The 57,671-nt window shown below is 33.2% G+C and carries 60 protein-coding genes and 1 tRNA gene (1 of these 61 running past the window's edge); 46 read left to right on the forward strand and 15 right to left on the reverse strand.

Going from position 1 to position 57,671, the window contains the following annotated elements; genetic code table 11:
• The first annotated feature begins 76 nt into the window (after positions 1–76).
• The 8 genes from Z054_RS0123410 to Z054_RS0123445 all read left to right on the forward strand — a co-directional run bounded on the left by Z054_RS0123410 (position 77) and on the right by Z054_RS0123445 (position 9,878).
• On the forward strand, positions 77–1,378 hold the full coding sequence (locus Z054_RS0123410; protein ID WP_024772450.1) for an NAD(P)/FAD-dependent oxidoreductase: 1,302 nt from the start codon (positions 77–79) through the stop codon (positions 1,376–1,378).
• A 78-nt stretch (positions 1,379–1,456) separates the two neighbouring features.
• Positions 1,457–3,058 carry a 4Fe-4S binding protein gene (locus tag Z054_RS0123415; protein ID WP_024772451.1) on the forward strand — a complete coding sequence of 534 codons (1,602 nt, stop codon included), beginning with the start codon at positions 1,457–1,459 and terminating at the stop codon, positions 3,056–3,058.
• Between the two features lie 161 nt (positions 3,059–3,219).
• Positions 3,220–4,677, forward strand: a complete 1,458-nt coding sequence (locus Z054_RS0123420) for a S41 family peptidase (RefSeq protein ID WP_024772452.1) — start codon at positions 3,220–3,222, stop codon at positions 4,675–4,677.
• 315 nt (positions 4,678–4,992) lie between these two features.
• Positions 4,993–5,475 (forward strand): toxin-antitoxin system YwqK family antitoxin, encoded by a 483-nt coding sequence (locus Z054_RS0123425; protein ID WP_024772453.1) that lies wholly within the window; start codon positions 4,993–4,995, stop codon positions 5,473–5,475.
• On the forward strand, positions 5,476–6,168 hold the full coding sequence (locus Z054_RS0123430; RefSeq protein ID WP_024772454.1) for a glycosyltransferase family 2 protein: 693 nt from the start codon (positions 5,476–5,478) through the stop codon (positions 6,166–6,168).
• Positions 6,168–7,640 (forward strand): cellulose synthase family protein, encoded by a 1,473-nt coding sequence (locus Z054_RS0123435; RefSeq protein ID WP_024772455.1) that lies wholly within the window; start codon positions 6,168–6,170, stop codon positions 7,638–7,640. The genes Z054_RS0123430 and Z054_RS0123435 overlap by 1 nt, the downstream gene beginning before the upstream one ends.
• Positions 7,640–9,037, forward strand: coding sequence for a mannosyltransferase (locus tag Z054_RS0123440; RefSeq protein WP_024772456.1), 1,398 nt, complete (start codon positions 7,640–7,642; stop codon positions 9,035–9,037). The genes Z054_RS0123435 and Z054_RS0123440 overlap by 1 nt, the downstream gene beginning before the upstream one ends.
• Before the next feature lie 142 nt (positions 9,038–9,179).
• On the forward strand, positions 9,180–9,878 hold the full coding sequence (locus tag Z054_RS0123445; protein WP_241461445.1) for an alpha/beta hydrolase: 699 nt from the start codon (positions 9,180–9,182) through the stop codon (positions 9,876–9,878).
• A gap of 11 nt (positions 9,879–9,889) precedes the next feature.
• Here Z054_RS0123445 and Z054_RS0123450 read toward each other — a convergent pair whose 3' ends face one another.
• Both Z054_RS0123450 and Z054_RS0123455 read right to left on the reverse strand, forming a co-directional pair.
• Positions 9,890–10,774 carry a pseudouridine synthase gene (locus Z054_RS0123450; protein ID WP_024772458.1) on the reverse strand — a complete coding sequence of 295 codons (885 nt, stop codon included), beginning with the start codon at positions 10,772–10,774 and terminating at the stop codon, positions 9,890–9,892.
• Positions 10,775–10,825: 51 nt separating this feature from the next.
• On the reverse strand, positions 10,826–11,779 hold the full coding sequence (locus Z054_RS0123455; RefSeq protein WP_024772459.1) for a carbon-nitrogen hydrolase family protein: 954 nt from the start codon (positions 11,777–11,779) through the stop codon (positions 10,826–10,828).
• Positions 11,780–12,210: 431 nt separating this feature from the next.
• On the opposite strand from Z054_RS0123455, the gene Z054_RS0123460 reads away from it, so the two are divergent.
• Positions 12,211–12,558, forward strand: a complete 348-nt coding sequence (locus Z054_RS0123460; protein WP_152538660.1) for a hypothetical protein — start codon at positions 12,211–12,213, stop codon at positions 12,556–12,558.
• A gap of 56 nt (positions 12,559–12,614) precedes the next feature.
• On the opposite strand, the gene Z054_RS0123465 is transcribed toward Z054_RS0123460, so the two are convergent.
• From Z054_RS0123465 to Z054_RS0123475, 3 genes are all read right to left on the reverse strand, one after another.
• A complete protein-coding gene (locus tag Z054_RS0123465) occupies positions 12,615–13,523 on the reverse strand; it encodes a geranylgeranylglycerol-phosphate geranylgeranyltransferase (RefSeq protein ID WP_024772461.1) in 909 nt (302 codons plus the stop codon).
• Positions 13,524–13,534: 11 nt separating this feature from the next.
• Complete coding sequence (locus Z054_RS0123470) at positions 13,535–14,470, reverse strand: mevalonate kinase family protein (RefSeq protein WP_024772462.1); 936 nt, start codon at positions 14,468–14,470, stop codon at positions 13,535–13,537.
• 150 nt (positions 14,471–14,620) lie between these two features.
• The gene (locus tag Z054_RS0123475) at positions 14,621–15,706 is read right to left on the reverse strand and encodes a diphosphomevalonate/mevalonate 3,5-bisphosphate decarboxylase family protein (RefSeq protein ID WP_024772463.1); all 1,086 of its coding nucleotides are present in this window, start codon (positions 15,704–15,706) and stop codon (positions 14,621–14,623) included.
• Between the two features lie 284 nt (positions 15,707–15,990).
• On the opposite strand from Z054_RS0123475, the gene Z054_RS0123480 reads away from it, so the two are divergent.
• Both Z054_RS0123480 and Z054_RS0123485 read left to right on the forward strand, forming a co-directional pair.
• Positions 15,991–16,464 (forward strand): TspO/MBR family protein, encoded by a 474-nt coding sequence (locus tag Z054_RS0123480; protein WP_024772464.1) that lies wholly within the window; start codon positions 15,991–15,993, stop codon positions 16,462–16,464.
• A gap of 26 nt (positions 16,465–16,490) precedes the next feature.
• Positions 16,491–17,060: a TetR/AcrR family transcriptional regulator gene (locus tag Z054_RS0123485; protein WP_024772465.1), complete on the forward strand. Its 570-nt coding sequence runs from the start codon at positions 16,491–16,493 to the stop codon at positions 17,058–17,060.
• 82 nt (positions 17,061–17,142) lie between these two features.
• Here Z054_RS0123485 and Z054_RS0123490 read toward each other — a convergent pair whose 3' ends face one another.
• The 3 genes from Z054_RS0123490 to Z054_RS0123500 all read right to left on the reverse strand — a co-directional run bounded on the left by Z054_RS0123490 (position 17,143) and on the right by Z054_RS0123500 (position 19,985).
• Positions 17,143–17,931 carry a hypothetical protein gene (locus tag Z054_RS0123490; RefSeq protein WP_024772466.1) on the reverse strand — a complete coding sequence of 263 codons (789 nt, stop codon included), beginning with the start codon at positions 17,929–17,931 and terminating at the stop codon, positions 17,143–17,145.
• Positions 17,932–18,096: 165 nt separating this feature from the next.
• Entirely contained in the window at positions 18,097–19,311 is a 1,215-nt protein-coding gene (locus Z054_RS0123495; protein ID WP_024772467.1) for a BaiN/RdsA family NAD(P)/FAD-dependent oxidoreductase, read from the reverse strand.
• Positions 19,308–19,985 (reverse strand): glycerophosphodiester phosphodiesterase, encoded by a 678-nt coding sequence (locus Z054_RS0123500; protein WP_024772468.1) that lies wholly within the window; start codon positions 19,983–19,985, stop codon positions 19,308–19,310. The genes Z054_RS0123495 and Z054_RS0123500 overlap by 4 nt, the downstream gene beginning before the upstream one ends.
• 138 nt (positions 19,986–20,123) lie before the next feature.
• Between Z054_RS0123500 and Z054_RS0123505 the strand changes: the two genes are divergently transcribed.
• The 3 genes from Z054_RS0123505 to Z054_RS29105 all read left to right on the forward strand — a co-directional run bounded on the left by Z054_RS0123505 (position 20,124) and on the right by Z054_RS29105 (position 22,064).
• Positions 20,124–20,708, forward strand: coding sequence for an RNA polymerase sigma factor (locus tag Z054_RS0123505; RefSeq protein ID WP_024772469.1), 585 nt, complete (start codon positions 20,124–20,126; stop codon positions 20,706–20,708).
• Between the two features lies 1 nt (position 20,709).
• Positions 20,710–21,450: a hypothetical protein gene (locus Z054_RS0123510; protein ID WP_024772470.1), complete on the forward strand. Its 741-nt coding sequence runs from the start codon at positions 20,710–20,712 to the stop codon at positions 21,448–21,450.
• A gap of 371 nt (positions 21,451–21,821) precedes the next feature.
• Positions 21,822–22,064 (forward strand): hypothetical protein, encoded by a 243-nt coding sequence (locus Z054_RS29105; protein ID WP_051473877.1) that lies wholly within the window; start codon positions 21,822–21,824, stop codon positions 22,062–22,064.
• 190 nt (positions 22,065–22,254) lie between these two features.
• Here the strand turns inward: Z054_RS29105 and Z054_RS0123520 are convergent, their stop codons facing one another.
• Positions 22,255–23,433, reverse strand: a complete 1,179-nt coding sequence (locus Z054_RS0123520) for an acyl-CoA dehydrogenase family protein (protein ID WP_024772472.1) — start codon at positions 23,431–23,433, stop codon at positions 22,255–22,257.
• Between the two features lie 441 nt (positions 23,434–23,874).
• Here Z054_RS0123520 and Z054_RS0123525 point away from each other — a divergent pair, with 441 nt between their 5' ends.
• Complete coding sequence (locus Z054_RS0123525; RefSeq protein ID WP_024772473.1) at positions 23,875–24,192, forward strand: hypothetical protein; 318 nt, start codon at positions 23,875–23,877, stop codon at positions 24,190–24,192.
• 107 nt (positions 24,193–24,299) lie between these two features.
• Here the strand turns inward: Z054_RS0123525 and Z054_RS0123530 are convergent, their stop codons facing one another.
• The 3 genes from Z054_RS0123530 to Z054_RS0123540 are packed head-to-tail and all read right to left on the reverse strand — an operon-like array spanning position 24,300 to position 26,154.
• Positions 24,300–25,013 carry a tRNA1(Val) (adenine(37)-N6)-methyltransferase gene (locus tag Z054_RS0123530; protein ID WP_024772474.1) on the reverse strand — a complete coding sequence of 238 codons (714 nt, stop codon included), beginning with the start codon at positions 25,011–25,013 and terminating at the stop codon, positions 24,300–24,302.
• Between the two features lie 58 nt (positions 25,014–25,071).
• The gene (rimM, locus tag Z054_RS0123535; protein ID WP_024772475.1) at positions 25,072–25,596 is read right to left on the reverse strand and encodes a ribosome maturation factor RimM; all 525 of its coding nucleotides are present in this window, start codon (positions 25,594–25,596) and stop codon (positions 25,072–25,074) included.
• Positions 25,597–25,611: 15 nt separating this feature from the next.
• Positions 25,612–26,154: a 30S ribosomal protein S16 gene (locus Z054_RS0123540; protein WP_024772476.1), complete on the reverse strand. Its 543-nt coding sequence runs from the start codon at positions 26,152–26,154 to the stop codon at positions 25,612–25,614.
• A gap of 344 nt (positions 26,155–26,498) precedes the next feature.
• On the opposite strand from Z054_RS0123540, the gene Z054_RS0123545 reads away from it, so the two are divergent.
• The 9 genes from Z054_RS0123545 to Z054_RS0123585 all read left to right on the forward strand — a co-directional run bounded on the left by Z054_RS0123545 (position 26,499) and on the right by Z054_RS0123585 (position 39,159).
• Positions 26,499–27,338, forward strand: a complete 840-nt coding sequence (locus Z054_RS0123545; RefSeq protein ID WP_024772477.1) for a DUF6252 family protein — start codon at positions 26,499–26,501, stop codon at positions 27,336–27,338.
• A gap of 215 nt (positions 27,339–27,553) precedes the next feature.
• Entirely contained in the window at positions 27,554–31,939 is a 4,386-nt protein-coding gene (gene dnaE, locus Z054_RS0123550) for a DNA polymerase III subunit alpha (protein ID WP_024772478.1), read from the forward strand.
• Between the two features lie 280 nt (positions 31,940–32,219).
• Positions 32,220–32,906: a hypothetical protein gene (locus Z054_RS0123555; RefSeq protein WP_024772479.1), complete on the forward strand. Its 687-nt coding sequence runs from the start codon at positions 32,220–32,222 to the stop codon at positions 32,904–32,906.
• Between the two features lie 187 nt (positions 32,907–33,093).
• The gene (trxA, locus tag Z054_RS0123560) at positions 33,094–33,411 is read left to right on the forward strand and encodes a thioredoxin (protein WP_024772480.1); all 318 of its coding nucleotides are present in this window, start codon (positions 33,094–33,096) and stop codon (positions 33,409–33,411) included.
• A gap of 142 nt (positions 33,412–33,553) precedes the next feature.
• Positions 33,554–34,483: a DUF58 domain-containing protein gene (locus tag Z054_RS0123565; protein WP_024772481.1), complete on the forward strand. Its 930-nt coding sequence runs from the start codon at positions 33,554–33,556 to the stop codon at positions 34,481–34,483.
• A gap of 87 nt (positions 34,484–34,570) precedes the next feature.
• Positions 34,571–34,644, forward strand: a tRNA-Asp gene (locus tag Z054_RS0123570).
• A 151-nt stretch (positions 34,645–34,795) separates the two neighbouring features.
• Complete coding sequence (locus Z054_RS0123575) at positions 34,796–35,053, forward strand: GIY-YIG nuclease family protein (protein WP_051473879.1); 258 nt, start codon at positions 34,796–34,798, stop codon at positions 35,051–35,053.
• Between the two features lie 194 nt (positions 35,054–35,247).
• Positions 35,248–35,979, forward strand: a complete 732-nt coding sequence (locus tag Z054_RS0123580) for an SIMPL domain-containing protein (RefSeq protein ID WP_024772483.1) — start codon at positions 35,248–35,250, stop codon at positions 35,977–35,979.
• Between the two features lie 321 nt (positions 35,980–36,300).
• On the forward strand, positions 36,301–39,159 hold the full coding sequence (locus tag Z054_RS0123585; protein WP_024772484.1) for a M4 family metallopeptidase: 2,859 nt from the start codon (positions 36,301–36,303) through the stop codon (positions 39,157–39,159).
• Positions 39,160–39,366: 207 nt separating this feature from the next.
• On the opposite strand, the gene Z054_RS31885 is transcribed toward Z054_RS0123585, so the two are convergent.
• Together Z054_RS31885 and Z054_RS0123595 are read right to left on the reverse strand one after the other, a co-directional pair.
• Positions 39,367–39,861 (reverse strand): helix-turn-helix domain-containing protein, encoded by a 495-nt coding sequence (locus Z054_RS31885; protein WP_161635332.1) that lies wholly within the window; start codon positions 39,859–39,861, stop codon positions 39,367–39,369.
• A gap of 819 nt (positions 39,862–40,680) precedes the next feature.
• On the reverse strand, positions 40,681–41,181 hold the full coding sequence (locus tag Z054_RS0123595; protein WP_024772486.1) for a DUF456 domain-containing protein: 501 nt from the start codon (positions 41,179–41,181) through the stop codon (positions 40,681–40,683).
• A gap of 170 nt (positions 41,182–41,351) precedes the next feature.
• On the opposite strand from Z054_RS0123595, the gene Z054_RS0123600 reads away from it, so the two are divergent.
• The 22 genes from Z054_RS0123600 (at position 41,352) to Z054_RS0123705 (ending at position 57,646) form a co-directional block, all read left to right on the forward strand.
• Positions 41,352–41,804, forward strand: a complete 453-nt coding sequence (locus tag Z054_RS0123600) for a hypothetical protein (RefSeq protein ID WP_152538661.1) — start codon at positions 41,352–41,354, stop codon at positions 41,802–41,804.
• 168 nt (positions 41,805–41,972) lie between these two features.
• Positions 41,973–42,332: a BlaI/MecI/CopY family transcriptional regulator gene (locus tag Z054_RS0123605; RefSeq protein ID WP_024772488.1), complete on the forward strand. Its 360-nt coding sequence runs from the start codon at positions 41,973–41,975 to the stop codon at positions 42,330–42,332.
• Positions 42,333–42,337: 5 nt separating this feature from the next.
• Positions 42,338–44,005 carry a M56 family metallopeptidase gene (locus Z054_RS29110; RefSeq protein WP_024772489.1) on the forward strand — a complete coding sequence of 556 codons (1,668 nt, stop codon included), beginning with the start codon at positions 42,338–42,340 and terminating at the stop codon, positions 44,003–44,005.
• Positions 43,995–45,164 (forward strand): tetratricopeptide repeat protein, encoded by a 1,170-nt coding sequence (locus tag Z054_RS0123615; RefSeq protein WP_024772490.1) that lies wholly within the window; start codon positions 43,995–43,997, stop codon positions 45,162–45,164. The genes Z054_RS29110 and Z054_RS0123615 overlap by 11 nt, the downstream gene beginning before the upstream one ends.
• Positions 45,165–45,221: 57 nt before the next feature.
• A complete protein-coding gene (locus Z054_RS0123620) occupies positions 45,222–45,701 on the forward strand; it encodes a hypothetical protein (RefSeq protein ID WP_024772491.1) in 480 nt (159 codons plus the stop codon).
• Positions 45,702–45,755: 54 nt separating this feature from the next.
• Entirely contained in the window at positions 45,756–46,313 is a 558-nt protein-coding gene (gene ruvC, locus Z054_RS0123625) for a crossover junction endodeoxyribonuclease RuvC (RefSeq protein ID WP_024772492.1), read from the forward strand.
• A gap of 61 nt (positions 46,314–46,374) precedes the next feature.
• Entirely contained in the window at positions 46,375–47,511 is a 1,137-nt protein-coding gene (hemW, locus tag Z054_RS0123630; protein ID WP_024772493.1) for a radical SAM family heme chaperone HemW, read from the forward strand.
• 30 nt (positions 47,512–47,541) lie between these two features.
• Positions 47,542–48,288 (forward strand): cyclase family protein, encoded by a 747-nt coding sequence (locus tag Z054_RS0123635; RefSeq protein ID WP_024772494.1) that lies wholly within the window; start codon positions 47,542–47,544, stop codon positions 48,286–48,288.
• Between the two features lie 2 nt (positions 48,289–48,290).
• Positions 48,291–48,647: a DUF4260 domain-containing protein gene (locus Z054_RS0123640; RefSeq protein WP_024772495.1), complete on the forward strand. Its 357-nt coding sequence runs from the start codon at positions 48,291–48,293 to the stop codon at positions 48,645–48,647.
• Positions 48,648–48,752: 105 nt separating this feature from the next.
• Positions 48,753–49,127, forward strand: a complete 375-nt coding sequence (locus Z054_RS0123645) for a hypothetical protein (RefSeq protein ID WP_024772496.1) — start codon at positions 48,753–48,755, stop codon at positions 49,125–49,127.
• Between the two features lie 48 nt (positions 49,128–49,175).
• The gene (locus Z054_RS0123650; protein ID WP_024772497.1) at positions 49,176–49,793 is read left to right on the forward strand and encodes a DUF4230 domain-containing protein; all 618 of its coding nucleotides are present in this window, start codon (positions 49,176–49,178) and stop codon (positions 49,791–49,793) included.
• Between the two features lie 6 nt (positions 49,794–49,799).
• The gene (locus Z054_RS0123655; RefSeq protein WP_035093303.1) at positions 49,800–50,204 is read left to right on the forward strand and encodes a GNAT family N-acetyltransferase; all 405 of its coding nucleotides are present in this window, start codon (positions 49,800–49,802) and stop codon (positions 50,202–50,204) included.
• Between the two features lie 9 nt (positions 50,205–50,213).
• Positions 50,214–50,570 (forward strand): MmcQ/YjbR family DNA-binding protein, encoded by a 357-nt coding sequence (locus Z054_RS0123660; RefSeq protein WP_024772499.1) that lies wholly within the window; start codon positions 50,214–50,216, stop codon positions 50,568–50,570.
• Positions 50,571–50,683: 113 nt separating this feature from the next.
• Positions 50,684–52,453, forward strand: coding sequence for a MutS-related protein (locus Z054_RS0123665; protein ID WP_024772500.1), 1,770 nt, complete (start codon positions 50,684–50,686; stop codon positions 52,451–52,453).
• 321 nt (positions 52,454–52,774) lie between these two features.
• On the forward strand, positions 52,775–53,380 hold the full coding sequence (locus Z054_RS0123670; RefSeq protein ID WP_024772501.1) for a TetR/AcrR family transcriptional regulator: 606 nt from the start codon (positions 52,775–52,777) through the stop codon (positions 53,378–53,380).
• A gap of 20 nt (positions 53,381–53,400) precedes the next feature.
• A complete protein-coding gene (locus Z054_RS0123675; protein WP_024772502.1) occupies positions 53,401–53,805 on the forward strand; it encodes an OsmC family protein in 405 nt (134 codons plus the stop codon).
• A gap of 154 nt (positions 53,806–53,959) precedes the next feature.
• Positions 53,960–54,325 carry a cupin domain-containing protein gene (locus Z054_RS0123680; RefSeq protein ID WP_035093305.1) on the forward strand — a complete coding sequence of 122 codons (366 nt, stop codon included), beginning with the start codon at positions 53,960–53,962 and terminating at the stop codon, positions 54,323–54,325.
• A gap of 86 nt (positions 54,326–54,411) precedes the next feature.
• Entirely contained in the window at positions 54,412–54,855 is a 444-nt protein-coding gene (locus tag Z054_RS0123685; protein WP_024772504.1) for a MarR family winged helix-turn-helix transcriptional regulator, read from the forward strand.
• Positions 54,845–55,342 carry a GNAT family N-acetyltransferase gene (locus Z054_RS0123690; protein ID WP_024772505.1) on the forward strand — a complete coding sequence of 166 codons (498 nt, stop codon included), beginning with the start codon at positions 54,845–54,847 and terminating at the stop codon, positions 55,340–55,342. Before Z054_RS0123685 ends, Z054_RS0123690 begins: the two co-directional genes overlap by 11 nt.
• Before the next feature lie 145 nt (positions 55,343–55,487).
• Positions 55,488–55,976 (forward strand): hypothetical protein, encoded by a 489-nt coding sequence (locus Z054_RS0123695; RefSeq protein ID WP_024772506.1) that lies wholly within the window; start codon positions 55,488–55,490, stop codon positions 55,974–55,976.
• A gap of 9 nt (positions 55,977–55,985) precedes the next feature.
• The gene (locus tag Z054_RS0123700) at positions 55,986–56,405 is read left to right on the forward strand and encodes a DUF3995 domain-containing protein (protein ID WP_024772507.1); all 420 of its coding nucleotides are present in this window, start codon (positions 55,986–55,988) and stop codon (positions 56,403–56,405) included.
• An 8-nt stretch (positions 56,406–56,413) separates the two neighbouring features.
• The gene (locus Z054_RS0123705; protein WP_152538662.1) at positions 56,414–57,646 is read left to right on the forward strand and encodes a phytanoyl-CoA dioxygenase family protein; all 1,233 of its coding nucleotides are present in this window, start codon (positions 56,414–56,416) and stop codon (positions 57,644–57,646) included.
• A gap of 12 nt (positions 57,647–57,658) precedes the next feature.
• Here the strand turns inward: Z054_RS0123705 and Z054_RS0123710 are convergent, their stop codons facing one another.
• On the reverse strand, positions 57,659–57,671 hold the 3' portion of the coding sequence (locus Z054_RS0123710; RefSeq protein ID WP_024772509.1) for an AraC family transcriptional regulator. 848 nt of this gene lie beyond the right edge of the window; 13 of the gene's 861 nt are visible here — the last part of the coding sequence; its start codon lies off the right edge, out of view — the gene reads right to left on this strand; its stop codon occupies positions 57,659–57,661.

The raw sequence follows: 57,671 nt of genomic DNA on the forward strand, positions 1-57,671 counted from the left end.
AAAAAGAGCATTTTTATAGCGAATTGAAAAAGTATAAATCACTTCAATAACTATTGACAACCAACAATTATCTTTTATGGAACACATTGCAATTATTGGAAATGGAATTTCGGGAGTTACTGCTGCTAGGCATATACGTAAAATGTCTGACAAAAGAATTACTATCATTTCTGCCGAGACCGAATATTTCTTTTCGCGTACTGCTCTTATGTACATATATATGGGGCATATGAAATTCGAACATACGCAACCCTACGAAAATTGGTTCTGGGAGAAAAACAGAATCGAACTTAAAAATGGTTTTGTTTCCGAAGTTAATCACCAGGCTAATGAGCTTGTATTTGCAAGTGGAGAAGTCATGGCATATGATAAACTTATTATTGCAGTAGGTTCTAAGCCCAATAAATTTGGTTGGCCAGGTCAGGATCTTGATGGAGTGATGGGTATGTATCATAAACAAGACCTTGAAAATCTAGAAAAACACGCCCCCAATAATCAAGTATGTAAACGTGCCGTAATTGTGGGAGGAGGATTAATCGGTATTGAATTAGCAGAAATGCTTCATTCTCGTAATATTCCGGTTACATTTTTGGTACGCGAAAATAGTTTTTGGGATGCTGTCTTACCTGCTGGTGAAAGCGGAATGATTAATAGACATATCCAAAATCATCATATAGACCTTAGATTAGGTGTAAACTTAAAAGAAATAGTTGCTGATGATAACGGCAAAGTCAAAGCTGTAGTCGTGCAAGAAACAGGAGAAGTCATTGATTGCAATGTCGTTGGATTAACACCAGGTGTGTCTCCCAATGTAGATTTCCTAAAAGATTCTGGTATCGAATTGGGTAGAGGTGTAAAAGTGAATAGATTTCTCGAAACCAATATCCCTAACATTTATGCAATTGGCGATTGTGCAGAACAACATGAAGCGATAGGAAATCGTCGTCCTATTGAAGCCGTTTGGTATACCGGTCGTATGATGGGAGAAACATTAGCACAGACTATCTGCGGAAACAAAACCGAATACAAACCAGGGCATTGGTTTAATAGCGCAAAATTTCTTGATATCGAATATCAAACCTATGGTTGGGTATTTGGAAGGGCACAAGAATACGAACAGCAGTTTCATTGGATACACGAAGATGATACCAAATGTATTACAGTATCCTATCATAAGGAAACCGCAGAGTTTTTAGGAATCAATACCTTCGGAATCAGAATGCGACATGAAGTTTTTGATCGTTGGCTTACAGAAAAAAGAGATGTGAATTATGTGATGCAGCATCTTGCAGAAGCCAATTTTGATCCAGAATTCTATTCGGTCTATGAGTCTGATATTCTTTCAGCTTATAAAAAATCACAGCTTCAAACCACTTAAAAAATAAATTATAGACCTCACAGGCTTGTACCAAACTTGTTTTAATATTTCTTGTGAAGTCCGACTAAAATATATACGATGAGTAACAAATTAGATCATAGCATGTCTCTTGCAAATCCTAATACCAAAGGGGTTTCAATACAGCAAAAAATAGCTCTAGCCATAGGCTTGGTTGGACTCTTTATTTTGGCTCTTGCCATTCTTAATACTAATTTTCCGAATCAGGAAGTGTTTTTAACCCTTTCTCTGGTATTAATTACTGCAGGTACTATATTATTTGCAAACGATATATATTTAAAAAAGTTAGAAGGAATCAAAAATGATGGAGTCTGGTTTAAATCTATCTCTTCCCGAGGTATTTTGGGATGGCTCACCGGAGTAGGACTAACTGCTTTTTATATTGTGCTATATTTTAAAGCAGAACTACTGGGATTAGGAACTAATGGTGAAGCCAATACAGGATTAGTAGCTTTATTCGATCCCTTAAGTAGAATTTTAAGTGGCAATCCTGCAAGCCAATGGTTTGTGTATGGAACTCTTTATACTGTAGCCATCATTGCTTTTGGGTATAAGTTCATCCTAAAATACAGACACAATCGTTATCAACAGATACGAACTGTTTCGGTGATGTTTTTTCAACTTGGATTTGCATTTCTGATTCCAGAATTTATGGCAAGATTAAACACTAGTCCAGACTATAATCTTCCTTATTACGATTTAAAAAGTATGTGGCCTCTTAATTATTATCTATTTGATGGATGGTCTCTTGATGGCCTTTTATCATCCCAAAACCTTGGTCTGGGGATGCTAATTTTTGGGGTGGTCACTATATTTGTAATCAGTCCTATTTTAACCTACAAATTTGGAAAAAGATGGTATTGTTCCTGGGTTTGTGGTTGTGGTGGACTAGCAGAAACTGCGGGAGATTCTTTCAGACAATTATCCAGTAAAAAATTGAGTGCCTGGAAACTAGAACGTTGGTTAATCCATACCGTTTTAGTTTTTTCTGTAGTGATGACTATAGCCATGATATATACATATCTGGGAAGTGATCCAAATAAATATTGGTTAACCCGAGGTACTTTCCTTGCCGGGGCAGCAACTATCCTGACTCTTGTTTTTGCAGTAGTGATGATTTTTAAAAGAAAAGAGCTTGGTAAAGATGCCAGATATGGTGCGATTGGATATTTTGTTATCATAATTTCATTTCTGGTAATGCATTATACCGGCACTACAAACGAAGTATTCTTTATTAAATCCGGAAGTTTAAGATCTGCATACGGACTATACATTGGCTCTATATTTTCTGGTGTTATCGGTACTGGTTTCTATCCTATTTTGGGTAACCGGGCATGGTGTAGATTTGGTTGTCCTATGGCCGCAATCCTTGGATTTCAACAGCGTTTGTTTTCTAGATTTAGAATTACCACCAATGGTGGGCAATGTATATCTTGTGGTAATTGCTCTACGTATTGCGAAATGGGAATTGATGTACGTGCATATGCTCAAAAAGGTGAAAATATAGTACGATCCAGTTGTGTAGGTTGTGGAGTTTGTTCTGCAGTTTGCCCACGTGGAGTACTAAAACTTGAGAATGATACATTAGATGGACGTATTAACTCTAATGAAATCTTGTTAGGTAATGATGTAGATTTAATGGATTTTGTAAACAAAAAATAATATCATATACATTACCTACATATTGTAAATAATAGAGTATCAAAATATATAAATCTCGCTATATAGCGAGATTTATATATTTTAGAACAATCGACTTCTATAATGCGTATTGGTATAATTCTTGAGGATTCCTCTCACTAATTTAAATATGTATATACCCTATGAAAAACTCTTTGTTCTTACTTCTTTTTTTATGTTTTATTCCTTGCGTTTCGCAAACCTTAAAAATAGACAAATTAACATCAGATGATTACCTTTCTGATTTATCTTTATTAAATCAACTTATAAAAAAACAACATCCAAATCCTTATAAAATAATCTCTGAGAAAGAGCAGTTAAAGGAAAAGAAACAGGCTATAGCTCTATTAAAAAAAATGCCTTCATATCCTAATTTCCTAAAATGTATCAATAGAATTGGTGATGGGCATTTGGCATATGGCCCTCCTGATGAGTTTACCTACGACATGATCGAAAATTCATCTTTTTTTCCTTTTCCCGTATTTGTTAAAGACCATAGAATGTTCACCAATATAAAGAGCAAAATACTTCCTTATGGCACAGAAATAACCAGAATTCAAAATATTACCACACAAGAATTAGTAGACAGAATGAATAAACATATTCATGGAGATAATTATAATGTGACCAAAACAGCGTCAGAACTCACTTCTTCGTTCCCTTTGTACTTCTCTAATCTTATTGAGAGAAACCCAAAAACGTTTAAAATTGAATATTTAGATATAAAGACCAAAGACGTAAAAACGGTAACCCTATCCTCTATCGATTATTACGAACTATACAGAATAGACAAGCTATCTATTTTACCTATTAATAAATTAGAAAAGGAGAGTACTATACACCCTCATTATTATAAAGAGAAAAAATTTGGTGTGCTCACTGTAAATACTTTCGATCTTACAGAAACTTATGCATATGATGAGTTTAGCAAGTTTTTTAAGCGAGTTAATAAAGAGAAGTACAATAACATTGCTATTGACCTAAGAAGTAACGAAGGAGGTAATCCAAATATAGCTGCTTTGTTATTTTCTTTTATTACAAATTCTAGTTTTAAAAATGTATTTAATTATAGAGTTTCTAGTATTAAAATTGAAAAAGAAAACTTGCTTAACGACAATGGCAATCCTGCCGGAGAAGATGAAGTACGAGGTTTTGAAAACTTTTTATACCAAAGATTTAATGAGACAAAAGACAGCCTCTATGTCGGAAATGAACGACTTAAAGAAGGAGTGTTAGAAAATTTCCCTCAGGATAAAGACAATTTTAAGGGTAATGTATATCTAATTGTAGGGGGGCAAACTTTTTCTGCTGCTGTCTATTTTGCTAAACTATTTAAAGATCACAATAGAGGAAAAATTATTGGAGAAGAAACCGGAGGTAATGAAAACTCAACCTTTGCAGGGTATTTTTTAACTTATAAACTCCCAAAAACAAAGTTACAGGTAAGAATTCCAATAACAGAATTATTTTTTGACAAGAATACAGCATCAAAACATGGAATTATACCAGATAATAAAATTCCTATACAAAAATATTTGAAATACTCTCGTCTGGAAAAAGATCCCGAAATGCAATTTTTATTTGATATGTATTTACATTAAAACAATTACTATTTATCATATCATAGAGTTAGAATAACAGTTTGATTCTATGATGTGATCTCAAAAGAACATCTCAAAATCATCAGTTTATATACAGATTTAACGGTATACAAAGTCAAAATAATAACAAGTAGTATGTGTAGGTCTTCAATTAATTATAAATCTATGAAACCTTAATAAAGCATTTAAAATATTAAGATAATAATGATTGTGTCCAGAATCCAACACTGATATAACATTTTTTAATCAAATAATTAAAAAAAATGTTAGTATGGGTATTTACTTTCGTCTAAGAGTCCATATAAAACTGTAACCATGATTCAAAATCTTTGTATCCTTTTATTTATGTTTTCCTTTGTGGGAAATCAGGTTACTTCTACAAAAGAATACCATTATGAATATTATCCTAATGGTATACTTAAAGCTGAAGGGTGGAAACTAGGAGAGTACAAAGTCGATTTTTGGCATTTTTATCACCCTAACGGAAAAGTGTCTAAAGAAGGGCATTTCAGAAATAACAAAAAAAATGGATACTGGTATTTTTATTCAGAAAACAGTAAATTGTTGAAAGAAGGGCATTTTGTAAACGATAAAGCCGAGAAATGGTGGATTATTTACGATATTGCAGCCGAAATAACTCGAAAATATCAATATAAAAATAATAAAAAAGAAGGATACTGTCTATTGTATAAAAACAACAAACTTTTTAAAGCCGAACGCTATATCAATGATAAGAAAACCGGTGAGTGGACTGATATTTTTAGTTTTAAAAGAGACAATCCTAACGCTTCCTTATAAATGCCTCCCATTATAAACGTAATCATACCTGCTTTTAACGAAGAAGATTCCATAGCACATGTAATCAAAGAAATACCGGATATCGTTTCTGAGATTATTGTGGTGAATAATAATTCTACAGATCAAACCGAAAATGTTGCAAAAAAAGCAGGAGCTACTGTACTAAGAGAAAAGCAAAAAGGATATGGTTATGCATGCCTGAAAGGAATGGAGTATATAGCATCAAAAGATATTAAACCAGATATTATCGTATTTTTAGATGGTGATTATAGTGATTATCCTGCTGAGCTTACTCAAATAGTTGCACCTATTATAGAGCAAAATATGGATTTAGTTATTGGATCTAGAGTCAAACATCTACGTGAAGCAGGTTCTATGACATCCCCTCAAATTTTCGGAAACTGGTTGGCTACAGGATTAATGAAACTTTTTTTTGGTGCAAAATTTACAGACCTCGGGCCTTTTAGAGCCATTAAGTATGATAAACTATTAGCCCTCGGGATGATTGATAAAACCTATGGGTGGACTGTAGAAATGCAATTAAAAGTGTTAAAGAAACGTTATAATTATACTGAAGTCCCTGTGCATTACAAAAAGAGAATTGGTGTCTCAAAAGTTTCAGGAACCATAAAAGGTGCTATATTTGCAGGCGTTAAGATTTTAAGTTGGATTTTTAAATATAGCTTTGCGTAATGGATATTGCTATCATCATAACCTACACACTAGCCTTACTAATCATATTTATGTATAGTCTGGCGCAGCTGAATTTACTTTTTAACTACCTGAAGTCTCGAAAGCAAGCTGATAATTCACCTACTTTTGATTTTTCTAAAAAAGAAGAAATTCCGCATGTTACTGTTCAGTTACCAGTATACAATGAATTATATGTAATGGATCGTTTATTGGATAACATTGCCGAACTTGATTATCCAAAAGATAAATTAGAGATACAAGTACTGGATGATTCTACAGATGAGTCTGTTATTACTACTACGGCGCATATAGAAAAGCTACAACAAACAGGTTTAGACATACAACACATTTGCCGTGAAGATCGAACCGGATTTAAAGCAGGAGCACTAAAAGAAGGACTTAAAATTGCCAAAGGTGAATATATAGCCATTTTTGATGCAGATTTTTTACCCGGTAAGAATTGGCTACTACAAACTATCCCATATTTTAAAGATCAAAATATAGGTGTAGTACAAACCCGATGGGGGCATATTAATAGAGATTACTCAATGCTTACCAAAATTCAGGCATTTGCTTTGGATTTTCATTTTACTATGGAGCAGGTAGGTCGTAATTATAAAGATCACTTTATTAATTTTAATGGTACAGCTGGTGTTTGGAGAAAGACTTGTATTGAAGATGCCGGAAATTGGCAGGGAGATACATTAACCGAAGACCTGGACTTAAGTTATAGAGCGCAATTAAAAAAGTGGAAGTTTAAATATCTTGAAGAAGTAGAGACTCCTGCAGAATTACCTGTAGTTATTAGTGCAGCCAGGTCACAACAATTTAGATGGAATAAAGGTGCTGCAGAAAACTTCCAGAAGTTGTATTGGAAAATGCTTAAAGATAAAACCGTGCCTCTTAAAACTAAGTTTCATAGCTTCTTTCATCTATTGAATAGTAGTATGTTCTTATTAGTATTATTGGTTGCTGTATTGAGTGTTCCGGTAATGTATATTAAAAATAGTAATCCATTATTTAGCTGGTATTTTAATGTAATTGCATTTTTTGCCTTAAGTACAGTTATATTTTTCTTTTGTTATTGGTTTACTTTTAAAAAGATTCATGGTAAAGGATTCTGGAAATTTATGGAATACATAAAAATGTTCTTCACCTTTTTCTCTATTGCAATGGGCTTCTCTGTTCATAATTCTATGGCAGTTCTTGAAGGTCATTTTGGAAAAAAAAGTGAATTTATCCGTACTCCAAAATTTAATATCGAGTCGTTCAAAGGTTCATGGAAAGAGAATAAATATATTAACAAAAATATCTCTGGAAACACCATTATAGAAGCATTACTCATGGGATATTTTGGTTTTGCTTTATACAGCGCTTTTAAGCTTCAGGATTTTGGACTATTCTTGTTTCACATTATGTTATTTCTTGGATTTGGATTTGTATTCTTTAAATCTGTAACGTCAAAATTTTAATGTTTCGGCAATGGAAATATAATCGATTTTCCATCCTCCTTATTGTTGCTGGTTTACTTTTTTACTGGAGTTTTTCTTATCAGTTAGAACGAACAGATTTTACCAAGATGATCAGCCTTTGGGCTGCCTTATTTTTTGTTTCTTATAAAATCATTCAACTCAATCCTGATAATTACAAACTACTGGCCATTACTGCATTATTATTTAGGATGGTCTTTTTATTTGCCATACCTAATTTATCTCAGGATTTTTATCGATTTATATGGGACGGGCGTATGCTCTTAGAAGGTTTTAATCCTTATTTATCTCTTCCCGAGGTATGGATAGCACAAGGAGATGCTCCAATTGCGCAAGCACAGGAATTGTATACTGGTATGGGAACACTTAACGGAAGTCATTATACCAATTACCCTCCCGTAAGTCAGTTTTGTTATTTTATCGCATCCTTGTTTGCCAGTAAAAGTATTTTGGGATCTGCAATGGTATTTAGAGTACTTATCATCCTAGCTGATATCGGTACATTTTTCTTCGGAAGAAAGTTATTACAATCATTTAATCTACCCGAGAAAAGAATCTTCTGGTATATTCTTAATCCTTTTATCATTATAGAACTTACTGGCAACCTTCACTTTGAAGCTGTTATGGTATTTTTCATCATATGGTCATTATATCTGTTACATAAAGGCTATTGGTACTGGGCTGCAGTTGTCCTGGCACTTTCTGTTTCAGTCAAACTAATCCCTCTATTATTTTTACCTTTATTTTTCCAGAAATTTATTCTTGATAAACAAAAGAGTTTCAATACATCCAGTCTTACCATTGGGCTACCAAAACTACTTGGTTTTTATAGTATTGTTATAGGCACATCCCTTCTAATTTTTGCTCCTTTCTTATCCGGAGAATTCTTAGCCAATTTTAGCAAAACAATTACCCTTTGGTTTCAGACTTTCGAATTTAATGCGAGTATTTATTTTATCATTCGTTGGATTGGATACCAAGTTGTAGGGTGGAATATTATTGAGACTACCGGTAAAATTTTGCCTCTGGTAGTAGTAGTGATTCTTTTAGGGTTAACCTTCTTTAGAAACAATCGAAGCACTCTACAACTAATTACAGGTATGCTTTTAGGTATTTGCATCTACTATTTCTTATCAACTACGGTGCATCCCTGGTATATAGCTGTACCATTATCACTTTGCGTATTTACAAATTACAGATTTCCGATTGTTTGGTCTTTTGTAGTTATTTTTAGCTATACCGCGTATCTTCATCCTGATTTTAAAGAAAACCTATGGATGGTAGGGCTTGAGTATCTTTTTGTTTTTACTATCTTTAGTATAGAGATTATAAAGGCCTATCAAAACAGAATCCATAATACATTAGAAAACAACTCATAAAAGCATATCAATTTTGAAAATTAATTTCAGGAAAATAGGTCGTAGATTTGCAAGATTTCTAGTATTTATTATTATCCTGATTCTTTCTGGATACCTGTTTTTATACCTAAGGCAAGAGCGTTTTTTCTTTAACCCGAAAATTTTGAAAAAAAACTATGTTTATTCTTTTGACCAGCCTTTTGAAGAGATCAATATCCAAGTAGAAAAAGATATTACTCTTAACGCATTGCTTTTTAAAACAAATACTACTAGTAAAGGTCTTATTCTATATTTTCATGGTAATGCCGGGGCAATTCATGAATGGGGGACACGTGCTTCTTTATACACAGAAAACAAATTTGACATTCTATTTGTCGATTACAGAGGCTACGGAAAAAGTGATAGTTTTTACGAAGAAGAATCAGAAATATATAACGATGCCCAAAAAGTCTATGACTATGCAAAAACACGATATGATGAAAAAAACATTATTGTTTTAGGTTTTTCTCTAGGAACGGGGTTTGCCGCTTATACCGCAGCAAAAAACAATCCAAAACTCCTTATACTGGAAGCTCCTTATTATGCCTGGAATGATTTTATAGCAAGTATTGCTCCAGTACCAAAAATGCTTATCAACTATGAGATTCCTTCTTATAAATTCTTAAAAGAAGTAACCTGTCCTATTCGAATTTTTCATGGTACTCATGACTTTCTAATCAAACCAGAAGAAAACTCTAAACGACTAGAGGCATTATATCCAGATAAAATCAAACATACAATGATCAAAGGTGCTGGTCATAATGGTATCTATATCACAAAACAATACTATGATGAACTCAAGAATTTGTTAGAAAGGTATTAAAGATAATCGCTTTACATCATCCTAAGGTTAATCACTTCTTGTTCTGTAAGTATTCTCCAGTGGCCACGAGGTAAATCTTTTTTGGTTAATCCTGCAAAGATTACTCTATCTAATTTGACTACACTATAATTAAGGTGTTCAAAAAGCTTATGAATGATTCCATTTTTAGCAGATTGTAACTGAATCCCAATTTCATTTTTAGAAGCACCTTCTATATAAGAGATTTCATCTACGTTTATAAAACCTTCTTCTAATTTGATTCCTTTCTCTATCTTTTGAAGGTCTTCAAATTTTAGATTACGCTCTAATTCTACATGAAATATTTTACGAACTCCACTTTTATGATGCGTTAGTTTCTTTTCTAAATCTACATCATTGGTAAAGAGTAATAACCCAGTTGTATTTCTTTCTAGTCTACCTATCGGTTTTAATACAGATTTAGATGCATTTGCTACTAGATCCATTACCGTTTTAGTTTTCTCGGGACTAGTGCTGGTTACGAAACCTTTAGGTTTATTAAGCAGCACATATTCTTTTTTATAAGGAGTAATGAGTCGTCCATCAAACTTAACTTCATCGGTAAGTTTTACTTTATATCCCATTTCGGTAATGGGCTTACCATTTACCCATACGCTCCCTGTTTTAATATACAAGTCGGCATCTCTTCTGGAGCAAACCCCAGAATTAGCTACATATTTATTAAGTCTTATTTCATCAGAATCAGAGAGTTTTTTTGGTGCTGCATTACTAGCTTTTTTTGCTAATGCCTTACCTCTTACATAAGGTTTATTTCCATAATTGGATTTACCTTTATCATTTGCATTCGACTTGCTCTTTCCTTTTCCTTCCTGTTTTCTGCTAGTTTTCCCTTTACCAGAATTATCTCCACGACTCATATCTTAAATTTTGTGCAAAGATAATTGTTTAAAGCATAGGTACAACAACTATTATTCATCAAACCTAACTGTACTTTGACGCTTTCGATTTACATGTAACTGGGTCACATCTGGTCTCGAATAATGTCCAACAGGATCAAAATTCTGACGCTCTTGTAATACCCTGTTAAAATCTAAAGTTTCGATTAAGAGTCCTTCTTGATTTACTACAGGCTCCATCACCCATTCTCCATCGGGACCAGCAATGCATGAGCCACCATTACCTAAAACATCAGGCGCTTTCTTTAAAATCTCATCCAAATGTGGAGTAGATTTAGGAAAATCTTCTGTTCTCATCAAACTAGAAACCGAAATCACATACGATCGAGACTCTCTGGCGATAAAACGAGTAATATCTTTGGTGTTATAATCACTCCCTGGCCATACCGATATGTGTAAGTTTTCTCCCTGACCATATAATGCAGCTCTGGGTAAAGGCATCCAATTCTCCCAACAGTTTAATCCTCCAACAGTAAAAGCCTTTAATGGATGTACTAACAACCCATTACCATCTCCCGGAGCCCAGGTTAATCGTTCTTCATATGTTGGTTGTAATTTACGGTGTACAGATCTAATCTCTCCCATTTGATCAATATATACCAATGATGCATATAAACTATGCCCTCCCCGATCCATTGGTCGTTCAATAATTCCTAAATAAATTGCAATATTATATTTGGCAGCAAGTTCGCATATGGTATCCAAATCTCCATTTTCGATAACAATCGAATTCTGGGCATAATGCGCATGAATTTCTTTTTGAATCTTACTGTCGAATTTTGCGCCATCTGTTAGCGATACCCAAAACGGATAACCCGGTAACAACGATTCTCCAAAAACGATAAGCTCTGCTTTCTTAGAAGCTGCCTCAGTAATAGAATTTTCAATTTTTTTAATTGTAGCTGTTTTATCTAACCAAACCGGAGAGATTTGAGCCAATGCAACTGTTAGTAATTGATTTTTCATGAAAATGTATTGATGATATATATATTTAAAGAGATTTTCAAAATATGATTAACAAATAGTTAACATGTAAAAAATTGATTTGCAACATGTTAAACATCACAAAAGTGATATGGTAAAACCCTAATTTAACCTTATGGTAACATTAGAACTCTATTAAAAACCTAAAAATCGGCATTATTCTAATGCAAATATTAAGGATTTACTATTCTATAACCAATTTTATATCCATTCCTAAAAAGTAAACATATAAAAAGTATTTATTCTGCAAAGTTTAATTTACGTTAAAACATACCCCTTTTAACATAATCGTAATCATTGTAATACATTCTAATAAAACAAAAAACAAAAATAATGGAGTATTCGACTCTACATTTGTCCTGTACAATTAAAACAAATAATAGTTTAAGCTCAAATCTTAAAACATAAAAAAAATGAAAAAGTTAACAATTTTATTCGCAGTATTCGTATTAGGGTCAATGCAAATTTTTGCTTCAAACAACAACCCTAGTAATTCGGAACAACAATTAAGAAACCAAATCGCTACTCTTTTAGAGAATCCAGAATTTAATCTAGACAAACAACAACTTAAAGCAAGTATCGAATTTACTTTAAACGGTGAAGGAGAAATTGTAGTATTAACTGTAGACTCAGAAGATCTTGATGTGAAAAGTTTTGTAAAATCAAGATTGAACTACAAAAAAGTAGATTCAAAAATATCAAACATAGGAAACAAAGTATTTAAAATTTCTTTAAAAATTTTAAAGCCAGAAGGAGTATAAACTTTCTGCCTATACATTATTAAGAAAGCAGTTGTATGTATTTACAGCTGCTTTTTTTACCACAGAATTCTATCCAGGATCATATGTACATCAATTAAAATAATACTAAATGTTCCTGCAACAATAATGAGTTTTAAAATATTGTGTAACCAAACGTAATGTGTTCTTCCTTCTGATCTCCATATACCAAATAAAAATGCAAAAAGAAGTATAATACATGCATAAAAATATAGGTACATAAACCCTATCTCATATCGAGTGAGTAGTAAATAAATAGGAACACAAGAAGCCAAAACCAAAACACTTACTATTCTTTTTGAGACTAATTCTCCATACACAATAGGTATCGTTTTATAATTCTGGGCCAGGTCTCCTCTTAAATTTCCCAAATCTTTAATCATTTCTCTCATGATCAACATCAAAAACAAAAATGTTGCATGAACAAAAATAACCTCATCAAAGTTTTTATAATAAATGAATACGGCAAAAAATGGGGTTATCGCTAATAGAGAAGCAATAATATTTCCTATTATCGGAAACTTCTTTAGTTTATGGGAATAGAACCATATCCCAAAAATATATAAAGAAAAAAAAACAACTGCCCGAAAAGAAACATAGCTGGCACATACTACAGAAAGAAAATTAAGGACAAAATACCCGGTAAGTTTAGTACGTTGACTCACTAATCGATCCAGCATGGTCTTTTGTGGTCTATTAATTAGATCTTTTTCTTTATCATAAAAATTATTAATGATATACCCCGCTGCAATCACTCCAGCAGAAGCTAATACAATAACAAATAAATTGGGATCCAGAATAACATCTCGTAACCTGATCTGAGGTGCTAAAATAAATATTGAAGTAAGATATTGTGCTAATACAATAATTAAGATGTTATATCCTCTAACGACAGAAAATAAACTCAATAACTTGAGGAAAATGAGTTTGTTTTTTCTGGTAAGCATAACAATGCTTATTAAAAATTGTAGACTACCTCTAACTTATAATCCTTAAGCGAGGCCTGTGCTTTGTCAAAATCTTGTGTAAATCCTAAAATATAACCACCGCCTCCAGAGCCACATAACTTAAGATAGTAGTCATTGGTTTCTATACCATGTTTCCATAATGTATGAAATTGCTTTGGTATCATTGGCTTAAAATTATCTAAAACCACATGAGAAAGCTCTTTTATATTAAAGAATAGGGATTTAACATCTCCTTTTAAGAAATCCTCTACACAAGCGTCTGTATATTTTACAAACTGATTTTTGAGCATACTACGAAAACCTTCTTGCTTCATGTTTTCCATAAAAATACTAACCATTGGTGCAGTCTCACCAACAATGCCACTATCTAACAAAAAAACAGCACCTTTTTTATTTTCTACACTTTGCGAAGGAATTCCTGCCGGCTCAATATTGTCTTTAGAGTGAATAAGAATAGGTAAACTAAGGTAACTATTTAATGGATCCAGACCAGAGCTCTTTCCGTGAAAGAAAGATTCCATAAGTCCAAAAATCTCTTTGAGTTTTAATAATTTATCCCGGGTAAGATTTTCTAATACTGTAATTTTGTTATCTGCATATTTATCATAAATAGCGGCTACTAATGCGCCACTACTTCCTACTCCATATCCCTGAGGAATACTACTATCAAAATACATCCCAGAATTGATATCAGAATGAAGTTTATCGAAATCAAACTTTACGACTCCTTTATTCTGAATTTCTTCAAGATAGGTTACAAAATTCTTAAGGTTTTCATTTGATTGTACAGCCTCTTCATCAGGTGTTTCTGACACTTTTAATGCACCTTTAAAAAAATTATATGGTATAGAAAGACCTTTAGAGTCTTTAATAATACCATATTCTCCAAACAAAAGAATTTTAGAATAAAATAACGGTCCTTTCATCTATCTATATGTGTTGTTTTAGAGGTTAGATGGAATCTTTGATGATTAAAATAATCATTACCTTGTATGGTTAAAGACTTTTTTAATCGAGTCGATTTCATTATCTCTATAAATAGTTATATCTAAATTTGTCGCCTTACTAGGATAAAGTTACACTATTTTTGCACCTAATCCTATTTTGTCGCAAATATACTGCCCATTCTGACAATACGCAACTAAGTCGTTGGTAATGAAATCTAAAACTTGATTTTTTTCTGTATTTGGATACAAAACATGAACATTTGCTCCTGCATCCAGCGTAAAACAAACTTTAGATCCTGTTGTTTCACGATACTCCCAAATTTTATGAATTACAGATAACGTATTCGGTTTCATTAATATAAAATAAGGTAAAGAAGTCATCATCATTGCATGTAGTGTCAATGCTTCACTTTCTACTACTGTGATAAAAGCATCTAAATCTCCGATAATTAATGTTTCTTTTAATTTAGCAATATTACCAGTTGCTTGTTCAAATCGTTTTGCTGCAAAGGGATGACCGTGCATTAAATTATGACCAACAGTACTACTTACTTGTTTTTCTCCTTTATCAATTAATAAAATTGTATCCTGATAGTCATCAAAATTTTGATGCACAGGAAACGGAAATGGTATTGCATACGCATCACTACTCCCACTTAAATCTGGATGTTCTCCCCAAACGGTAACAGGTCCCTCTATACTTCGACATGCGCTCCCCGAACCCAAACGAGCCAAAAATGAAGATTTCTGAAGGTATTCTGAATCCGAAATACCTGGGTTTATCTTTTTTTCTAACTGCATCAGGCAATACGCCAGCGCACTCATCCCACTAGCTGATGATGCAATCCCACTACTATGCGGAAATGTGTTACTGGTTTCTATTCTGAATGTATATTGTTTGAGGAAAGGGAGATATTCTTGAATCCTTTCAAAAAAACTTTGAATCTTAGGTTTAAAATCTGGTTTAGGTTTTCCTTCAAAAAGGAGTTCGAAATCAAAACCTTCCTCTACACTATCTCGTCTTTTATACGTTAAACTTGTTGTTGTTTTACAATTATCCAATGTAAAACTAATCGATGCATTTTCAGGCAATTGCACTGGTCTTTTACCCCAATATTTAACTAAAGCAATATTGCTGGGTGAAGTGCAAGTTACCATACCTTCTTCAGGTAAATTTGAAACTATAGGTGAGATAAATTCTGGATAATCCGTCATAAGTATGCAATGATTTTGAGCAAAGATAAGCGTATCGTATATTTTAACCCGTTTTATGCATTAGAAAATCTAGTATACCCCAAAATTATTTCAAGCATTATCACTTCACTTTGTTTTTTAATTTAATCTGGATTTATCCATAATGAGGCAATACAAATTCTAAGAAAACACGAGTCTGTAATGTACTTTTAAGTTTCATCATAAAGTTCTAATGCATAAAGCCGGTTTAAGCGCATTGGTAGTAAAAATAAATTGCTATTTTAGTACTGTGCTAACTTGTTTCAATGAAAAAAAAGTTATTTCGGATTGGTATTGCGGTATTGATATGCGGTTTAATCGGTTTTTTGAGTAGTATTGCTACTCAAACTTCTGTTAATACTTGGTATGCTGCCTTAAACAAGCCTTCTTTTACTCCGCCAAATTGGATTTTTGGACCAATGTGGATTCTGCTGTATATTATGATGGGAGTTGCAGCTGGAATTGTTTGGAGCAAAGGCTTTTATCATAAATGGGTAAAAACTGCGTTATATCATTTTGGGTTTCAATTGTTACTCAATGCTGCGTGGTCTATTTTTTTCTTTGGATTACAAAACCCGTTGATTGCATTACTGGATATAATTGCCCTATTTATCCTATTGCTGTTTACCATTAAATGGTTTACCGTAGTAAATTCTACCGCTGCCTACCTACTTATCCCTTACGTTGTTTGGGTTGCTTTTGCGACTGCATTAAATTTTGGCATATGGCAACTAAATTAAACCAGGAATAAGGAATATGATTTTTTATGAGTAAAAAAGCAATAGTCTTACAGACTACTCTAGAATTAATAACTAAACAAGGTATTCATGCCACTTCTCTTTCTCAAATTATTAAAGAATCAGGCGTAGCAAATGGAACAGTATATCACCATTTTAAAAACAAAGAAGAGATTATTACAGAACTCTATTTGATGCTCACCCAGGATTTTGGTACGGTCGTCATGCGTAATATCCCAGAAGACGACATAAAGAAACAATTTACCGTGATGTGGCTCAATCTATTCTATTATTTTGTCAATAACCCCCTTGCTTTTATATTTTCTGAACAGATTGCACGTTCTCCAGAAATTCCTCAATCCTTAAAGGATAAAGCAAGGCAATACTATGGTGAAATCGAAAGCTATTTTAAAAAAGGGGTAAAACAAAAAATGTTTAAATCTTATAACACCCTTATTATGGAAGAGCTCTTCTTTGGTAATGTGGTATCATTAGTAAAGATTCATGAGAATGAACAAGTAAAATTACAAGAAAAACATATCAATCAAGCTATTGAGATCTCCTGGAGAGGTTTTTTGAAAGATCAGACAATCATTTAATACAAATTAATAGATAAAATTGTTATAAAAAACACATCCTGCTTTTCAGCAGGATGTGTCTAACTTAGTCTTAGTATTTTAATTAATTAAATACAATATTTACACAAGATTCTTTATATAAGTTCCTAAGTACAAATTCTATTGCTTTTCGAGAATTACTCGTTTGCCCGATTAGCCCTCCTTTATAGGTAAGTTTTCCTGTATTTACATTCCAATAATACTCTTTACTATCAGATTTAACAATGCGCTTTTTGTCTTTGATCATGACTTGAAAAGCATTAAGTTCCTGACTATATTCGAGTCCTGACGGGAAATACATTTCGGTTACAAATTTTGTAGTGCCTTTTTCATAAAAATAGCACACACATTCTCCTATATCTTTTGCTTCAGAGACTCGAACCATATTATTTTGTACGATTTTCCATCCGCCATTAATGCGTATAGCAACCACATCCATTAACATAGTTCCCTTTTCGGCAAGTCTTTTATCGACAAATGATTCAAAATTGATAACCGCAGAAATAGTTCCTGCTCTTTCTTTCTGGCTTTGAAAAACTATTTTATCTATGGTTAGCTTAAATTGATAATTATCATCGTGGATAATATCATCTAACTGAGAAGAAATATCTTTTTTGCTATAATTCTTTCTCACTAAGGTTCCGGATAAATTCACAAAAACAGTATTTCCTCTATATTTTTCATCAAATAAACTCAGTACATCTTCTTTTTGGGTTCCCTCGGTTAACGCATTCATTTTATTGATATAATCTACCAATAATCTTTTTACAGGATCTTTTTCATTAAATGCTTTGACTGGGTGAACACTACTAAATAAAAATATAAGGGTAAGAATAAAAGTAATTTTTTTCATAGTGATGGGGGGTATTAGTTAAACTCCTTTAAGTTACAAAAAATTACTCAAAATCGCTAATATTAACGCACTATTCTTCGCTATAAATTACTTAATTCCAATAGTTTAATTACTGTTTTTAAATTCCTGTTAGTGACTATAGACCATAATTTTATTTTAAAAAAACTATCCAGATATTATCGATTTTGCTGCAATAAAAGCTCCGGTCCATGCATTCTGAAAATTAAACCCTCCTGTGATAGCATCTATATTTAATACCTCTCCTGCAAAATATAAATTCTGACACTTCTTACTTTCAAAAGTTTTAAAATTGACTTCTTTAAGATCAATCCCGCCTGCAGTTACGAATTCTTCTTTAAATGTACTTTTTCCTTTTACCTTAAAAACTCCTTGGGTAAGCTGTTCTGATAGTGCTTTAAGTTGAATTTTACTCACATCGGCCCAACGGATATCATTTCTTATTTCTGAAGCCAAAATTAAACTCTGCCAAAGTCTTTTTGGTAATTCAAATTGAGTGTATTTAAATATCTGTTGTTTTGGATGTTGATCTTTGAGCACTTTAAGTCTCTCAAAAATTTCCTCCTGTGAATAGTACTGAAGCCAATTCACTATGATTTCAAAATTATACTGACATGCATTGAGTTCTATAGCGCCCCAGGCCGAGAGTTTTAAAATTGCCGGACCACTCATCCCCCAATGTGTAATTAACAATGGGCCCTCACTCGATAATTTTGAATGCTTAACCTGTACTGAGACGTTTGTTACTACACCAGGCAGATTTGCAATTCTTGGGTCTTTACTATTAAAGGTAAATAGTGAAGGAACCGCATCGACTGTCTGATGTCCTAAATCCTGAACTATCTTCCAGATTTTTGGATTACTCCCCGTAGCAATCATTAGTGTTTTAGTCACAAAATCACCCTGACTGGTTTCTACGAACCATTGTTCATCTTTTTGGTAGAAATTTTTAACCGCATGGTTTTTTAAAATTTCTACCCCATATCGTTTTGCCTCGGATAAAAAACAATTGATAATCGTTTCTGAAGAATCTGAAACCGGAAATATCCTACCATCATCCTCTATCTTAAGTGCTACTCCACGGCGGTCAAACCATTCCATCGTATCACCTGTCATAAACGTATGAAAAGGCCCTTTGAGTTCTTTTTCTCCTCTGGGGTAGTTTTTGCTTAACTCATCAGGGATAAATTCTGCATGAGTTACATTGCATCGCCCGCCACCAGATACTCGAACTTTGGACAACACTTCTTTTCCTCGTTCCAGAATAGCTATTTTTAGTTTTGGGTCATTTTCTGCCACATTAATAGCTGTAAAAAAACCAGCTGCACCACCACCAACAATTATTAAATCATAGTCCATCATGCAAAATTCGGAAAATCTGTGATGATACCCTCAACTTTCCATGATTTTGATTGTTCCATTTGCGTTTCTGTATTTACGGTCCATACATATATCTTGTATCCCCGGTCTTTTGCAAGATTTACGGCATCCCGGGTTAGTGAGAAAATTGGAGGGTGTATAGAAAATGCTTCTAATGCTTCTGCTATAGATAAAACTTCAATTGTATTTACTTCGCTTAGCACACCTATCTTAAAATTAGTGGTAGTTGCTTTTAGTTCGAATAACTGTGAGTGATCAAAACTAGAAATGATAAAATGATCGTATTTCCAATCTGTATTTTTGATATACTCTTCTAGTAATGCAATCGTGGGCAGGGCTGTATTTTTGCCTTTCAATTCTATATTAAGTTCGCATTGCGTATTAATCACATCCAGCACTTTGCGCAATGTCGGTATCGTAAACCCTTCTTTTGTTTCAAACTGTTGTAGCTCTTTCAAAGTATATTCTAACACATTTCCTGTTCCATTGGTGGTTCTATCCAAGGTTTCATCGTGGATAACTACCAATTCTCCACTTTTACAGCAATGTACATCAATCTCGATACCATCTACTTTATAATGCAAAGCTTCGATGATAGATTCTAATGTGTTTTCGGCAACTAAGCCAGCCGCGCCACGATGTCCGAATATTTTCATGAGTTAGCCTTTTTAATTATAATTTTATATTCTTAATTATATCTTATTCTATTAATCCCAAAGAAACTAAAATTGTTATTTTTACAACAACTTAACATCACCCAAAGGTAACAATCTGTTATTATAGTACATGAACCTATGAATACTACCGAGGATCACAAAATTTTGGAAGGTATCGTCACTGGAAATGAGGTTATCATTACTACATTTTATAGAAAAAACCTACCTTACATAAGGCAATATGTTCTACAAAACTCTGGTAATGAAGAGGATGCAGAAGACGTATTTCAGGATGCTTTGATTTTGGTATATCAGAAATCAAAAACAGATTCTCTGGACTTACATTCTTCATTACGAACTTATTTTTATGGAGTTTGTAAAAATATGTGGAGAAACAGATTACGAAAAAACAAAAAAATGATTATCACCGAAAAATTACCTGAGGATGCAGAAATAATTACCCCTACAGTTATCGAAGATATAGAACGTAAAGAAAAAGAGCATGTATATCGTAGACATTTCCTAAAACTAAGTGATACATGTCGTGAAGTTTTGAGCTTAATTTTTCAAGGAAATAGCATGAAAGATATTGCACGTATCACTGGATATTCTGAGGGATATACCCGAAAGAAAAAATTCGAATGTAAACGATACCTAATCGAAATGATCGAAAAGGATCATGCTTATCTAGAATTACAACTAAACCCTGAAAAAGGATCATAGTATGGAAAGAACCCCAGAAATATTCGAAAAAATAGAAGGGTATCTTGCACATACGTTACCTAAAGAAGAAGCAATCGCTTTTGAAAAAGAATTAATTGCTAATCCAGAACTGCAAGAAGAAGTTGAAAAACACAGAGTTTTGCACAAAACCTTAAGTGATAAGGATACTTTGGATTTTAAAGAAAAATTAATGCAGATCAGTGCTACTATCAAAGAAGAACAGAGCCATCCTCCTGCTCCGACATCTTCTCCTTCCTATTGGAAAATTGCAGCATCTATTGCGATACTATTGGGGGTAGGAATGCTATTCTGGTATACATATACCAATCAGCATAATACTCAAGATTTATACGGTGTTTATTATGAGCCCTTCCCTGTAGAAGACGCAATGCGAGGTAATACCGATAATGAAATGCAGAGCATTATAAAAAATTATGCTAAAGGTGCTTATGATTCTGTAGCGGTTGTACTAGAAAAACACCCAAACTTAGATAGCCAACTACAATTATATCTGGGTAATAGTTATTTAAATATTAATCAGGAAGAAAAAGCGGTTTCTTTGTTTAAAGACATTAAAAGTAGTGGCAAGTATTATGAAATTGCCAAATGGTATTTATCGCTCACCTATTTAAAATTAAATACTCCTAAAAAAAGCATTCCACTGCTTAAAGAAATCATTACCTATAACGGAGCATATAAAGATAAAGCTACAAGATTACTTACAGCGTTAGAAAAAAAATAGGGATTATTTACAACACTACCTATTTATCTATATTCACCTAAACTAGACTTTACAGATCTCAAAAGGGTACTGAAATAAGGTTAATATAATCCTATAAAACCTAATCTTTTTATATCTCCCCCCTCTCGATACAGGATGTCGAAATACTTGTCTTTTAACATACCACACTCACAACTATAGTCTTCAAAATAAAATATTTAGCACTAATCAAACTCTAAAAAGCTTACCTGTAAAAAAATAAGGTATGTGAGGTAACAAAATGATATGTCGTGACATAAATATATAAACCCCATATATATTGATTAATCTAATAATTCAATCTTCACTCTAAAGAAACAATTATGAATGTTATCATCAAACACGTTGAGCTTATGAATCGAATCGACCAACTAATTCGTTTGAAAGCTACAGGGAATCCTGTAGAACTAGCAGAACGACTGGGAATTTCAAAAACAAAACTCTATCGTATCATCAACATCATGAAGGATCTAAATGCTCCTTTAGAATATGATATCGGTCTACAGAGTTATGTCTATGTAAAAGCTGTAGGATTTAAATTTGGATTCTTCACAAAAGAAAGAAGTACAAAAGAATTACACACTTCTGTGGGATAAAATATTAATCTGATCTGTCAAATCAGATCATTTTCACACAAAAAAACCTGAATAGTTTTATGCTTATGTTAAACTGAGCTTGTCGAAGTGATTAGAAAACTGATAATAAATGGTCTTCGACAGGCTCAGATTGACAAATCATATACTTGTATTTTTCAGGCAACTTTGATACAAGAGATTTCAGAACTTCTTATTTAAAAGCAGACATCCCGGTAATATCCAGTCCTGTAATTAGTAAATGAATATCGTGTGTTCCTTCATAGGTAATTACACTTTCGAGGTTCATCATATGGCGCATGATGCTATACTCACCCGTGATTCCCATTCCGCCAAGAATTTGTCTGGCTTCTCTTGCAATCTTAATTGCCATTTCTACATTATTACGTTTTGCCATAGAGATTTGTGCGCTAGTTGCTTTACCCTCATTACGCAACACTCCTAATCGCCATGCTAATAATTGTGCTTTTGTGATTTCGGTAATCATTTCTGCCAGTTTCTTTTGTTGTAATTGCGTTGCTCCAATAGGTTTATCAAACTGAACACGCTCTTTGGCATATCTTAACGCAGTATCATAACAATCCATAGCGGCACCAATTGCGCCCCAGGCAATACCATATCGTGCAGAATCCAAACATCCCAGCGGTGCACCAAGTCCACTTTTCCCTGGTAATATATTTTCTTTTGGCACTTTTACATTATCAAAGATTAACTCTCCTGTTGCAGATGCACGAAGCGACCATTTATTATGTGTTTCTGGGGTTGTAAACCCATCCATACCACGCTCTACTACAAGCCCATGGATTCTTCCTTCTTCATTTTTGGCCCACACCACCGCAATATCAGCAAAAGGTGCATTAGAAATCCAAAGTTTAGCGCCATTAAGTAAGTAATGATCCCCATTATCTTTAAAATTAGTAGTCATCCCACTAGGGTTTGATCCATGATCTGGTTCTGTAAGACCAAAGCATCCTATAAATTCTCCAGATGCCAGTTTAGGCAAGTATTTTTTTCGTTGTTCTTCAGAACCATATTTCCAAATTGGATACATCACCAACGAAGATTGCACAGAAGATGTAGATCGTACACCAGAATCTCCTCGCTCTATCTCCTGCATGATCAAACCATAACTAATCTGGTCCAGTCCAGCACCACCATATTCTTCGGGTATATAAGGTCCAAATGCTCCTATTTCTGCAAGTCCTTTAATAATCTGCGTAGGGAATTCTGCACGTTGTGCAAAATCTTCTATAATAGGAGATACTTCGCGTTTTACCCAACTACGAGCAGCATCACGAACCATTTTATGTTCATCACTCAATAATTCGTCAATCTGGTAATAATCTGGTGCCTGGAATAAGTCTGGTTTCATTTTTAAAATATTTTCTAAATTACTGCATATAAGTGCAAAACAAATGTAGGTAATGCTAAAAAAGCAAGCAATTTTTTTGACATTTTTAAAGAAATTGATCATTCTGCTATTACATTTAATATCTTTTGACCAAAAAGTTATCCAAATACGTTACTTTATTGCATCTATTCCTGATAACAAAGTAAATTTAGTTTTCTACAAAGGTTAAAATTAGCCACACCTGTCTACTAAAAAATTTGTGTATAATTTCCGCAGTTCACTTCTTTTTTCTACACAAATAAAACCCAGAAAAAGAAAAAGTATTAATTCAAAAAATACATAAATATCTAATTATCAATTATTTACATATATAACCAACACCTCTCATTTCTTCTGGCATAATTATTCTATATACAAACACATAACAGATTAAAATTTATTAAAACTAAAATTATAATAACAATGAAAAATTTATTTGTATTACCGGTATTAGCTTTTGGATTATTAGTAGGAACTCAAAGCATGAATGCTCAGGAAGTAGCTTCTAATGATGATACAGAAGTAGTTGCCCCTGTTCAGGAAAAATATATAGACCTAGCTGTAGAAAACTTACCTCAACCTGTTCTTGATGCAGTTGCAAAAGATTATGCTGGTGCGACTATCAAAAGTGCTGGAGCCAAAGAAGATGCTTCAGAATTTAGATTAGTATTGAAGCAAGGTGATAAAGAAATGGAAGTTTTCTGTGACGCAGAAGGAAAATGGATCTCTAAGAAGGGATAAACCTTTGATGGTACATAAAGAAAGTTTTAATTTATGGTGATATAAATTAAACTGTAGAGTGATTGAATTTAGAAAAGGAAGATATATATCTTCCTTTTTTTTATGAATCACATTTTTAGATAAAACGCTTTAGTAAGCTTTATATATGCATCGGTATATTGATGACGTTGCGTTTCTATAATCAATTCATCCGCCTCAAAATCCATTTGATCTCGACCAAACAACAACAGACTTCTTTTAATCTCTGAAATTGGTGTGCCTTTTACTCTCGTGATTTTTTGCGGAAACAAATTTACCTGTGCAGCTATATCAATAATACGTGATTCTTCTTTATATGGTATAATCATTGCAAATCGTCCCTTATCCGATAACAGTCTTGATGCTCCAATTAAAAGATGTTCAAAAGGTAGAGCATCTTCGAATCTAGCCATATCCCGTTTGGCATCAGAAGTTTTATAATCCTCTGCATAAAATGGAGGGTTACTTATTAGCAAATCATATTGATCGTCAATTTCTGCCACAAATTCCTGAAAAGAGGCATGGTAACAAAATAATCTATCTCCCCAGGACGACGCCTCAAAATTTTCGACTGCCTGCTCATAAGCATCTGCATCAATTTCTATAGCATCAATCACCTCTGCCTGGGAACGTTGCGCTGTCATTAAAGCGATCACTCCCGTTCCTGCTCCTATATCAAGAATTGAGGTTATAGCATTACTAATAGGAACCCAAGCTCCTAGTAGCACTCCATCTGTACCTACTTTCATGGCGCATCGATCCTGATGGATCGTAAAGTCTTTAAATATAAAAGGCTTAGTCATATGTTAACATTCATCGAGAAACAAAAGCCCGGGTATTTATCGGGAGGACAAAATAAAATTAAAGATACAAATCAATGAGTCCTTCGGGAGTATGAACAGTAATCGTTTTTGATTTTCTATCAATTTTATCAATAAATTCATCATTCATAGGAATAAGAATCTCGGTACCTTTACGATCAATTTCGAATAAAGCTTGAGCCGTTGTATCGTTAATAGCTTTAATAATTCCTACTTCTCCAAAAACACTATCAATAATCGTAAAACCAATTATTTCGTGGTAATAAAACTGAGTTCCTTCAAGTTTTGGTAATAGTGTAAGTGGTAAATATAGCTCTGTTTTCATGAGGTCATCTGCATCTTCTTCAGAATTTACATCCTCAAATTTTATACGTAGTAAATCACTTTTATGTAGCGAACATTTTTCAATAAAAAATGGAACCAGATTATTGTTATAATGAACAAATACTGATTCCATTTTCGTATAACTTTCGGGTTCATCGGTATCCAGTTTAACCAATACCTCACCCCTAAAACTAAATTTACTTACGATTTTACCTAGATAGAAGCATTCTTCTTTCTTCATCGTGAATAATTACAACTATTCTTCTTCGTTGCTAGCTTCCTCTGTTACTTCTGCTTCTGCAGTAGCTTCGACAGCTTCTTCCGCTTCAGCAGCAGTTTCTTCTGCTTCTTCTGCTTTTGCAGCAGCTTCACGTTTAGCATTTACTTCCTTTTCAGCTTCCAAAGCTTTAGCTTTTTCCGCTGCTTCAGCTTTTGCTAACGCATCTTTCTTAGCATCAACAGATCCTTCTTTTTCTGATACCCAAGCCTGATATTTTTCTTCAGCTTGTTCTTCTGTTAAAGCACCTTTTCGTACTCCACCAGCAAGGTGATTTTTTAATAAAGCTCCTTTATAAGATAAGATAGCTTTTGCAGTATCAGTTGGTTGTGCACCATTCTGTAACCACTTTACAGCACCATCAATATCTAAGTCAATACTTGCAGGGTTTACATTAGGATTATAAGTTCCTAATTTTTCAAGAAATCTACCATCTCTTTTTGATCTAGCATCTGCTGCTACGATCCAGTAAAAAGGCTTTCCTTTTTTACCGTGTCTCTGTAATCTAATTTTAACAGGCATATATAAATTAATTTTTGGGTACTCGACCCTATTCATAATTAAGGCCGCAAAGGTAATTATTTTTAATCAATTCAAATCAATAAATAAAAGTTTATTCTCTGTAAAATAATCATTTACATAAGTAATACATAAAAAACCGATTCATAAACTCTGTTTTTATGAGGAAAAACACCTCTATCTTTTGATTTTTATTAGGAAAAAATATCGTTTTGTGTATTTCATCGATAAAATATGCTTTTTTTCGATGAAAAAGTTGTTTTCTTAATATTTTCATTATATGTTTGTAGGTGTAAACATATTTTTACGGTTTTTCCGTAATAAAATCATACTAAAGCCCCAAGCCTATGATTAAAAAAATTACCCCTCTATTGGCAGTAATCTGCCTTTTTTTAACTTCATGCTCTACAGATATCGAAATAAACACACCAGCTTTACAAGCAAAAATTGACGGTGAGTTATTTAGATCATCTATAAAAAAAGCTGTTATTTATGATGATGGTACATTGGTAATATCAGGAAGCTCGGGAGATAAATCTATAAGCTTTACGACTACATCTACTAATGTTGGAACCTATAAAACAGCTCTTCAAACCATAAGTAAGGTTAGTTTTCAAAAAAATCAAACAAAATTCATTTCTAAAGACGGAGAAACCGAAGGGGAAGTGTCAATAACAGAAATATATAATAATGAAATTTCTGGTAATTTTCATTTTAAAGACCTTAAAGATGATAATGGTAATCCAATAAATTTTAATAATGGATGGTTTTATAGATTACCATTAGAAAATGGTACAATTGAAGAAGAAGTAACTCAGGAAATTAATCCTTGTTTACTTAATGCTTCTTTAACCGCTATGGTTAATAATACTGAAATGATTACTGATGATCATACTGCCAAATTATTTGGTGTAGATGATGCCTCCATTCTCATTACTGCTACCAATGAAACTGAAGAAGTTAACATTGTATTTATGGCAGATGTAGCACCAGGCACATATCCATTAACCGGATCTGGAAATTATAGCGCCTCTTATGAAGTAAATAATGATAAGTCTTCTGCATTATCAGGAACCCTTATTATTACTAATCACGATATCGAGACCAAATGTATTAGTGGAAGTTTTGAATTTGAAACCCGAAGTGGTTCTCAAATATCACAAGGCTCCTTTGATTTTGGTTATTAATTTAATTACCCCTAAATAATTACCCTACTCGACTTTGCTCATGAAAAGCGATCATTTATGAAATGATCGCTTTTTTCATACCCCTATTTTCTTGTATCGACTACACTAAAAACCATGGTTAATAATTCTGGATAACTTTTCGAAAATCAAAGTATCATTTTAGTTATTTTTGAAAGTCCTTTGTAAGGGATAATTTTCTTGAAATACCTCTTTTTATGTACTTAGTTTTTGATACTGAAACCACCGGGTTACCAAAACGATGGGACGCCCCTATTAGCGACACCGATAACTGGCCAAGATGCATACAAATTGCATGGCAGTTACATGATGCTATGGGAAACTGTATCGAACACCAAGATTACCTTGTACGACCCGATGGATTTAATATCCCATATGATGCAGAAAAAATTCATGGTATCTCGACCGAGTTAGCAACCCAAGACGGTATTACATTACAAGAAGTATTAGACAAGTTCAATATTGCTCTATCCAAAACCAAATTTGTTGTCGGACAAAATGTTGGATTTGATGTTAATATTATGGGTGCAGAGTTCTATCGTCTTGACGTAGAAAATAAGTTACAGGAACTTCCTGTTTTAGACACCTGTACCGAAATCACAGCAGGATTGTGCCAAATTCCGGGCGGTCGTGGTGGCAAATTTAAACTCCCGACACTTACAGAACTTCATCAACATCTATTTGGCACTGCATTTGGCGAAGCACATAATGCTACTGCCGATGTAGAGGCCACTACCCGATGTTTTTTTGAATTGATTCGTAAACAGGTTTTTACAATCGAGGAACTTGATGTAGAAACAGATTATTTTCAAAATTTTGCAGAAACTAATCCTGAAACGATTCAGTTAATAGGATTAAAACATATCAATCTTAAAAAAGCTTCTCAGAAAATTCAAGAAGCACTTTCTAAAAAAGAAGATTCTGACTTATCCCAACAAGAGATTGATGATAATATTGCTGCTCTGGATGAAGTTAACTTTACCCACCTGCATAATCATACCCAGTTTTCGGTATTACAATCAACAACCAGTATTCCTGATTTAATAAATGTAGCTGCACAGCATAAAATGAATGCTGTTGCCATGACAGACCATGCTAATATGATGGGAGCTTTTCATTTTGTACAGGGAATCTCTAATCACAATGCAACTATAAAAGCAGCCAATGCGGAAGCAATAGAAAATGGACAAGAACCAGAAGGTGTAGAGATAAAACCTATTGTAGGTTGTGAGTTTTTTGTTTGCGAAAATCACACAGACAAGTCGAGAAAGGATAATGGATATCAAATTGTATTATTAGCCAAAAACAAAAACGGATACCATAATTTGGCAAAAATGTCCTCAACTGCTTTTGTTAATGGATTTTATTATGTTCCCAGAATTGACAAAGAAGTCATCAAACAATACAAAGAGGATATCATTGTTCTTACCGGAAACTTATACGGAGAAGTCCCTAGTAAAGTCCTTAATATTGGAGAAAAACAAGCAGAAGAAGCATTACTATGGTGGCATCAAGAATTTGGCGATGATCTATACATTGAGATTATGCGTCATAATCAAGAAGATGAAAATAGAGTAAACCAAGTATTAATCCAATTCGCAAAAAAACATAATATTAAGACCGTTGCTACCAACAACACATATTATTGCGAAAAGAAAGATGCTAATGCACATGATATTCTTTTATGTGTAAAAGACGGAGAAAAGCAAGCTACTCCTATTGGTCGTGGCAGAGGATATCGATATGGCCTACCAAACCAGGAATATTACTTCAAATCTCAGGAAGAGATGAAAGACCTCTTCAAAAATCTACCAGAAGCGGTCATAAATATCCAGGAAATCGTAGATAAAATTGAGCCTTTTGTACTTGCCAGAGATGTATTATTGCCTGCGTTTGATATCCCCGAAGAATTTAGATCCGAAGAAGACCTGGTCGATGGAGGTAAACGAGGTGAAAATAAATATTTAAGACATATCACTTACGAAGGTGCAAAAAAACGATATGGAGATATAACTCCCTCAATCGATGAGCGTCTGGATTTTGAATTACAGGTAATCGAAAAAACCGGATACCCAGGATATTTCTTGATTGTAGAAGATTTTATTCGAGCCGCTCGTGACATGGATGTCTCTGTAGGTCCTGGACGTGGATCGGCTGCTGGATCTGCAGTAGCCTATTGTCTGTGGATCACTAATCTTGACCCTATTAAATACGATTTGCTTTTTGAGCGTTTCTTAAATCCAGATCGTGTAAGTATGCCCGATATTGATATTGATTTTGATGATGAAGGCCGAAGCCGTGTCATGGACTATGTAATTGAAAAATACGGTTCCAATCAAGTAGCACAGATCATTACTTATGGTACAATGGCTGCCAAATCTTCAATACGAGATACCGCGCGAGTATTAGATCTTCCACTTGGTGATGCAGATCGTATTGCAAAGCTTATCCCTAACATGTCAAAACTCGGAAAGATTTTTGGTGTGGACGAAGCTACATTAAAGAAAAAATTTAGAAGCGACGAATTAGAAAAAGTTAATGAACTTCTTAATATCGCCGAAGGCAGTGATCTCGAAGCAGAAACACTTAACCAAGCCAGAGTATTAGAAGGCTCTGTTAGAAACACCGGAATTCATGCTTGTGGAGTTATCATAACACCAGATGATATTACCAAATTCGTCCCTGTAGCATTAGCTAAGGATTCTGAAATGTACTGTACACAGTTTGACAACTCTGTAGTTGAAAATGCAGGACTACTAAAAATGGATTTCCTGGGGTTAAAAACATTAACCTTAATTAAGGATACTGTTAAGATTGTAAAAGCAAAACATGGAGTAGAACTAGATCCCGAAAACTTCCCTCTTGATGATGAAGAAACCTATGCTCTTTTCCAAAGAGGAGAAACTGTAGGGGTATTCCAATATGAATCTCCAGGGATGCAAAAATACATGAAGGAACTTAAGCCTACTGTTTTTGCTGATCTTATAGCAATGAATGCCTTATATCGTCCTGGGCCATTAGAATACATACCTAGTTTTATCAATAGAAAACATGGTACAGAGGAAATCATTTATGATCTTGAAGCTTGTGAAGAGTACTTAAAAGAAACCTACGGAATTACGGTTTATCAAGAGCAAGTGATGTTGCTTTCGCAAAAATTGGCAAATTTCACCAAAGGTGAAGCCGATGTACTACGTAAAGCAATGGGTAAAAAACAAAAGGCAGTTCTTGATAAGATGAAGCCTAAGTTTATAAAGCAAGCTTCAGAAAAAGGTCATGCAGAAGATAAACTAGAAAAGATATGGAAAGATTGGGAGGCTTTTGCTGCCTACGCATTTAATAAATCTCACTCTACCTGCTATGCCTGGATTGCTTACCAGACAGCATATCTAAAAGCACACTATCCAGCAGAATATATGGCGGCTGTGCTTTCTAATAATATGAACGACATCAAACAGGTCACCTTCTTTATGGAGGAATGCAAACGTATGAAACTGGATGTACTAGGACCCGATGTAAATGAATCCTATCGTAAGTTTTCGGTAAACAAAGATGGAGCCGTTCGTTTTGGAATGGGAGCCATAAAAGGTGTAGGAACTGGTGCTGTAGCTACCATAGTAGAAGGCCGAAAAGAAGATGGACCATACAGATCTATCTTTGACCTTGCCAAACGTATCGATCTTCGTGCAGCTAATAAAAAAGCATTCGAAAGTTTAGCTTTGGCCGGAGGTTTTGATTCCTTTTCTGAAACTCATAGAGGACAATATTTTCATGAAGAGGGAGACGGTATTACTTTCTTAGAAAAAGCAGTACGATATGGATCCAAATTTCAGGAAAGTGAAAATTCTTCACAAGTAAGTCTATTTGGAGAAGCTAGTGATGTACAAATCCCCGAACCCATAGTACCGCCTTGCGAAGAATGGGGAACAATGGAAAAATTAGCACGTGAAAAAGAAGTCGTAGGAATATACCTCTCTGGTCACCCCTTAGATGATTTTAAATATGAAATGAAATATTTCTGCAATGGCACCTTGCTCAATTTTGCAGATCTCGAAGGTAATATTAATCGTGAAATCTCTTTTGGAGGAGTAATTTCTAACGTAGAACATCGTACATCCAAAAATGGTAAAGGCTGGGCTACTTTTATGATAGAAGATTATAACACAGCTCACGAATTCAGGATTTTTGGCGAAGAATACCTAAAACATCGTCCTTTCCTGGTAAAAAGCACCTTTGTATATTCCAAAGCTTTTATTAAAGAAGGCTGGGTAAACCGTGATACTGGTAAAAAAGGAGATCCCAGAATACAATTTAATAGCTTTCAATTATTGCACGATGTAATGGAAACCTATGCAAGAAAACTTACAATCCAAATGGATATTAATGAGCTTTCTGACTCTAGAATAGATGACTTAAAAGAATTGCTAACAGAGCATACTGGAAATCATACACTCAATTTTGTAATTTATGAAATGGCCGAACAGTTAAAACTGCACATGCCTAGCCGAAAACAAAAAGTAAATATCTCTCCAGAATTACTTGTTGCTCTTGAGGATGAATCCATATACTATAAATTAAACTAAAACATAATACCTTACACTTATACACAGAAGTTATCGCGTATAATTGATTAGATTTATGAAAGAAAAGACAGGTAACTAAAAACTATTAAATCGAACCCGGTTTTCTTATATCAACAAAATCACCAAAACTTCTTACTATCTGATTTTCTTGACATAAGGAAAGAACTTTAGCTTAGAAAGCTGCTACATTTGTTCTTAATGTATATTTAAAATAGCATTAAACACTAATTACTCATAGTGTTAGAACAAACAACAACCTTGTTAGATATAAAACCCTGTTATGTTAGAAAATTTAGCTCCTTATATTTCAATTATTTTTATTATCACCACTTGCATTAGTGTCTTTTTATTTTATATAGCATCTCATAGTTCCAAAAGAGTTTTGTTTCTCATTATAGTATGGGCAAGTATACAGGGGATACTGGGGTATTCATCTTTTTATTTAGACACCTCATTACCTCCTCGCTTTAGCCTAGCAATTATCCCTCCTTTATTACTTGTTGCTATTTTGTTTTTTACAAAAAAAGGAGAAACATTCATTGGTCAGCTTGATATCAAAATACTCACAATACTTCATACCATAAGGATACCTGTAGAATTAGTTTTATACTGGTTATTTTTACACAAATCAATACCAGAACTCATGACTTTTTCGGGTAGAAATTTTGACATACTTGCAGGAATAACAGCTCCATTTGTATACTATTTTGGGTATATACATAAAATTCTTTCTCCAAAATTTCTATTAGGCTGGAATTTGATATGCTTATTACTATTATTATTTATAGTAATAAATGCCATACTTTCCTTTCCTTTCCGGTTTCAGCAGTTTGCTTTTGATCAGCCTAATGTCGCTTTGTTTTACTTCCCATTCGTGTGGTTGGCATCTGTAGTAGTTCCTATTGTATTATTTTCTCATCTGGTTTCAATACAATATTTATCCAAACAACTTAAAATTCTAAAATAATTCAACTTATACTGATCATTTTTGAGATGTAATTTGCTATAAAGTAATACTTTCATATTATATTTGGTATCAGAAAATCAAATAACCCTATAGTCAAAACAAATATTACTGATGTAAGCTTTGGCAGAATTATTGACTAATTTTGTGAATATTAAAATAACAAGAATTTTTTAAATAATAAATAACTATGGCACTAGAAATAACAGATGCTACTTTTGATGAGGTAGTACTTAAAAGTGATAAACCTGTATTGGTTGATTTTTGGGCGGCTTGGTGTGGTCCATGTAGAATGGTAGGCCCTATCATCGAACAAATTAGTGAAGAATATGACGGAAAAGCCGTTGTTGGTAAAGTAGATGTTGATGCGAATCAAGAATTTGCTGCCAAATATGGTGTAAGAAATATTCCTACAGTATTGGTTTTTCAAAATGGAGAAGTAGTAGGACGTCAAGTAGGAGTTTCTCCTAAGAATGTATATGCAGAAGCATTAGATTCTTTGATGTAAAAGACTATCATTAAAAAATAAAAAAAGGTTTGACTTATAAGTCAAACCTTTTTTTATGAATACTAATTTTGTAATACGTATATTGTTATCATTAAAAAATTAAGAATATAGATCTTCGCTTTTTTATAAAAGAATATTACCTATGGACATTCAAAAAGAGATTAATAAAACCGGAGGGTTCACTAATCTGGAATTACTTGCCAAGCAAGTTGTAGAAGGTTTCATATCGGGTATGCATAAGAGTCCTTTTCATGGTTTTTCTGCTGAGTTCGCAGAACATAAAGTGTATAATAATGGAGAAAGTACCAAACACATAGACTGGAAACTTTTTGCTAAAACAGACAAACTATTTACCAAACGATATGAAGAAGAAACAAACCTGAGATGTCATATTATTATCGATAATTCTTCTTCTATGCATTACCCTCATGTAAAAGAACATCGTCTAGGTTCATTAAATAAAATTAGCTTTTCAGTTTTAGCCACAGCTTGTTTGATGAATATCCTTAAAAAGCAACGTGATGCCATCGGATTAAGTATTTATAGTGATGAATATGATTATTACGCCCCAGAAAAAGGTAGTGAGAGGCATCATCAAATGTTACTTAATCAATTAAATAAAACCATAACAAGCACCTCCAAAAGCAAGAATACAGATACTTTTAAGTTTTTACACCTGATTGCCGAAAAAATACATCGCCGGTCATTGATTTTTTTGTTCACTGATATGTTACAAGCTACATCTAATCCTGAAAAATTATTTGAAGCTCTTAGACATCTTAAATACAACAAACACGAGGTTATTCTCTTTCATACGTTTGATAGTGAGAAAGAATTAAATTTTGACTTTAGTAATCGACCTACCCGATTTGTAGATGTAGAAACAGGCGATCATATTAACCTATACGCAGATAATATAAAAGATAATTATCAAAAAGTAGTATCTTCTTATTTTTATGATCTAAAAATGAAATGTGCTCAATATGGTATAAAATATGTTGAGGCTGATACCACAAAAGATTTTGATAAAATATTAACCACTTATTTTGTTGAAAGACAGAAATTTACATAAGCTAAATATTATAAAGGCAAAAAAAACAAAAAAAAACATTTGCGGGTAATAAAATGAGGTGTATATTTGCATCCGCAATAAGGCCTTGGTCTGGTAGTTCAGTTGGTTAGAATACCTGCCTGTCACGCAGGGGGTCGCGGGTTCGAGTCCCGTCCAGACCGCAAAATTGCAAAAAAGCTTCAATTTATGTTGAGGCTTTTTTTAGCAAGAAAATGTTGTGTTGTTCCCGAGTTATTCGGGATGGTTTAGTAGTAAACCGATGAGAAGCTTTTCCATAAATTTGGAGAGGCTTTTTTTAATTCCAATAAAAAAATGAATCCAATATACACCGTCTACATAATTCAGAGTTTGAAAGACGATTCTTTTTATATTGGGTACTCTGCAAATATTGAAGAAAGAATAAGCAAACACAATAATGGAAATAGTAGATATACTTCCAAAAAAATTCCATGGAGATTAGTCTATACCGAGGAGTTTTCTTCAAAAAGTGATGCTATAAAAAGAGAACGTTTTCTCAAAAAACAGAAAAATAGAAATTTCTACCTCAGATTAATCCAAAATAAAAATTGAGATCGCGGGTTTCCCGAGTACTCGGGATCCAGACTGCAAAATTGCAAAAAAGCTTCAATTTATGTTGAAGCTTTTTTTAATTTAGGAAAGAATCGATCTAACCCAAAACATGCAGCAGTTAAATATCCCTGTATTCGGGGGATTTCAACATCCTATTTATACTTACCTTAGACCTTGAGTAAAATTTCAAAAAAATGAAAACTAATATTAGTTCTGTTCTTTTTTCGTTAGCCATTGTCATTTCTTCTATAGTTTTAGGGAATGCCTATATGAATCGCAATAAACCCAAAAGAACAATTGCCGTTACAGGACATGGTACCACCAATTTCACTTCGGATCTCATCGTTTGGGAAGGAGGATTCACCAAAGCAAATATCGACCTGCAACAAGCATATAAAAACCTTAAGGAAGATAAAAAAACAGTTACTGATTATTTAAGCTCTAACGGGATCGATATAAAAACTGTAGTTTTTGATGCAGTAACAACCGATCGTATCACAAAACCAAATTATTCTAATGCTGGCAATTATCTTGGTGAAAGCTTTACTGGATATCAACTCTCACAAACCATAAAAATAAACTCTAACGAAGTTGAAAAGGTTGAAAAAATATCTAGAGAAATCACAATGTTATTAAACAAAGGTGTTCAGTTTTCTTCAAAAAAGCCTCGGTATTACTATACAAAACTTGCAGAGCTCAAAATCGAAATGATTTCAAAAGCAACCGAAAATGCACAATTAAGAGCAGAGAAAATAGCTAAGAATTCTGGATCAACACTCGGCGAGCTAACTCTTGCCAAAATGGGTATTTTTCAAATAACTGGTAAATATTCGGGAGAAGATCATTCCTGGGGCGGTGCACTAAACACTTCTTCGAGAGAAAAGACAGCTGCTATTACTACAAAACTCATCTACACACTAAAATGATTTTTCTACAGTGATGTTGACATAAGAAAGCAAAAAAATCATCTTTACATTGTTGAAAAAATAAAATTACATATGTTATTCTTGTGAAAAATGTTAAAATATCAAATACAAAACATGTTTTTGTCTTAAAAAAAACACCAAAAACGACTTTCTGGTCATTCTTTAGCAAAATCCTATAATTAACTAATAATAAAGACATTAAGGTGTCTTAATATTTTACATAAGCCGTCTTAACCATAGTTTAGGACAGGTGTTTGTTGATACAAAACCTTGTTTAGGATACTTTCGTCTGCTTAATATACAAACACAAAATCAACAATTATGAAAAAAAGATTAAACATCTTAATTGCATTTGCAATGATGATTATGCTTTCTTCTTATGGACAGGAGAAGTATAACATTGTTCAAAAAGGGGGCAACGGAATGGCTCCCAATGCTATCGATTTTGATGCTACTCAAAACGCAGCAAAAAAATCATCATTCTCTTCTCCAGAGAATTTTATGACAGAACACTTTGGTACAGTATCAGGACAAGGAGTTATCGTTTCTGATGTTATCAAAGATGAATTAGGGTTTACACATTACCGTTTACAACAATCTATTAATGGGATTCCTGTAGAGAGTTCTATGTATTTAATCCACGTTAAAAATGAGCAAGTAACTTCTGCCAACGGAGAATGGTTTACAGCAATACCAGCTAAATCTTTTGCAAAGAGCAGTACGCTATCTTCTGATCAAGCATTACAAAAAGCAAAAGACGTAATCAAAGCAAAACGATACGTTTGGGAAGCTAGAGCTCCCAGAACTAACAACAAAACTTTCAATGATGAGAAAGTAAGTGGTGAAGGCGAATTAGTTTACATCACTAAAAACAATGCAATGAACGCTGATGCATTGAGATTAGCTTACAAATTCGACATGTATTCTGTTGAGCCTTTTGGACGTAAAGAAGTTTTTGTGGATGCTGCTAACGGTGAGATTCTTTTTATTGAAGAAAAGATACACCACGTAGATGGTACTACAGATACAGGATATTATGGCCCTCAAAACATAACTGTTACACAAACAGGTGGTCGATATGAAATGAGACAATCCGGAGACAGAAAGCTCGCTTTGTATGATATGCGAGGAGCACAACTACAAGTAAATGCTTCACAAACAGCAATACTTGAACCTACAAACTCTCGTACTATCTATTCTAATCAAACCAAGGATTTCAGAATTGGTGGGGAGCAAAATCACAGAACAGCAGCATATTGGGGAGCAGAGAAAACCTGGGACATGTTTAAAAACGAGTTTAACCGCTCTAGTTATGACAATAAAGGAAGTAATATCAACATATATGTAAATGGAGCTGGTCGATATGGTGATGATAATGCTTTCTGGTCTGGTACCTGGATGTATTATGGAAATACAAAACAACTTCAAGGAACTCCTGTTACTGCATTAGATGTAGTGGGTCATGAGATGGCACACGGGGTTACTCAGGAAACAGGTAAAATGGTATATCAAGGAGAATCTGGAGCGCTTAATGAATCGTATAGTGACATGTTTGGTTCTTTGGTAGAGTATTATACATTTAATAAAGTGGTAGACGCTAAGGTTTGGAAACTGGCAGACAAACACCCAGATCCAAGACTTAAAAGAGATCTTTCTAACCCTAAATTACACAATCAGCCTGATACGTACAGTGGCACTAAGTGGGTATCAACTGCACAAGGTTCTGCAGATAATGGAGGAGTACACACCAATAGTGGTGTAATGAACCATTGGTTTTATATTGTATCTCAAGGAGCTAAAGGATCTAATGATAGCGGTACAGCTTATGACGTAGAAGGTATTGGCATCGAAAAAGCAGGAAAAATCGCGTATCGTTCTTTAACCAATTACTTAACAAGAAGCTCGAAGTATGCTCAAGCTCGTAATGCAGTAATTAATGCAGCTAAAGATTTATACGGTGCTAATTCTTGTGAATTAAAAGTGGTTACTAACGCAATGAACGCTGTGGGTGTTGGTGCTAAATACACTGGTAACGCAAATTGTGGCGGTGGTGGTGATTGCTCTGCTATAAGCGGAGTAGCAGCATCTAATATTATTAAAAATGGTGCTACAATTAACTGGAATGCTGTTTCAGGCATCTCTACGTACACTTTTGAGTACAAAAAAGCTGCAGATGCATCATATACTGCATCTTCTGTAACAGGAACTAGTAAAACATTAGATGGATTAACTGTTGATACAGCGTATGAAATACGTTTAAAATATGCTTGTACAAATGGCGAAACTGCACCATACTCAACCGTAGTACAATTTACTACTACTGCCGATGGTGGAGGTGACTGTAAAGCAGTTACAGGAGTGAACTCTTCTAATATAGCTATTAATTCTGCAACAGTAAGTTGGACTGGTATAAGTGGAGTATCAAACTATACTTTTGAGTATAAAAAAGCTACAGATGCTTCTTATACAACTTCTACAGTTTCTGGAGCGACTACTAACCTAACAGAACTTACAGCAAACACCAAATATGAGGCAAGAGTAAAATACACTTGTTCTACAGATGGCGGTACAGATCCTTGTGCTGGTGTACCAGCATATCAATCAGGTAGCACATACCAGACTGGTGATAAAGTTACTTATTCAGGTAATTTATATGAAAAAACTGCTCTTTCATGGAAAAACCTAGGTCCTTGTGGTGGATCTGGTGGTAACCAAGTAGATGCCCCTTATTCTACCGTGATAAGCTTTACTACATTAGAAGACACTAATGGTAACAACTGTGATAATATCCCAGAATACCAAGCAGGAACTACTTATACTGTTGGAGCTAAAGTAAAATACTTTGGTACCATATATGAGTTAACTGCTTCAGGTTGGGTAGTTATTGGTTCTTGTGATGCTACATTTTTTGCCTCAGCATTCGGAAGTGACCTAAATAACGCTACTGGATTTAATGTGTACCCAAATCCAGCATCGAAAGATCTTAACATATCTTTCAAATCTTTAGATAATGTTTCTCAAATCAGAATTGTTAATATGCTAGGAAAAGTAGTATACAACAAAGAAGTAAAATCAACTTTAGGAAATAACACCATAAAGGTTGATGTATCTCGATTAAACCCTGGAATTTACTTTGTAAAGAGAGGAAATCATGAGGTGAAGAAAGTAATTATTAAATAGTAAGTTATTTGTGTAGTTATGAATATCAGCTAACTTTTCTAACTCAACTTAGATTTTAGCAGAAAGAATCGCCCGGAAATATTTCCGGGCGATTTTATTTTTATTCCTTACTTAAATATTGGACGTCAAGTTTTAAGTAAGGTCATCAAAAATATAGATATCATGTACCTATCATTAAACGAATCTATAAACCAATTCTCTTTAAAATTAGATAGCATCAGAATTTAGGCTCTCAAAATAATCTGAAGGGGAAATACCTACAATATCTTTAAAGTTTTTATAAAAAGAAGCTCTAGAATTAAACCCAGCTTCTTTTGCTAATGCTGTATTGCTATATTTTTGATATTTCTCTGATTCTATTAGTGTTTTAAATTCTTCAACCCTGTAATGATTAAGATACATATTAAAGTTCTTATACTCCATTTCATTAATAGTTTTAGAAATGCTACGGCTTGACACTCCTACTCTTTTTGCAAAAGTTTTTAAAGTCATATCCTGATCCAGAAAAGCCTTTTCCTCTACCATATATCTCTCTATTTCCTTTGAAACCCGCTCATAGATTTCTTTATTTTCTTCTTGTTTACGCTTTGATGATTCTACCTCACTTTCAGACGTGATATTAACAATGTTAATTTGCACCAAACTTCCTATGGTAAAATAATACAATAATAATGAAGCCAAACTATCGGATACGGTTGTCATATATTTAATATCTGATAAAACAGTCAAAGATGCTAATGCTATTACATGATAAACAATAAATACAATACAAAATATTTTTAACCATAACAGAGATTTATATTTTGTATCCGTGTAAAAGAAAGGTAAAAAAGTAGTATGACTCCTAATAACCAACAGTATTCTGATACACATATATGCTATAAAAATTGAGGAAGAAATTATATAAGAATATAAAAATATTATGGTTTTAGAGGAATATACTAAATCCGGAGTTTCATTTACTTTAACAAAAATCAAAGATAGAATAAAGAATTCTAGTACAGCAGGAATATAATATCGATACTTATTCCTAATCTCGATGCCCGCAGTCTCTACAGCATAGAAATAAATAAGAATTATATTTAAAAAATTAAATCTAAAAGGATTGTAAGTTGCTATATATTGATCCGTATTTCGCATCAAAACGTAGCTGAATAATTCTATACTAAGAAAAATGAAAAAAAAACCCAGATATTTATTTACCTTTTGTTTTTTAGATTTATAAAAAATCAGGGTTAAGGCAACTATCAGGGATTGTATACCCAATACTAAAAAGAAAATAAATATTGTATCCATAAAAAAAGTTGAGTTTGTGTGTGTGTGTTTGCAAAATACTTATTTTTTTCACAAAATTTATGCCAAATCCGCAATAAAATCTTCAATACGCCTTCTACATATCTTACACTTATAAATAACCAGTATATAGGAATATTATTATATAGGATATATAGACTTATATATCAAAATGAATATTTCTGATCAAGATTCTTGTTAAGAAGACTATGATATCAATGCAAGGATTTAAAACAGTTCTCCCCAACTCTCCCATACTTTTACAAAAAAGAAGATGAGGAATCCAACAGATACGATAAATTTAAGAAATGTACCTGCCAAAAAACCAATAAAAGAACCAAAAGCAGCCTTTAATGCCTTTGAAGATTCGCTACTGTCTTTTATAAGCTCCCCAATAAATGCGCCAGCAAAAGGGCCTATTATAATACCAAAGGGCCCCATAAATATGATCCCTATAATAAGGCCAAGAGAGCTACCTATCATTCCATATTTGGTGCCTCCAAATCGTTTTGTACCTAGTGCAGGAACGATATAATCAAGGATCCAAACTACTATCGATATCCCTAAAGTAATTCCTAAAAAAGTCCAGTTTTGTGGGATTGCATCTGTAAAATGGATTATCAATAATCCTATCCATGAAGTAAATGGCCCGGGTAATACAGGAAGAAAACTTCCTACCAACCCCAGGAGGCAAAATAAAAACCCTATGATGATTAATGCTATATCCATGTTCTTTATTTATATGACGATAATGTTTCTGATTTGTTACGCCAATATCAATTAACTATGCCTTTCATCTATTAGTTTCTTTATATACATTTTAATACGCTTTTATTTATTTTTTTTGTTCACGCAAACACAAATAAATCATTAATTGATTATAAAACTACCCAAAAATTATGCGATCCATTTTAATAGTATCTATTGGATTAATGATGTTTTCTACATCTTTTTCTCAAGATAACCCTTCTATAAAATGTAACAATTCAACAAACGAACGCATAAGAAGAAATTGTATCATTAATACAATTCAGGAATTTGTAGATGCTAATTATAATATTGCAGCAATAACATCCTATGCGAAGCCAGGTGCTAATCGAGTGTACACCCGATTTAAAATTGATCAAATTGGTCGAATCGTTGATATCCAGGCAAAATCGTCATCTATAGAGTTAGAACTAGAAGCCATAAAAACGCTACAATCTTTTCCGTATACGATTCAAAGATCAGAAAAGACTTCTACAGAAGAGAAAGAAGTTTTCGAAAACATATACACCCTACCTATTGTATTCGAAATACAAGCGACAGAGATCAACCTGTCTTCGCAAAAACGAATAACCGGTAACGATTAATTCTAATAAATTCTGAATCCTGCTTTTCTAAATACACACAGTCAACTTTTAATCTTTTCAACTAAAAAATTAGTTTAAACTAATTTTTTAGTTATATTCGCTTTATAGAACTAAGCTTTTAGTTAAATCATTTTCGCCTTTGCGGAAATACAATACAACAGCAAATAGATGAAACAACTTACAAAAGCAGAAGAAGAAGTAATGCAATGGTTATGGCAACTAGAAGAAGCTAATGTTGCTTCTATTATTGAGCAAATGCCAGAACCTAAACCTGCATACAACACCATTTCTACAATTATCAGAATCCTGGAAAACAAAGAATTTGTTTCTCATCGTAAAGAAGGCAAAGGCTACATCTACTTCCCTCTTGTTAAAAAAGAAGAATATAGTAATCAATCTCTTAACAAGTTGATGAACAATTATTTTAATGGGTCTTTTAGGAATATGGTTTCTTTTTTTGTAAAAAAGAATGATATGGATATCAAGGATCTGGAACATATCTTAAAAGAATTGGATAAAGAAAAATAGAAATCATGCTCTACTACCTACTACAAACTGTTATTTTTCAAGTCCTGTTTTTGGTTCTTTATGATGTCTTTCATAAAAAAGATACGTTCTTCTCTTTAAACAGATTGTACTTGTTAAGCACCTCTGTACTTTCTTTTATTTTGCCTTTTATAAAGATCAAAAGTATACGAGAAAATATCCCTGAAGAATACATCTTTCAGCTACCAACAGTATTTATAGGACAGCAAACCGGAGCAGAAGCCTTTTCTGCATTATACATTTCGGATTCTATGGGAAATATGAATTGGTGGCCGCTATGTTATGGAATTGGAGCCTTTTTTATGCTTATTTTATTCATCCGGAAAATTGTAAAACTTAGGCTATTAAAAAAGTGTTCAGGTTTTAATCGCATAGAAAATTATACTGTCTATACATTAATTAATAGCAAAGATGCCTTCTCATTTTGGAACACAATATACTTGGGAGATCAAATATCAGATATAGAAAAAGAACAGATTATCACTCATGAAATCATTCATCTCAAGGAAAAACATTCTTTAGATTTATTGTGGTTTGAATTTTTAAAAATTATCTTTTGGTTTAATCCGCTAGTATATGTGTACCAATCTAAGACAAACACTCTTCACGAATTTATTGCAGATGCAAAAAGCATTAAAATACTAGGAAAGAGAAAATATTGCGAACAATTACTAACCAGTGTTTTTGATACTGAAAACATAAAATTTATCAATCAATTTTATGATCATTCGTTACTTAAAAAACGAATCGTCATGTTACAAAAATCACAATCACAATCGATCGCCAAATATAAATATCTGGCCATTATACCTGTACTGGTTCTCATGCTAGTTTTCACTTCTTTTTCTGAAAAAGAAACTTCTGATAATTTTTTTGATAAAGAACAAATTACAACTCCTACCATAAAAGGAACAGAGCAATTACAAACAGAAAAAAAAGGCTCTTCTGATTATAGTATTAAAAAAGGAATTCCATTTACTCTAATCGATAAAATCCCTACAACAAAAACATGTAAAGAGATCACAGGTAAGAGTCTAATAAAAAATTGTGTTTCTGATGAAATCAAAAAATTTGTAAATGCTAATTTCAATATAAAAGCTATACAACCTTATGCAAAACCAGGTGTAAATCGTATATACGTCCGCTTTAAAATTGACAGCACAGGAGCAATCACTGATATCCAGGCTCGTGGGCCAGCTGCTGCTCTTGAAACTGAAGCCAGAAGAGTGATTAGCTCAATACCACCAATGATCCCCGGGGAACACGAAGGTAAGAAAGTAGCCGTTTTATATTCATTACCCATTATAATCCAGATAAAAGAGGATAAAAGTGAAAACCAAAAAAAGCTCCTAACAAACAATAAAGACGCTCTTGCACTAACAGAGACATTTCTTGATAAGAAAGTTCAGGATATTAAATCAGGGTATTATTTGATTACTAATATTTTTAAGCATAAAAAATATTTGGATAAGCGTCTACAAGAATTAAAAACAAGAGGGTTAAACCCAAAATTCTATAAAAATCCAAAAGACGGATATTTTTATATATATATCAAAAGATATGATACTCAGGAAGAAGCTAAGAAAATGCTTCGTTCTAATATGAATAAAAAATACAATGAAGATTTATACATCCAACGAATAAATGGCAAATAAAAAAAAGCGCACAGTTCTATTATTACTACTAGTATTTTGTTTAATCATTCAAGCCAAAGCCCAGTCTTCGGCCTTGACCATAGCCGATAGTTTATATAGTTATGGGGATTACTCTAATGCGATTAAAAAGTACCAGGAAATAGTACCTAAAGATCAATATATAGTATTACAAATCGCAAAATCACATAGAGCCAAAGGAACTTATACAGATGCACTATCGTACTACAAACAAGTATTAAAAACCACGAACCTTACCACTTCTGTAAAATTAGAATACGCCAAATTATTGATGATCACTGGTAAACTAAAAAAAGCAGATAGCATGTATACAGACCTTGTTTTGAAGCATCCAAAAAATCCTGATTTTCAGTATCGATTAGGGGTAATTAAAAAAAAGCAGAAAGACACACTGGCGATCTCTTATTTTAAAGAAGCTTTTCGGCTAGATAGTACACATCAAAAAAGTTGTTTTGAAATCTCTAAGAGTTACCTAAAAAAAAGGAATTACGATATGGTCTTGAAAACAGCAAATATAGGCCTGAGTTCATATTCTGAAAATGTTGAACTCATAGGTGTTTTGGGGCAGAATTTTTTATTTCGCAAAGATTATGATACCGCACTCCCGTATTTTCAAAAACTGCTTAAACTAAATCAGGAAAATGAATTTATACATTCTAAACTAGGATTGTGCTACAGCAAAACTTATGAATACAAAAAGGCGATTCCTCATTTTAATGAAGTACTAAAATATGACAGCAAATCCCCGAATACCTATTCATTACTGGGACATGCTTATGAACAGCTCAAAAAATATGACAATGCATTAGAATATTACCAGAAAGCACTTGCACTAAAAGACACCCCCATAGAAGAAGATCTTCTTTCTATTGCATTGATATATCGGTTTCAGGAAAAATGGAAAAAAGCGATACAGTATGCCAAACTAGCAATTAAAGAAAATCCGGATAATACTAGAGCTCACTATCAATTAGCAATGTTTGCAGATGCTCACTATCAAGACCCGGAAATTAAGCTAAAGTATTACAACAATTATCTGAAAAAGTTTGATACAGTTAAAAAAGATTATTTTAATATGATTGTCAAAAAAAGAATAGCTCAGCTGGAAGAAGAAATTCAAAATAAAACCAAAAACAAGTAATACTTCTCTCTCTTAAAAATTTTATGTAGTTTGGCTATCCGAAATAGTCTACGCATAATGAGTGTAAGGAATTGGTATATAGGTCTATTGGTTTTTATGTTGTTTTCATGTAAAGACTTTGTGCTTAAAAAAGAGCATAAAGACGATATCATAAAAGAAGGACTAGAGAAACTAAACTGGAACGAAGTAGAACAACCTCCACTATTCGCAGTTTGTAAGCAAAAATCTGAAGAAGAACTAGAACAATGTTTTCAGAATACAATTACACAGCATATACATAACTACCTTATAAAACATACTGTTACAGTAAAAGAAGCTATTAACGATACTATATGGGTTCCTTTACTTATCACTAATGAGGGAAAAATTATACTCGAAGATTTTAGATTGCCACCTGATATAAAAGCACAAATCCCAGATCTAAAAGACAGTTTAGAGAAAAGTATTAGTTCTCTGCCAGAGGTTAAACCTGCCCATACGCGCAGTACACCTGTTACTACACTCTATAGGCTTCCTTTAGTAATACATATAGATTAAAACTGTACTTATTCTTAATTGCGTAGTTTTGTAATATAAAACATATCCTTTCTTTTGAGTAACGAAAAAATTATACTAGGTATTGATCCCGGAACCACAATTATGGGGTTTGGACTTATTAAAGTTCAAAATAAAAAAATGTCTTTTCTACAATTAAATGAGCTTCAACTCAGTAAGTATGATGATCATTATTTAAAGCTAAAACTTATTTTTGAACGTACGGTAGAACTTATCGATACCTATCACCCAGATGAAATTGCGATAGAAGCTCCTTTTTTTGGTAAAAATGTACAATCAATGCTTAAACTGGGGAGAGCCCAGGGAGTAGCCATGGCAGCAGGACTTAGTCGAGAAGTACCTATTACCGAGTATTCTCCCAAAAAAATCAAGATGGCAATTACAGGTAACGGTAATGCAAGTAAGGAACAGGTGGCCAAAATGTTACAAAACCTCTTACAGCTCAAAACACTTCCTAAAAATCTGGATTCTACCGATGGTCTTGCTGCAGCGGTATGCCATTTTTATAATATGGGTCGAGCTGATATCGTGGGTAAAAGCTATACAGGTTGGGCCGCTTTTGTAAAACAGAACGAAAAACGGGTGAAAAAATAACTACAAATTATGGTTTTTGATGATTTCAAATCTATAAATCCTAATTCTAAAATCTAACAGTATCAGCGGTATTTATATTCATATCCCATTTTGTAAGCAAGCTTGCCACTATTGTGATTTTCATTTTTCGACTTCGATGAAGAAAAAAGATGAAATGATTACTGCGCTATGCAATGAAATTAAATTGCGAAAACCAGAAGTCGATATCAATGAAACCATCAAGACCATATACTTTGGTGGTGGCACACCAACTGTGCTATCTATAGATGAGTTGCAACGTATTATAGATGTCATTTATGAAAACTATCAGGTTGCTGAAGAAGCAGAAATAACAATCGAAGCCAATCCAGATGATCTTACCGAAGAGAAAATAGAATTGTTGGCCAAAAGTAACGTAAATCGTTTGAGTATAGGTATTCAATCATTCTTTGAAGAAGATCTCAAAATGATGAATCGTGCTCATAATGCCAAAGAAGCTAAAAAATGCCTCTCTCTGGCGACTCGCTACTTTGATAATATCTCGATAGACCTGATTTATGGCATTCCAAATATGTCAATAGATCGATGGAAACAAAATATCCAATTAGCATTGGATTTTAAAGTACCGCATATTTCCTGCTATGCCTTAACAGTAGAACCTAACACTGCATTACCAAAATTGATCGAAAAAGGAGAAATCCCTTCGGTTGATGATAATGTGGCGCAAAAACATTTTGAAATCCTCGTAGAGTCCTTAGAAAAGGAAGGTTTTAAACATTATGAATTATCTAATTTTGGTAAGCCCGGATACTTCAGTAAAAATAATACCGCATACTGGCAAGGGAAACGCTATCTCGGTATTGGACCTTCTGCACATTCCTATAACGGAAAACAACGAAGTTGGAACATTAATAACAATGTAAAATATATCAAAGCGTTACAGCAAAATCAACTCCCCAGAGAGATTGAAAACTTAACTATTACCGATGCCTACAATGAATATATCATGACAGGATTACGTACCATTTTGGGGGTATCCTTGCAAAAAATAGAAAAGGATTTTGGAGAAAAACACAAAGAATATCTCCTTAAACAAGCAAAAAAACATATCGATACTCATCTTTTATGTTTAGATGGTGATACATTATTTATAACCAAAAAAGGAAAGTTTTTAAGTGATGGTATTGCAAGTGATCTTTTCTTACTAAATTTAGAGTGATTTTCTCCCTAAAAATAGTTGGAAGAACATATGATTACAACAATAGAACACAATAATCAGTCTTACAAAATTGATCTTTCAAAACCGTTAGATATATCCATTCCTTTAAGAGCATCTCAAGAAAATGTAAATGCATGGTATATTGATCGCCCCAGAATTGAGCCTGTAACAGATGGAGAATGGATCGGAAAAGTATCCGAAGGTGCTTCAACAAACTTTAATAATATTTATTTTAATCCTCATGGCCATGGTACCCATACCGAATGCGTTGGTCATATCACTCCCGAATTCTATAGCATCAATGATGCATTAAAACAGTACTTTTTTATAGCTGAAGTCATTTCTATTCTGCCAGAAAAGCAAGGAGAAAATCAGATAATTACCAAAGATCAGATTGAAGCTGCAATAACTTCTATACAACCAGAAGCATTAATTATAAGAACGCTTCCTAATACAAAAGATAAATGTAATAAACACTACTCTAATACCAACTGGCCTTTTCTTACGGAGGAAGCTGCTAGGTATTTAAAAAAGTTGAACATAGAACATCTTCTCATTGATCTGCCATCTGTCGATAAAGAAAAAGATGACGGAAAATTATTGGCTCACAAGGCCTTCTGGGGCTATCCCAAAGCAACTCGACATTATGCTACAATCACAGAAATGATTTATGTAGACACCAAAATCTCAGACGGGCAATATCTTCTTAATCTTCAGATAGCACCCTTTGTAAACGATGCCTCACCAAGTAAACCTGTTTTGTATAAAATGTTGTAAAAATGAAAACAACCCTAAAGCTCGAAGAAATTGCAATGCTTGGATTAGGAATCTATTTATTTAGTTTACTATCCTATGCCTGGTGGTTATTTTTGGCTTTATTCCTCCTACCCGATATCGGAATGTTAGGATACATTATAAATAATAGAGTTGGAGCATTAAGTTATAATATATTTCATCATAAAGGGATTGCAGTTTTGATTTATATTATGGGAGTATACATCTCTAACGAGCTATTACAGCTTTCTGGAGTTATTCTTTTTGCGCATGCTGCATTCGACAGAATTCTGGGATACGGCTTGAAATATGAAAAAGGGTTTAAATTCACGCATCTAGGCGAAATAGGCAAAAACGAATAGAACAAAGTTATTTCTAGTATAACTTTTAACTAAAATATAACAACATCCAAAGGCAACTTTTTTAGTTACATTTCATCTAGGTAATAGATCAAAAGTTCAAAAATAATGAAAACAAGACCATTCTCTTACGTATTGAAAATTTTTAGTATTCTTTTTTTATTTGCTGCTTTTTCATTCTCCTGTTCTGGTGATAATTCCAAAGAACCAGATCCCAATACTAGTTTGGCAAAACTTAAAATAACGCCTAAACAATGCAAAGAACCCTGGTTACATTCAGAAGGCAACACATTAGAAAACAAAGTTCAAAACTACCTTAAAACCCTAAATATCAAACTTAAAGGTTTCGAAAATATCACTCCCAAAGATGTGGTAATGTGCGAAGCTTGTGAGATATGTTCTGGCCCTACAATTACCATAAAAGTAGATAAAACTCATGTCGATCGTTTGATTAAAGAAGGATTTTCTCTAGTACCTAATTAATATAAATACCTCTATTTTCTTAAACGATATTCTTCATATCTTTACGCCATGGAGTTATTGTTTATCGGACTTTTAGGAGGAGCTATTGTAGCATATTTTATTTTTGCACGATTTAGTGCTGCTAAAAACAAATCATCTGTACGAACACAATCTGTTGTACTTAAAGAAAAAATTAAAAGCGTTTGTAAATTAGTTACTGTTGAAGGTGATTTTGCTGAAATCTACCATTATGAAAGCGTAAAAGAAAAATTCTTTAAATTACTATCGGGAACCAAAAAAGCATTGATTATTATCGAAGCTAAAGCATATGTAGGATTTGATTTATCCCTGATAGCATTAGAGAGTGACACCAAAAATAAACGAATTATCCTTACTCATTTTCCGCAACCAAAACTCTTAACTATAGAAACCGATTTTAAGTACTATGACAAAAAAGAAGGCTGGCTTAACCCTTTTACCTCTGGTGACCTTACAGATCTTAACAAAGAAGCTAAGCAATTTATAAAAGATAAAATCCCTCAGAGTGGATTAATGGAATCTGCAAAAAAGGAAGCCCTGACAGCTATTTCACTTATGGAAACTCTTGCAGAATCTATTGGATGGACATTAGATTATTCTGCTTTAAAAATCGACGACAATAATCAAGATGCAAAACAGTTAGAATAAAGAACAATGAGTATAGTTATTTCTACCGATAAAGAAAAATTAGATATCAACTTTATCCATGAGTTTTTAACTCGCTCTTACTGGGCAACGGGCAGAACTAAAGAACAAGTAAAAACCACTATTGAACATTCGTTGTGTTTTGGACTGTATCTTGATGAAAGACAAATAGGTTTTACAAGAGTGTTAACAGATTATGTAGTATTTGCCTATTTAATGGATGTATTTATTATAGAACAACAACGGGGAAATGGATATTCGAAGCAGTTAATGCAAGCAATAATGGATCATCCAGAACTACAAGCTATTCGAAGATGGATGCTACTCACAAAAGATGCTCATAAACTATATCAACAATTTGGGTTTGATAGTATAGACAACCCTTCATGGGTGATGGGGAAATTAAATATATAAACTTTTAAAATGAACATCGAAGCATTCAGAGAATATTGTTTATCAAAAAAAGGAGTTACAGAAGAATTCCCTTTTGATGAAAGCACCTTGGTTTTTAAAGTAATGGGTAAAATGTTTGCTCTAACAGGATTAGATCGAATGCCTTTTAGTGTAAACCTAAAATGTGATCCTGATCGTGCTATCGAACTTCGTGAATATCACCCAGAAATAACTCCTGGATATCATATGAGTAAAAAACATTGGAATACTGTTAACTTTTCTGGTGGTTTACCTACTAATATGATACTCGAATTGATCAATCACTCTTATGACCTAGTAGTAAGCGGTCTGACCAAAAAAGTAAAACAAGAATTAGAAAATCTTTAATAGTAAAAAATAGTAGAATCATTAATTACCTTCTCAAGGGATAATAAGAGAGTTTTGTATCTCTAACCCTTTTAAAAGAGAGGTTTTCAATGTTCTTATCTGATAAGTACAAAATGAACAACCCACAACAATTTTATAAAGAGCAAATTTCTCTTCATACTGTATCACTAAAAAAAATAAAAAAACAACTCACCATTTCCAGTACCATACGTCTGTTTGTTTTTTTGGCGATAGTAGCCGGCATATATTTTGGGTACCCTAATACTCAGATTATCATCGGTAGTATTGTTATAGGGATTGCTGCTTTTATCTTTTTAGTAAACCGGCATACTGATCTCTCGTATTCTAAAAATAAACTGCAAAAACTAATTGACATCAATACACTCGAGCTTGACGTTTTTAAAGGAGACGTAACTAACCTTACTCCAGGAAAAGAGTATATCGATGCTACACACCCTTATAGTCATGATATCGACCTGTTTGGAGAGCAGTCTTTTTTTCAATATGCCAACCGTACAACTACCCTGGCTGGAAAAAATAAACTAGCAACCATACTTAGCGCCAATGCTATAGATCATATTGAGAAAAAACAAGAAGCTATAAAAAATGTCTCAAAACTCTCCGAATGGAGACAAGAATTTAGTGCCATTGCATCAATGGTTAATGTAAGTGTTTCAGTTTCTTTAATACAAAAGTGGTTGCAAAACTACAGTGCTTTTGTCCCCAAGATTATGCGTATACTTCCTGCAATAGTCTCTAGTATTTCGTTGATATTATTAACATTACTATTTCTGGATATAATCACTTTTGCTATGTTTTTGGTTTGGTTTTTTATTGGCCTGGGAATAACCGGGACACAACTTAAGAAAATCAACAAGCTATATAGCAATGCCAATAAAGTAAAAGATACTTTTGAACAGTATTATAAGCTCGTAGATAAAATTGAAAATGCAAATTTTGAGGCTGCCTTATTACAAGAAAAGCAACAATTGGTAATTAGCGAACGAGAAAAAGCTTCGCAGACCCTAAAACAGTTTGCCAGTATTCTTAATGCCTTTGATCAACGTAATAATATGATGTTCGGGGTTCTTGCCAATGGGTTAATATTATGGGATATTCTACAGAGTTATCGTATTGAACAATGGATCGCCAAAAATCACGATAAAGTAGCACAATGGTTCGAGGTTATAGCCTTTTTTGATGCTTATAATTCCCTTGGGAACTTTACTTTTAATCACCCCGACTATATATATCCAAAGATAACATCAGACAATAGTATACTCAAAGCCAAAGAACTGGGTCACCCTATGCTTAATGCTCATAAAAGAATAGATAATGACATTACCATAGACAAAGAGCAGTTTTTAATCATCACAGGAGCTAATATGGCAGGAAAAAGTACTTTTTTGCGCACCGTTGCCTTACAAATCGTGATGTCTAACATAGGGTTGCCTATTTGCGCAAAATCATGTGAATATCGCCCTATCAAATTGATTAGTAGCATGAGAACATCCGACTCATTAAGTGATGATGCTTCTTATTTCTTTTCAGAATTAACACAGCTTAAAAAAATTGTAAATGCCCTCGAAAAAGATGAGTATTTTATCATTCTCGATGAAATCCTAAAAGGCACTAATAGCAAAGACAAAGCTGCAGGGTCCCGTAAATTTGTAGAAAAACTGGTTAAAGCAAAAGCAACAGGTATTATAGCAACACATGACTTAAGTCTTTGTGAAATTGCATCAGAATTACACCAAGTAGAAAATCGCTTTTTTGATGCTCAAATCGTAAATGATGAACTATACTTTGATTATAAATTTAAAGATGGGGTTTGTCAAAATATGAATGCTTCATTCTTGTTAAAAAAGATGGGAATTGTATAATTAAGGTTAACACCTTAGACTAATAGAATTTAACAACACAAAGACTTTATGTAACGCGCTGAATTACAAAAGTATTCTTCTAACCTCCCTAATAGAGAGGATTCTTAAATTTATAAGAAAGCCACAATATCTTCAATCAAAAAAAAGGTGCATATCAAGTCTATTTAAGTCTTTTGACAGTATCACAAGAAAAACAAATATCCCGGATTACTTTTACTAATAGAAATTAGAGAAATAACATAGTTCTACCTACGTATTTCTTTAAAATATAAGCTTTACCAAAAAACATACTGATAAGAATGTTTTTTATATATTTGTCATATGGACCAAAAAATCAAATCTAAAGAAACCCAAAGTTTAATCATCAATAATGCTTTTGAGCTATTCTACAAGCATGGTTATAACAAGACCAGTATTCCAGAAATTATAAAGGGTACGGGGCTTTCTAAAGGTGCTTTTTATCATCACTTTAACAGCAAGAAAAATATTGGAGAAAAAGTAATTGACCTTACTGTAAGAAAAAGAGTCTATGAAAGGATGGTTGTCCCTCTCAAAAATCCTGATAATGCGCCCGTAATACCATTGCTATGTGATGTCTTTATTAAGCGTATTGAAGGCTATTCTGATTTGGAAAAAGATTTAGGTTGTCCAGCAAATAATTTAATTAATGAAATTGGGTATTCCGAAAATTCATTCAGGAAAATGCTCAGGGGTATTATTGATAATTGGCAACTGGTTATGGTCAATCTATTAGAGCAAGGCAAAATAAAAGGTGAAATTAGAAAAAATGTTGATACATCGGCAACGGCTATTTTTCTAATAAGCGCCTTTGAAGGCGTAAGAGGTATTAGAAAAGTATATGATAATGATAAAATATTGGACGAATATCTCATAGCTGTAAAAAATTATATTGAGCAGTTAGCATAATTTTTAAATAAAAAAATAAAATGGAAACAATTCAAATTACACTAGAACAAATATCAAATACAGCAATGCAATTAAACAATGAAACCATAAAAGTCATTGTAGATCGCCCTCTAAGTCAAGGTGGAGGTGGCAATGGATTAATGGGTGGGCAATACTTATTGACAGGTATTGGAGGTTGTTTTTGTAGTACATTTTTTGCCGCAGCACAATCTAGAGATTTAGAAATTGAAGGTTTTCAAGTGGATGTAATTGCAACCAAAAGCGAAGATTTACCCAAACGCTTTACAGACATACTCCTTGATGTATCCTATAAAAAATGTAGTGATCCTACAGTATTTAAAAAATTACTTAGAATTGCTGAAATGGGTTGTTTATCAATTAATACCATTAAAGAAGGAATGGGATTTAAAGTAAATCAAAAATGAAATAAGTTATTTACAACAAAGATACACCGGGAGGAATTGCCTCCTTTAATCAAGCAATCCTGAAAGGCAATCAGGACAAGTAACTATTGATGTAAAAACCATAATATTTATAAGCAATAACGATTAATTAAATTATTCAAAATTAATGCAGTATATGAAACTAATAGAAAAATTTAAGGACATTACAGACTACTTCTCTCCAAAAATAATTGGAGAAGTTAATGATACTTACGTTAAGCTGGCAAAAATAAAAGGTGATAAAGTACCCTGGCACAACCATGAACATGAGGATGAACTCTTCTATATTATTGAAGGAAGCCTTCTTTTTGAAACAGAAGGACAAGATCCTTTTACCATGAATCAAGGAGATCTGTTTATTGTAAAACGTGGTGTTAATCATAGGGTTTCCTCAATAGAAGAATGCAAAATCATGCTAATAGAAAACAAAACGGCAGCGCATACAGGAAAAGTAAAATCCGAAATCACCAAAAATATCCAAGAACAACAATTAGAATCATGAAAGTTCTATTGTAAATGCAAAATCATTAGTTTAAAATATTTTATAACAAATACTTGCCTAAAGCAAGTATTTGTTATATTTGTACTATGGAAAACATAGTTAACAAAATACGTGGGTTTAATCGGTTTTATACTAGAATCATCGGGGTAGTCAATAATCACATATTAGAAAGTCAATATTCACTTTCAGAAGTTCGTGTTATGTACGAGATTTATCATAATCCTAAAATTACAGCTCGACAAATAAAAGAGATTATTCAGGTTGACGAAGGTTACTTAAGTCGCTTGATAAAAAAGTTAGTTACCCTAAACATCATCAATAAAATAAAATCACAAGACGATCATAGAATATCATACCTAAAGCTCACAGAAAATGGTGAAAAAATATTTTTAAACCTTAATCAACGCTCATCAGATGCTATTTCTGAGATAATCCAACATCTTAACAAAGGAGAGCAAGAAGAATTAATTCTATTATATAAAAAAATAGAAATTTTATTAACCAAAAAAGGAAATCAAAATGAAGATTAATGACATTTCTATCAGAACAACTATCAAACCCGGTGACTTGGGGTATATCATTCATCGTCATGGCAAACTATATGGTGAAGAATATAACTATGGAGTAGCATTCGAAACCTATGTTGGGGAGGGAATGTATGAATTTTATAAAAATTACAATCCCAAAATGGATAGAGCCTGGATATGTGAGCATAATGACAAGATTGTAGGTTTTGTTTTATTGATGCACAGAGAGAATAAAACTGCTCAACTTCGATATTTCTACCTCGAACCAGCATATCGAGGGTTAGGACTTGGAAAAAAATTAATGTCCCTTTTTATGGATTTCTTTTACAAAACAGGGTATCAATCTGCCTATCTATGGACAACTCATGAACTATCTGCTGCTGCTTCGCTTTATACAAAACACGGGTTTAAATTAACAGAATCAAAAGAATCAATGGCTTTTGAAAAACCTTTGATAGAAAATCGCTATGATTTTTCAACTACACCTTGAACTGAAGTCAAATTCTAATAAAAATTTATCTATCACTTGGGTCTATAGTTCAATTAAATTTTCATACAATTGTATAGCTAAGAAATACCGGCACTAAGACAGTAATGCTTTTATAATCGAAACATCATCATAAATAAATAATGATATGAAAAAAATAAACTTAATCTACATAGTACTAATCTGTATCTTTCATATTTCTCTGCATTCTTGTAAAAACCATTCGAATCCTGAGAAAAATAAAGCTCCCATACCTGAGCAAGTAGATAAAGAAAATACTACACTAACAGAAAAGGAACCAAAACAAACAAAATATCCAACACTAAATATCAAGTCAAATGATCGAATAAACTCACCCATCGAAATAAAAGTGAATTCTGAAGGTGTTTGGCTTGCCAATGAAGGAGAACTTGGATGGATCCAGTTAATCGATGACAAAGGAAATGAATTAGCAAAAGGTATATTAAGTGCTGATGGTGATTGGATGAAAAGTGGCCCCGTAATGTTTTCAACCACCTTAACATTTGATTCAAAAAATATAAAAACCGGTAAACTTATAATTCACAACGACCCAGGAGAAGGAGACGGTGATGAAGCAGGAGAATCAATAAGCTTTGAAATACCTATTATTTTTTAATCTCAAAAAATGATATTACCTATTCTACAAAGTCTTATCTTTTTTATCCTTGGGATTATTCATTTTAATTGGGTTGTAGGAGGAACATTTGGATTTGAAGCCTCATTACCAACTAAAGAAAATGGAGAAAAAATACTAAATCCAAAAAAAATTGATAGTGCCATAGTAGCACTTGGACTAACAGTTTTTGGATTTTTTTATGTACTCGAATCTGGTCTTATAGCTTATGAGTTACCTAAATGGCTCCTGAAATATGCAAAATGGATTATCCCTTCTATTTTTATACTCAGAGCTTTGGGGGACTTTAAATATGTTGGCTTTTTTAAACGAATAAAACAAACAAAATTTGGCAAATTAGACACTATCTTTTTTTCTCCATTGTGTCTAATTATAGGATCAATCGGACTGATAATAGCCTTAACAAAGTAATAAAACAAGTGAACACAAAAGATAATTTAATGATGGCCGGCTATGAAAGCCTGGATAATTACTGGACAAGGACAAAATTAAATTTGTTGCAGAAATTAAAAGTACATACTGCTGCTATTTTAATTACCATATTCAAATTTATCATTAAACCTATCAGGTTCTTATTTGGTAAAAGCTTTAATTTACTTGCAAATATTGATGAAGATTTAGGAGAATTCGACATATTAGGAAGTAAAAGAAAAGAAGAGTTTGGACAACATTACCTTACACAACCAGAAATAGATAAGTTTATAAATAGTGGTATTCATGGGCCATTTCGTGTATTAGACACTATGGAAGCCGAAAACCTTGCAAATGAAAGTGATGATCTATTTAAAAAACACTTTCATAAAACTACTATATTTGGTAAAGATATTTTGAATTCGCTAAAAGCATCTGGTGATTACTCTATTAATTATCTAGGTTTTTTTCAGGGATCAAAATACAGAAGGCTTTGGGATGTATTAAAACATCCCAAATTATCACAGCCTCTTCAAAGTATTTTAGGTGATGATTTATTATGTTGGAGATCCCAGTTTTTTGAAAAAAAACCAGGACAGGAAGGTACATTTTGGCATCAAACTGGCACTTTTCGAGAATCTGATGAAAAGCCAAAATTAGAACCCTCTCGTCTTACACATCCTGCTATTGCACAATTATCTGTATGGATTGCTCTAAGAGATACCAATAAAGAGACAGGATGCCTACGCATGATAGAAGGCTCGTTTCGAGATGGCCGTTTTGAAAGAATTGTAACTAATATTCAGGATGATTTATCTGGTTATTTAATGTCCCTGCCCTACTCAGAAATTGCCAAGACCTTAAAAACTATTTGGTATACTACAGGCAATTTCAAAAAAGCACAATTAGTATTCGAAAAGATAAAAAAAAAGGTCCCCTCTCTTTTTGAGAATGTTATCATTAGAGATCTGGAAATGAAAGCAGGCGAAGCAATCATTTTTACTTCTTTAAACACTCATGCATCTTATGCAAATACTTCTGATGATCGTGTGCGCTTGGCTTTGGCAGGAAGATATACCCGATCTGATGTTCATATATTTAAACATGAATCAATTTCTGTATTACCAACCAAAAGTGGTGGTATCCCATATAATGTGTATAAAGAACCTTCTATTCCCGTATGTGGTAGTCCTAAACATCCAAAGACCAATAATAATATAGCAGAATACCCTATATCCTAAAAGAAGTCATGATTAACCAAAACTT

This window comes from Aquimarina macrocephali JAMB N27 (assembly GCF_000520995.1).
Taxonomy (GTDB): domain Bacteria; phylum Bacteroidota; class Bacteroidia; order Flavobacteriales; family Flavobacteriaceae; genus Aquimarina; species Aquimarina macrocephali.

What these genes read in the sequence shown, in the direction of transcription:
- Z054_RS0123410 (WP_024772450.1), top strand. Translation starts at nt 77, where the DNA reads ATGGAACACATTGCAATTATTGGAAATGGAATTTCGGGAGTTACTGCT.
- Z054_RS0123415 (WP_024772451.1), top strand. Translation starts at nt 1,457, where the DNA reads ATGAGTAACAAATTAGATCATAGCATGTCTCTTGCAAATCCTAATACC.
- Z054_RS0123420 (WP_024772452.1), top strand. Translation starts at nt 3,220, where the DNA reads ATGAAAAACTCTTTGTTCTTACTTCTTTTTTTATGTTTTATTCCTTGC.
- Z054_RS0123425 (WP_024772453.1), top strand. Translation starts at nt 4,993, where the DNA reads ATGATTCAAAATCTTTGTATCCTTTTATTTATGTTTTCCTTTGTGGGA.
- Z054_RS0123430 (WP_024772454.1), top strand. Translation starts at nt 5,476, where the DNA reads ATGCCTCCCATTATAAACGTAATCATACCTGCTTTTAACGAAGAAGAT.
- Z054_RS0123435 (WP_024772455.1), top strand. Translation starts at nt 6,168, where the DNA reads ATGGATATTGCTATCATCATAACCTACACACTAGCCTTACTAATCATA.
- Z054_RS0123440 (WP_024772456.1), top strand. Translation starts at nt 7,640, where the DNA reads ATGTTTCGGCAATGGAAATATAATCGATTTTCCATCCTCCTTATTGTT.
- Z054_RS0123450 (WP_024772458.1), bottom strand. Translation starts at nt 10,774, where the DNA reads ATGAGTCGTGGAGATAATTCTGGTAAAGGGAAAACTAGCAGAAAACAG.
- Z054_RS0123455 (WP_024772459.1), bottom strand. Translation starts at nt 11,779, where the DNA reads ATGAAAAATCAATTACTAACAGTTGCATTGGCTCAAATCTCTCCGGTT.
- Z054_RS0123460 (WP_152538660.1), top strand. Translation starts at nt 12,211, where the DNA reads ATGAAAAAGTTAACAATTTTATTCGCAGTATTCGTATTAGGGTCAATG.
- Z054_RS0123465 (WP_024772461.1), bottom strand. Translation starts at nt 13,523, where the DNA reads ATGCTTACCAGAAAAAACAAACTCATTTTCCTCAAGTTATTGAGTTTA.
- Z054_RS0123470 (WP_024772462.1), bottom strand. Translation starts at nt 14,470, where the DNA reads ATGAAAGGACCGTTATTTTATTCTAAAATTCTTTTGTTTGGAGAATAT.
- Z054_RS0123475 (WP_024772463.1), bottom strand. Translation starts at nt 15,706, where the DNA reads ATGACGGATTATCCAGAATTTATCTCACCTATAGTTTCAAATTTACCT.
- Z054_RS0123480 (WP_024772464.1), top strand. Translation starts at nt 15,991, where the DNA reads ATGAAAAAAAAGTTATTTCGGATTGGTATTGCGGTATTGATATGCGGT.
- Z054_RS0123485 (WP_024772465.1), top strand. Translation starts at nt 16,491, where the DNA reads ATGAGTAAAAAAGCAATAGTCTTACAGACTACTCTAGAATTAATAACT.
- Z054_RS0123490 (WP_024772466.1), bottom strand. Translation starts at nt 17,931, where the DNA reads ATGAAAAAAATTACTTTTATTCTTACCCTTATATTTTTATTTAGTAGT.
- Z054_RS0123495 (WP_024772467.1), bottom strand. Translation starts at nt 19,311, where the DNA reads ATGATGGACTATGATTTAATAATTGTTGGTGGTGGTGCAGCTGGTTTT.
- Z054_RS0123500 (WP_024772468.1), bottom strand. Translation starts at nt 19,985, where the DNA reads ATGAAAATATTCGGACATCGTGGCGCGGCTGGCTTAGTTGCCGAAAAC.
- Z054_RS0123505 (WP_024772469.1), top strand. Translation starts at nt 20,124, where the DNA reads ATGAATACTACCGAGGATCACAAAATTTTGGAAGGTATCGTCACTGGA.
- Z054_RS0123510 (WP_024772470.1), top strand. Translation starts at nt 20,710, where the DNA reads ATGGAAAGAACCCCAGAAATATTCGAAAAAATAGAAGGGTATCTTGCA.
- Z054_RS29105 (WP_051473877.1), top strand. Translation starts at nt 21,822, where the DNA reads ATGAATCGAATCGACCAACTAATTCGTTTGAAAGCTACAGGGAATCCT.
- Z054_RS0123520 (WP_024772472.1), bottom strand. Translation starts at nt 23,433, where the DNA reads ATGAAACCAGACTTATTCCAGGCACCAGATTATTACCAGATTGACGAA.
- Z054_RS0123525 (WP_024772473.1), top strand. Translation starts at nt 23,875, where the DNA reads ATGAAAAATTTATTTGTATTACCGGTATTAGCTTTTGGATTATTAGTA.
- Z054_RS0123530 (WP_024772474.1), bottom strand. Translation starts at nt 25,013, where the DNA reads ATGACTAAGCCTTTTATATTTAAAGACTTTACGATCCATCAGGATCGA.
- rimM (WP_024772475.1), bottom strand. Translation starts at nt 25,596, where the DNA reads ATGAAGAAAGAAGAATGCTTCTATCTAGGTAAAATCGTAAGTAAATTT.
- Z054_RS0123540 (WP_024772476.1), bottom strand. Translation starts at nt 26,154, where the DNA reads ATGCCTGTTAAAATTAGATTACAGAGACACGGTAAAAAAGGAAAGCCT.
- Z054_RS0123545 (WP_024772477.1), top strand. Translation starts at nt 26,499, where the DNA reads ATGATTAAAAAAATTACCCCTCTATTGGCAGTAATCTGCCTTTTTTTA.
- dnaE (WP_024772478.1), top strand. Translation starts at nt 27,554, where the DNA reads ATGTACTTAGTTTTTGATACTGAAACCACCGGGTTACCAAAACGATGG.
- Z054_RS0123555 (WP_024772479.1), top strand. Translation starts at nt 32,220, where the DNA reads ATGTTAGAAAATTTAGCTCCTTATATTTCAATTATTTTTATTATCACC.
- trxA (WP_024772480.1), top strand. Translation starts at nt 33,094, where the DNA reads ATGGCACTAGAAATAACAGATGCTACTTTTGATGAGGTAGTACTTAAA.
- Z054_RS0123565 (WP_024772481.1), top strand. Translation starts at nt 33,554, where the DNA reads ATGGACATTCAAAAAGAGATTAATAAAACCGGAGGGTTCACTAATCTG.
- Z054_RS0123575 (WP_051473879.1), top strand. Translation starts at nt 34,796, where the DNA reads ATGAATCCAATATACACCGTCTACATAATTCAGAGTTTGAAAGACGAT.
- Z054_RS0123580 (WP_024772483.1), top strand. Translation starts at nt 35,248, where the DNA reads ATGAAAACTAATATTAGTTCTGTTCTTTTTTCGTTAGCCATTGTCATT.
- Z054_RS0123585 (WP_024772484.1), top strand. Translation starts at nt 36,301, where the DNA reads ATGAAAAAAAGATTAAACATCTTAATTGCATTTGCAATGATGATTATG.
- Z054_RS31885 (WP_161635332.1), bottom strand. Translation starts at nt 39,861, where the DNA reads ATGACAACCGTATCCGATAGTTTGGCTTCATTATTATTGTATTATTTT.
- Z054_RS0123595 (WP_024772486.1), bottom strand. Translation starts at nt 41,181, where the DNA reads ATGGATATAGCATTAATCATCATAGGGTTTTTATTTTGCCTCCTGGGG.
- Z054_RS0123600 (WP_152538661.1), top strand. Translation starts at nt 41,352, where the DNA reads ATGCGATCCATTTTAATAGTATCTATTGGATTAATGATGTTTTCTACA.
- Z054_RS0123605 (WP_024772488.1), top strand. Translation starts at nt 41,973, where the DNA reads ATGAAACAACTTACAAAAGCAGAAGAAGAAGTAATGCAATGGTTATGG.
- Z054_RS29110 (WP_024772489.1), top strand. Translation starts at nt 42,338, where the DNA reads ATGCTCTACTACCTACTACAAACTGTTATTTTTCAAGTCCTGTTTTTG.
- Z054_RS0123615 (WP_024772490.1), top strand. Translation starts at nt 43,995, where the DNA reads ATGGCAAATAAAAAAAAGCGCACAGTTCTATTATTACTACTAGTATTT.
- Z054_RS0123620 (WP_024772491.1), top strand. Translation starts at nt 45,222, where the DNA reads ATGAGTGTAAGGAATTGGTATATAGGTCTATTGGTTTTTATGTTGTTT.
- Z054_RS0123635 (WP_024772494.1), top strand. Translation starts at nt 47,542, where the DNA reads ATGATTACAACAATAGAACACAATAATCAGTCTTACAAAATTGATCTT.
- Z054_RS0123640 (WP_024772495.1), top strand. Translation starts at nt 48,291, where the DNA reads ATGAAAACAACCCTAAAGCTCGAAGAAATTGCAATGCTTGGATTAGGA.
- Z054_RS0123645 (WP_024772496.1), top strand. Translation starts at nt 48,753, where the DNA reads ATGAAAACAAGACCATTCTCTTACGTATTGAAAATTTTTAGTATTCTT.
- Z054_RS0123650 (WP_024772497.1), top strand. Translation starts at nt 49,176, where the DNA reads ATGGAGTTATTGTTTATCGGACTTTTAGGAGGAGCTATTGTAGCATAT.
- Z054_RS0123655 (WP_035093303.1), top strand. Translation starts at nt 49,800, where the DNA reads ATGAGTATAGTTATTTCTACCGATAAAGAAAAATTAGATATCAACTTT.
- Z054_RS0123660 (WP_024772499.1), top strand. Translation starts at nt 50,214, where the DNA reads ATGAACATCGAAGCATTCAGAGAATATTGTTTATCAAAAAAAGGAGTT.
- Z054_RS0123665 (WP_024772500.1), top strand. Translation starts at nt 50,684, where the DNA reads ATGAACAACCCACAACAATTTTATAAAGAGCAAATTTCTCTTCATACT.
- Z054_RS0123670 (WP_024772501.1), top strand. Translation starts at nt 52,775, where the DNA reads ATGGACCAAAAAATCAAATCTAAAGAAACCCAAAGTTTAATCATCAAT.
- Z054_RS0123675 (WP_024772502.1), top strand. Translation starts at nt 53,401, where the DNA reads ATGGAAACAATTCAAATTACACTAGAACAAATATCAAATACAGCAATG.
- Z054_RS0123680 (WP_035093305.1), top strand. Translation starts at nt 53,960, where the DNA reads ATGAAACTAATAGAAAAATTTAAGGACATTACAGACTACTTCTCTCCA.
- Z054_RS0123685 (WP_024772504.1), top strand. Translation starts at nt 54,412, where the DNA reads ATGGAAAACATAGTTAACAAAATACGTGGGTTTAATCGGTTTTATACT.
- Z054_RS0123690 (WP_024772505.1), top strand. Translation starts at nt 54,845, where the DNA reads ATGAAGATTAATGACATTTCTATCAGAACAACTATCAAACCCGGTGAC.
- Z054_RS0123695 (WP_024772506.1), top strand. Translation starts at nt 55,488, where the DNA reads ATGAAAAAAATAAACTTAATCTACATAGTACTAATCTGTATCTTTCAT.
- Z054_RS0123700 (WP_024772507.1), top strand. Translation starts at nt 55,986, where the DNA reads ATGATATTACCTATTCTACAAAGTCTTATCTTTTTTATCCTTGGGATT.